This is a genomic window from Polymorphobacter sp., assembly GCF_051860865.1.
In the GTDB taxonomy this organism is placed as follows: domain Bacteria; phylum Pseudomonadota; class Alphaproteobacteria; order Sphingomonadales; family Sphingomonadaceae; genus Sandarakinorhabdus.
This window is the reverse complement of sequence record NZ_JBIMKZ010000001.1, coordinates 1-51,309: the sequence shown is the minus strand read 5'-3', so window position 1 is coordinate 51,309 and position 51,309 is coordinate 1. Positions and strand designations below refer to the sequence as shown.

Annotated in this window: 70 protein-coding genes (1 of these 70 only partly in view); 59 read left to right on the top strand and 11 right to left on the bottom strand. The window is 67.8% G+C overall.

Going from position 1 to position 51,309, the window contains the following annotated elements; all coding sequences use genetic code 11:
• Positions 1-10, bottom strand: the start of a protein-coding gene (locus tag ACTIFJ_RS00350; protein WP_439532082.1) for an S-(hydroxymethyl)glutathione dehydrogenase/class III alcohol dehydrogenase. The gene continues 1,103 nt to the left of window position 1, outside the view; 10 of the gene's 1,113 nt are visible here — the first part of the coding sequence; the start codon lies at positions 8-10; the stop codon falls past the left edge of the window.
• Positions 11-166: 156 nt separating this feature from the next.
• Between ACTIFJ_RS00350 and infA the strand changes: the two genes are divergently transcribed.
• Together infA and ACTIFJ_RS00340 are read left to right on the top strand one after the other, a co-directional pair.
• Complete coding sequence (gene infA, locus ACTIFJ_RS00345; protein ID WP_439532081.1) at positions 167-427, top strand: translation initiation factor IF-1; 261 nt, start codon at positions 167-169, stop codon at positions 425-427.
• 151 nt (positions 428-578) lie between these two features.
• Complete coding sequence (locus ACTIFJ_RS00340) at positions 579-1,184, top strand: TetR/AcrR family transcriptional regulator (RefSeq protein WP_439532080.1); 606 nt, start codon at positions 579-581, stop codon at positions 1,182-1,184.
• Positions 1,185-1,650: 466 nt separating this feature from the next.
• Here the strand turns inward: ACTIFJ_RS00340 and ACTIFJ_RS00335 are convergent, their stop codons facing one another.
• Both ACTIFJ_RS00335 and ACTIFJ_RS00330 read right to left on the bottom strand, forming a co-directional pair.
• Positions 1,651-1,896 carry a hypothetical protein gene (locus ACTIFJ_RS00335; protein WP_439532079.1) on the bottom strand — a complete coding sequence of 82 codons (246 nt, stop codon included), beginning with the start codon at positions 1,894-1,896 and terminating at the stop codon, positions 1,651-1,653.
• Positions 1,893-2,588, bottom strand: coding sequence for a helix-turn-helix domain-containing protein (locus ACTIFJ_RS00330; protein WP_439532078.1), 696 nt, complete (start codon positions 2,586-2,588; stop codon positions 1,893-1,895). The genes ACTIFJ_RS00335 and ACTIFJ_RS00330 overlap by 4 nt, the downstream gene beginning before the upstream one ends.
• Here ACTIFJ_RS00330 and ACTIFJ_RS00325 point away from each other — a divergent pair.
• The 35 genes from ACTIFJ_RS00325 (at position 2,587) to ACTIFJ_RS00155 (ending at position 23,904) form a co-directional block, all read left to right on the top strand.
• Positions 2,587-2,862 carry a hypothetical protein gene (locus ACTIFJ_RS00325; protein WP_439532077.1) on the top strand — a complete coding sequence of 92 codons (276 nt, stop codon included), beginning with the start codon at positions 2,587-2,589 and terminating at the stop codon, positions 2,860-2,862. The two genes, ACTIFJ_RS00330 and ACTIFJ_RS00325, sit on opposite strands and share 2 nt — an antisense overlap.
• Before the next feature lie 2 nt (positions 2,863-2,864).
• Positions 2,865-3,380: a helix-turn-helix domain-containing protein gene (locus tag ACTIFJ_RS00320; protein ID WP_439532076.1), complete on the top strand. Its 516-nt coding sequence runs from the start codon at positions 2,865-2,867 to the stop codon at positions 3,378-3,380.
• Positions 3,380-4,177 carry a ParB N-terminal domain-containing protein gene (locus ACTIFJ_RS00315; RefSeq protein ID WP_439532075.1) on the top strand — a complete coding sequence of 266 codons (798 nt, stop codon included), beginning with the start codon at positions 3,380-3,382 and terminating at the stop codon, positions 4,175-4,177. The genes ACTIFJ_RS00320 and ACTIFJ_RS00315 overlap by 1 nt, the downstream gene beginning before the upstream one ends.
• A gap of 35 nt (positions 4,178-4,212) precedes the next feature.
• The gene (locus ACTIFJ_RS00310; protein ID WP_439532074.1) at positions 4,213-4,635 is read left to right on the top strand and encodes a hypothetical protein; all 423 of its coding nucleotides are present in this window, start codon (positions 4,213-4,215) and stop codon (positions 4,633-4,635) included.
• Positions 4,632-6,698, top strand: a complete 2,067-nt coding sequence (locus ACTIFJ_RS00305) for a transposase domain-containing protein (protein WP_439532073.1) — start codon at positions 4,632-4,634, stop codon at positions 6,696-6,698. The genes ACTIFJ_RS00310 and ACTIFJ_RS00305 overlap by 4 nt, the downstream gene beginning before the upstream one ends.
• 66 nt (positions 6,699-6,764) lie before the next feature.
• Positions 6,765-7,733 (top strand): AAA family ATPase, encoded by a 969-nt coding sequence (locus ACTIFJ_RS00300; protein ID WP_439532072.1) that lies wholly within the window; start codon positions 6,765-6,767, stop codon positions 7,731-7,733.
• 9 nt (positions 7,734-7,742) lie between these two features.
• Positions 7,743-8,018 carry a hypothetical protein gene (locus ACTIFJ_RS00295; RefSeq protein ID WP_439532071.1) on the top strand — a complete coding sequence of 92 codons (276 nt, stop codon included), beginning with the start codon at positions 7,743-7,745 and terminating at the stop codon, positions 8,016-8,018.
• On the top strand, positions 8,015-8,470 hold the full coding sequence (locus tag ACTIFJ_RS00290) for a hypothetical protein (protein WP_439532070.1): 456 nt from the start codon (positions 8,015-8,017) through the stop codon (positions 8,468-8,470). Before ACTIFJ_RS00295 ends, ACTIFJ_RS00290 begins: the two co-directional genes overlap by 4 nt.
• Positions 8,467-8,973 carry a helix-turn-helix domain-containing protein gene (locus tag ACTIFJ_RS00285; protein ID WP_439532069.1) on the top strand — a complete coding sequence of 169 codons (507 nt, stop codon included), beginning with the start codon at positions 8,467-8,469 and terminating at the stop codon, positions 8,971-8,973. Before ACTIFJ_RS00290 ends, ACTIFJ_RS00285 begins: the two co-directional genes overlap by 4 nt.
• Positions 8,970-9,170: a hypothetical protein gene (locus tag ACTIFJ_RS00280; RefSeq protein ID WP_439532068.1), complete on the top strand. Its 201-nt coding sequence runs from the start codon at positions 8,970-8,972 to the stop codon at positions 9,168-9,170. The genes ACTIFJ_RS00285 and ACTIFJ_RS00280 overlap by 4 nt, the downstream gene beginning before the upstream one ends.
• A gap of 2 nt (positions 9,171-9,172) precedes the next feature.
• Positions 9,173-9,769, top strand: a complete 597-nt coding sequence (locus ACTIFJ_RS00275) for a host-nuclease inhibitor Gam family protein (protein ID WP_439532067.1) — start codon at positions 9,173-9,175, stop codon at positions 9,767-9,769.
• The gene (locus tag ACTIFJ_RS00270) at positions 9,766-9,948 is read left to right on the top strand and encodes a hypothetical protein (protein ID WP_439532066.1); all 183 of its coding nucleotides are present in this window, start codon (positions 9,766-9,768) and stop codon (positions 9,946-9,948) included. Before ACTIFJ_RS00275 ends, ACTIFJ_RS00270 begins: the two co-directional genes overlap by 4 nt.
• On the top strand, positions 9,945-10,109 hold the full coding sequence (locus tag ACTIFJ_RS00265; RefSeq protein WP_439532065.1) for a hypothetical protein: 165 nt from the start codon (positions 9,945-9,947) through the stop codon (positions 10,107-10,109). Before ACTIFJ_RS00270 ends, ACTIFJ_RS00265 begins: the two co-directional genes overlap by 4 nt.
• Positions 10,106-10,363 (top strand): hypothetical protein, encoded by a 258-nt coding sequence (locus tag ACTIFJ_RS00260; RefSeq protein ID WP_439532064.1) that lies wholly within the window; start codon positions 10,106-10,108, stop codon positions 10,361-10,363. The genes ACTIFJ_RS00265 and ACTIFJ_RS00260 overlap by 4 nt, the downstream gene beginning before the upstream one ends.
• Positions 10,360-10,641 carry a hypothetical protein gene (locus tag ACTIFJ_RS00255; RefSeq protein ID WP_439532063.1) on the top strand — a complete coding sequence of 94 codons (282 nt, stop codon included), beginning with the start codon at positions 10,360-10,362 and terminating at the stop codon, positions 10,639-10,641. The genes ACTIFJ_RS00260 and ACTIFJ_RS00255 overlap by 4 nt, the downstream gene beginning before the upstream one ends.
• A gap of 169 nt (positions 10,642-10,810) precedes the next feature.
• Positions 10,811-11,542, top strand: a complete 732-nt coding sequence (locus ACTIFJ_RS00250; RefSeq protein WP_439532062.1) for a gp16 family protein — start codon at positions 10,811-10,813, stop codon at positions 11,540-11,542.
• Positions 11,542-11,907 carry a helix-turn-helix domain-containing protein gene (locus ACTIFJ_RS00245; protein ID WP_439532061.1) on the top strand — a complete coding sequence of 122 codons (366 nt, stop codon included), beginning with the start codon at positions 11,542-11,544 and terminating at the stop codon, positions 11,905-11,907. Before ACTIFJ_RS00250 ends, ACTIFJ_RS00245 begins: the two co-directional genes overlap by 1 nt.
• Positions 11,908-11,999: 92 nt before the next feature.
• Positions 12,000-12,554: a glycoside hydrolase family 108 protein gene (locus ACTIFJ_RS00240; protein ID WP_439532060.1), complete on the top strand. Its 555-nt coding sequence runs from the start codon at positions 12,000-12,002 to the stop codon at positions 12,552-12,554.
• Positions 12,554-12,811 (top strand): hypothetical protein, encoded by a 258-nt coding sequence (locus tag ACTIFJ_RS00235; RefSeq protein WP_439532059.1) that lies wholly within the window; start codon positions 12,554-12,556, stop codon positions 12,809-12,811. The genes ACTIFJ_RS00240 and ACTIFJ_RS00235 overlap by 1 nt, the downstream gene beginning before the upstream one ends.
• The gene (locus tag ACTIFJ_RS00230) at positions 12,811-13,143 is read left to right on the top strand and encodes a hypothetical protein (protein ID WP_439532058.1); all 333 of its coding nucleotides are present in this window, start codon (positions 12,811-12,813) and stop codon (positions 13,141-13,143) included. The genes ACTIFJ_RS00235 and ACTIFJ_RS00230 overlap by 1 nt, the downstream gene beginning before the upstream one ends.
• A gap of 1 nt (position 13,144) precedes the next feature.
• Positions 13,145-15,562, top strand: a complete 2,418-nt coding sequence (locus ACTIFJ_RS00225; protein WP_439532057.1) for a hypothetical protein — start codon at positions 13,145-13,147, stop codon at positions 15,560-15,562.
• On the top strand, positions 15,559-16,071 hold the full coding sequence (locus tag ACTIFJ_RS00220) for a hypothetical protein (RefSeq protein ID WP_439532056.1): 513 nt from the start codon (positions 15,559-15,561) through the stop codon (positions 16,069-16,071). Before ACTIFJ_RS00225 ends, ACTIFJ_RS00220 begins: the two co-directional genes overlap by 4 nt.
• Complete coding sequence (locus tag ACTIFJ_RS00215) at positions 16,064-16,315, top strand: hypothetical protein (protein WP_439532055.1); 252 nt, start codon at positions 16,064-16,066, stop codon at positions 16,313-16,315. Before ACTIFJ_RS00220 ends, ACTIFJ_RS00215 begins: the two co-directional genes overlap by 8 nt.
• Positions 16,312-16,569 carry a TraR/DksA C4-type zinc finger protein gene (locus ACTIFJ_RS00210; protein WP_439532054.1) on the top strand — a complete coding sequence of 86 codons (258 nt, stop codon included), beginning with the start codon at positions 16,312-16,314 and terminating at the stop codon, positions 16,567-16,569. The genes ACTIFJ_RS00215 and ACTIFJ_RS00210 overlap by 4 nt, the downstream gene beginning before the upstream one ends.
• Positions 16,569-16,940: a DUF2730 family protein gene (locus ACTIFJ_RS00205; RefSeq protein ID WP_439532053.1), complete on the top strand. Its 372-nt coding sequence runs from the start codon at positions 16,569-16,571 to the stop codon at positions 16,938-16,940. The genes ACTIFJ_RS00210 and ACTIFJ_RS00205 overlap by 1 nt, the downstream gene beginning before the upstream one ends.
• Positions 16,937-17,242, top strand: coding sequence for a hypothetical protein (locus tag ACTIFJ_RS00200; protein ID WP_439532052.1), 306 nt, complete (start codon positions 16,937-16,939; stop codon positions 17,240-17,242). Before ACTIFJ_RS00205 ends, ACTIFJ_RS00200 begins: the two co-directional genes overlap by 4 nt.
• On the top strand, positions 17,242-17,793 hold the full coding sequence (locus tag ACTIFJ_RS00195; protein ID WP_439532051.1) for a phage protein Gp27 family protein: 552 nt from the start codon (positions 17,242-17,244) through the stop codon (positions 17,791-17,793). The genes ACTIFJ_RS00200 and ACTIFJ_RS00195 overlap by 1 nt, the downstream gene beginning before the upstream one ends.
• Entirely contained in the window at positions 17,793-18,152 is a 360-nt protein-coding gene (locus ACTIFJ_RS00190; protein WP_439532050.1) for a hypothetical protein, read from the top strand. Before ACTIFJ_RS00195 ends, ACTIFJ_RS00190 begins: the two co-directional genes overlap by 1 nt.
• Positions 18,149-18,328, top strand: a complete 180-nt coding sequence (locus ACTIFJ_RS00185) for a hypothetical protein (RefSeq protein ID WP_439532049.1) — start codon at positions 18,149-18,151, stop codon at positions 18,326-18,328. The genes ACTIFJ_RS00190 and ACTIFJ_RS00185 overlap by 4 nt, the downstream gene beginning before the upstream one ends.
• Entirely contained in the window at positions 18,325-18,876 is a 552-nt protein-coding gene (locus tag ACTIFJ_RS00180; protein ID WP_439532048.1) for a DUF1643 domain-containing protein, read from the top strand. Before ACTIFJ_RS00185 ends, ACTIFJ_RS00180 begins: the two co-directional genes overlap by 4 nt.
• A complete protein-coding gene (locus tag ACTIFJ_RS00175) occupies positions 18,873-19,043 on the top strand; it encodes a hypothetical protein (RefSeq protein WP_439532047.1) in 171 nt (56 codons plus the stop codon). Before ACTIFJ_RS00180 ends, ACTIFJ_RS00175 begins: the two co-directional genes overlap by 4 nt.
• Positions 19,040-20,560, top strand: coding sequence for a terminase large subunit domain-containing protein (locus ACTIFJ_RS00170; protein WP_439532046.1), 1,521 nt, complete (start codon positions 19,040-19,042; stop codon positions 20,558-20,560). Before ACTIFJ_RS00175 ends, ACTIFJ_RS00170 begins: the two co-directional genes overlap by 4 nt.
• 80 nt (positions 20,561-20,640) lie before the next feature.
• Entirely contained in the window at positions 20,641-22,281 is a 1,641-nt protein-coding gene (locus tag ACTIFJ_RS00165; RefSeq protein WP_439532045.1) for a DUF935 domain-containing protein, read from the top strand.
• Positions 22,271-23,590 carry a phage minor head protein gene (locus ACTIFJ_RS00160; RefSeq protein WP_439532044.1) on the top strand — a complete coding sequence of 440 codons (1,320 nt, stop codon included), beginning with the start codon at positions 22,271-22,273 and terminating at the stop codon, positions 23,588-23,590. Before ACTIFJ_RS00165 ends, ACTIFJ_RS00160 begins: the two co-directional genes overlap by 11 nt.
• A gap of 119 nt (positions 23,591-23,709) precedes the next feature.
• On the top strand, positions 23,710-23,904 hold the full coding sequence (locus ACTIFJ_RS00155; protein WP_439532043.1) for a hypothetical protein: 195 nt from the start codon (positions 23,710-23,712) through the stop codon (positions 23,902-23,904).
• Between the two features lie 80 nt (positions 23,905-23,984).
• Here the strand turns inward: ACTIFJ_RS00155 and ACTIFJ_RS00150 are convergent, their stop codons facing one another.
• Positions 23,985-24,185: a hypothetical protein gene (locus ACTIFJ_RS00150; protein WP_439532042.1), complete on the bottom strand. Its 201-nt coding sequence runs from the start codon at positions 24,183-24,185 to the stop codon at positions 23,985-23,987.
• 263 nt (positions 24,186-24,448) lie between these two features.
• On the opposite strand from ACTIFJ_RS00150, the gene ACTIFJ_RS00145 reads away from it, so the two are divergent.
• From ACTIFJ_RS00145 to ACTIFJ_RS00045, 21 genes are all read left to right on the top strand, one after another.
• Positions 24,449-25,114, top strand: a complete 666-nt coding sequence (locus tag ACTIFJ_RS00145; RefSeq protein WP_439532041.1) for a phage antirepressor N-terminal domain-containing protein — start codon at positions 24,449-24,451, stop codon at positions 25,112-25,114.
• The gene (locus ACTIFJ_RS00140; protein ID WP_439532040.1) at positions 25,104-25,316 is read left to right on the top strand and encodes a hypothetical protein; all 213 of its coding nucleotides are present in this window, start codon (positions 25,104-25,106) and stop codon (positions 25,314-25,316) included. The genes ACTIFJ_RS00145 and ACTIFJ_RS00140 overlap by 11 nt, the downstream gene beginning before the upstream one ends.
• Positions 25,309-25,563, top strand: a complete 255-nt coding sequence (locus ACTIFJ_RS00135; RefSeq protein WP_439532039.1) for a hypothetical protein — start codon at positions 25,309-25,311, stop codon at positions 25,561-25,563. The genes ACTIFJ_RS00140 and ACTIFJ_RS00135 overlap by 8 nt, the downstream gene beginning before the upstream one ends.
• Positions 25,564-25,707: 144 nt before the next feature.
• A complete protein-coding gene (locus ACTIFJ_RS00130) occupies positions 25,708-26,913 on the top strand; it encodes a phage protease (protein ID WP_439532038.1) in 1,206 nt (401 codons plus the stop codon).
• Positions 26,914-26,916: 3 nt separating this feature from the next.
• A complete protein-coding gene (locus tag ACTIFJ_RS00125) occupies positions 26,917-27,333 on the top strand; it encodes a hypothetical protein (protein WP_439532037.1) in 417 nt (138 codons plus the stop codon).
• A 26-nt stretch (positions 27,334-27,359) separates the two neighbouring features.
• On the top strand, positions 27,360-28,259 hold the full coding sequence (locus tag ACTIFJ_RS00120; protein WP_439532036.1) for a Mu-like prophage major head subunit gpT family protein: 900 nt from the start codon (positions 27,360-27,362) through the stop codon (positions 28,257-28,259).
• A gap of 44 nt (positions 28,260-28,303) precedes the next feature.
• Positions 28,304-28,804, top strand: coding sequence for a hypothetical protein (locus ACTIFJ_RS00115; protein WP_439532035.1), 501 nt, complete (start codon positions 28,304-28,306; stop codon positions 28,802-28,804).
• 81 nt (positions 28,805-28,885) lie between these two features.
• Complete coding sequence (locus ACTIFJ_RS00110) at positions 28,886-29,605, top strand: phage protein Gp36 family protein (protein ID WP_439532034.1); 720 nt, start codon at positions 28,886-28,888, stop codon at positions 29,603-29,605.
• The gene (locus tag ACTIFJ_RS00105) at positions 29,605-30,069 is read left to right on the top strand and encodes a phage virion morphogenesis protein (RefSeq protein ID WP_439532033.1); all 465 of its coding nucleotides are present in this window, start codon (positions 29,605-29,607) and stop codon (positions 30,067-30,069) included. Before ACTIFJ_RS00110 ends, ACTIFJ_RS00105 begins: the two co-directional genes overlap by 1 nt.
• The gene (locus ACTIFJ_RS00100) at positions 30,066-30,266 is read left to right on the top strand and encodes a hypothetical protein (RefSeq protein WP_439532032.1); all 201 of its coding nucleotides are present in this window, start codon (positions 30,066-30,068) and stop codon (positions 30,264-30,266) included. The genes ACTIFJ_RS00105 and ACTIFJ_RS00100 overlap by 4 nt, the downstream gene beginning before the upstream one ends.
• Positions 30,263-30,679: a phage tail terminator protein gene (locus tag ACTIFJ_RS00095; RefSeq protein ID WP_439532031.1), complete on the top strand. Its 417-nt coding sequence runs from the start codon at positions 30,263-30,265 to the stop codon at positions 30,677-30,679. The genes ACTIFJ_RS00100 and ACTIFJ_RS00095 overlap by 4 nt, the downstream gene beginning before the upstream one ends.
• Positions 30,676-30,909, top strand: a complete 234-nt coding sequence (locus ACTIFJ_RS00090) for a hypothetical protein (protein ID WP_439532030.1) — start codon at positions 30,676-30,678, stop codon at positions 30,907-30,909. Before ACTIFJ_RS00095 ends, ACTIFJ_RS00090 begins: the two co-directional genes overlap by 4 nt.
• Positions 30,899-31,846 carry a phage tail tube protein gene (locus tag ACTIFJ_RS00085; protein ID WP_439532029.1) on the top strand — a complete coding sequence of 316 codons (948 nt, stop codon included), beginning with the start codon at positions 30,899-30,901 and terminating at the stop codon, positions 31,844-31,846. The genes ACTIFJ_RS00090 and ACTIFJ_RS00085 overlap by 11 nt, the downstream gene beginning before the upstream one ends.
• 7 nt (positions 31,847-31,853) lie before the next feature.
• Positions 31,854-32,291 (top strand): hypothetical protein, encoded by a 438-nt coding sequence (locus ACTIFJ_RS00080; protein WP_439532028.1) that lies wholly within the window; start codon positions 31,854-31,856, stop codon positions 32,289-32,291.
• Positions 32,288-32,605, top strand: coding sequence for a hypothetical protein (locus ACTIFJ_RS00075; protein WP_439532027.1), 318 nt, complete (start codon positions 32,288-32,290; stop codon positions 32,603-32,605). The genes ACTIFJ_RS00080 and ACTIFJ_RS00075 overlap by 4 nt, the downstream gene beginning before the upstream one ends.
• Positions 32,602-35,676, top strand: a complete 3,075-nt coding sequence (locus ACTIFJ_RS00070) for a phage tail length tape measure family protein (RefSeq protein ID WP_439532026.1) — start codon at positions 32,602-32,604, stop codon at positions 35,674-35,676. Before ACTIFJ_RS00075 ends, ACTIFJ_RS00070 begins: the two co-directional genes overlap by 4 nt.
• Complete coding sequence (locus ACTIFJ_RS00065; RefSeq protein ID WP_439532025.1) at positions 35,676-38,132, top strand: hypothetical protein; 2,457 nt, start codon at positions 35,676-35,678, stop codon at positions 38,130-38,132. The genes ACTIFJ_RS00070 and ACTIFJ_RS00065 overlap by 1 nt, the downstream gene beginning before the upstream one ends.
• The gene (locus tag ACTIFJ_RS00060; protein ID WP_439532024.1) at positions 38,129-38,590 is read left to right on the top strand and encodes a hypothetical protein; all 462 of its coding nucleotides are present in this window, start codon (positions 38,129-38,131) and stop codon (positions 38,588-38,590) included. The genes ACTIFJ_RS00065 and ACTIFJ_RS00060 overlap by 4 nt, the downstream gene beginning before the upstream one ends.
• A complete protein-coding gene (locus ACTIFJ_RS00055) occupies positions 38,587-38,970 on the top strand; it encodes a hypothetical protein (protein WP_439532023.1) in 384 nt (127 codons plus the stop codon). The genes ACTIFJ_RS00060 and ACTIFJ_RS00055 overlap by 4 nt, the downstream gene beginning before the upstream one ends.
• Positions 38,967-39,794 carry a hypothetical protein gene (locus tag ACTIFJ_RS00050; RefSeq protein ID WP_439532022.1) on the top strand — a complete coding sequence of 276 codons (828 nt, stop codon included), beginning with the start codon at positions 38,967-38,969 and terminating at the stop codon, positions 39,792-39,794. The genes ACTIFJ_RS00055 and ACTIFJ_RS00050 overlap by 4 nt, the downstream gene beginning before the upstream one ends.
• Before the next feature lie 141 nt (positions 39,795-39,935).
• Positions 39,936-40,745, top strand: coding sequence for a DNA adenine methylase (locus ACTIFJ_RS00045; protein WP_439532021.1), 810 nt, complete (start codon positions 39,936-39,938; stop codon positions 40,743-40,745).
• Positions 40,746-40,960: 215 nt separating this feature from the next.
• Here the strand turns inward: ACTIFJ_RS00045 and ACTIFJ_RS00040 are convergent, their stop codons facing one another.
• Together ACTIFJ_RS00040 and ACTIFJ_RS00035 are read right to left on the bottom strand one after the other, a co-directional pair.
• The gene (locus ACTIFJ_RS00040) at positions 40,961-41,749 is read right to left on the bottom strand and encodes a PEPxxWA-CTERM sorting domain-containing protein (RefSeq protein WP_439532020.1); all 789 of its coding nucleotides are present in this window, start codon (positions 41,747-41,749) and stop codon (positions 40,961-40,963) included.
• A gap of 120 nt (positions 41,750-41,869) precedes the next feature.
• A complete protein-coding gene (locus ACTIFJ_RS00035; protein WP_439532019.1) occupies positions 41,870-43,702 on the bottom strand; it encodes a M28 family peptidase in 1,833 nt (610 codons plus the stop codon).
• 38 nt (positions 43,703-43,740) lie between these two features.
• Between ACTIFJ_RS00035 and ACTIFJ_RS00030 the strand changes: the two genes are divergently transcribed.
• Positions 43,741-46,626 carry a M16 family metallopeptidase gene (locus ACTIFJ_RS00030; protein WP_439532018.1) on the top strand — a complete coding sequence of 962 codons (2,886 nt, stop codon included), beginning with the start codon at positions 43,741-43,743 and terminating at the stop codon, positions 46,624-46,626.
• On the opposite strand, the gene ACTIFJ_RS00025 is transcribed toward ACTIFJ_RS00030, so the two are convergent.
• From ACTIFJ_RS00025 to ACTIFJ_RS00005, 5 genes are all read right to left on the bottom strand, one after another.
• A complete protein-coding gene (locus tag ACTIFJ_RS00025; protein ID WP_439532017.1) occupies positions 46,616-47,845 on the bottom strand; it encodes a TCR/Tet family MFS transporter in 1,230 nt (409 codons plus the stop codon). The genes ACTIFJ_RS00030 and ACTIFJ_RS00025 overlap by 11 nt on opposite strands.
• Positions 47,842-48,948, bottom strand: a complete 1,107-nt coding sequence (locus ACTIFJ_RS00020; protein ID WP_439532016.1) for a 5-(carboxyamino)imidazole ribonucleotide synthase — start codon at positions 48,946-48,948, stop codon at positions 47,842-47,844. The genes ACTIFJ_RS00025 and ACTIFJ_RS00020 overlap by 4 nt, the downstream gene beginning before the upstream one ends.
• A 1-nt stretch (position 48,949) precedes the next feature.
• The gene (gene purE, locus ACTIFJ_RS00015) at positions 48,950-49,417 is read right to left on the bottom strand and encodes a 5-(carboxyamino)imidazole ribonucleotide mutase (protein WP_439532134.1); all 468 of its coding nucleotides are present in this window, start codon (positions 49,415-49,417) and stop codon (positions 48,950-48,952) included.
• Positions 49,418-49,553: 136 nt separating this feature from the next.
• Positions 49,554-50,234 carry a hypothetical protein gene (locus ACTIFJ_RS00010; protein ID WP_439532015.1) on the bottom strand — a complete coding sequence of 227 codons (681 nt, stop codon included), beginning with the start codon at positions 50,232-50,234 and terminating at the stop codon, positions 49,554-49,556.
• Between the two features lie 99 nt (positions 50,235-50,333).
• Positions 50,334-51,083: a TorF family putative porin gene (locus tag ACTIFJ_RS00005; RefSeq protein WP_439532014.1), complete on the bottom strand. Its 750-nt coding sequence runs from the start codon at positions 51,081-51,083 to the stop codon at positions 50,334-50,336.
• Positions 51,084-51,309: the final 226 nt, after the last annotated feature.

Genomic DNA, 51,309 nt, shown 5'->3' with positions numbered 1-51,309 from the left:
GGGTTTTCATGCAGTTTCCCCAGTATTGAACCGCTGAATTGCACCAATTCGGCGGGGGTTGGAAAGTGTTTTCCAAGGTTGATTTTTTCGCCATTTAGGCGCATGGGCAACCCCATCCTACATAATGAGGTAATTTTTCCATGACATTCAAGGGCTTTTGAGCTGCATGCCAAAAGAAGAAGTGATCAGGATCGAAGGTGAAATCACCGAAATCCTACCCGATGGCCGGTTTCGGGTGAAACTGGAAAACGAGCATGAAATCATTGCCTATACCGCTGGAAAGATGCGCAAAAATCGTATCCGTTCGATCGTCGGCGACCGGGTGCATGTCGAAATGACGCCGTACGACCTCGACAAGGGCCGCATCGTCTTCCGCGAGAAAACCGCGCCGATGCCGATGAACCAGAGGCGCTTTTTCCGCCGCTGACGGACAGTTTTCATGTCAAAATGGTGCGTCCCGGAGCCATTCGGGGCGCATTTTTGTGCGTTTCGGCCATGGTTCCGGAATGGACCAATGGTCTGTTGTTGACCGACAGTCTGTCTGATTGAATGGACCGACAGTCTGTCAGGACCCGGCCATGAGTCTCACCGAACAGCGCAGCCATGAAACCCGCCAGCGCCTGATCGACGCCGCCCGCGCCGGATTCATGGCCCAGGGCTATGACGCCACCGGCACCGCCAACATCCTCCGCGCCGCCGGGGTCCAGCGCGGCACCCTCTACCACCATTTCGCCGACAAGGCGGCGCTGCTCGAAGCCGTCTGCCGGCAACTCGCCGGCGAAGCCCTGCTCGCCGTCACCAACGCCTGCTGCGACCAGCCCGAAACCGGCTGGCTGCTGGCCGGTAGCCTCGCCTGGCTCGACCATCTCGACATCCCCGGCCACCGCCGTGTCTGGCTGCGCGACGCCCCCGCCGCCCTGCCCGACGCCCTCCACGAGGAACTGGCCATGGCCGGAATCCGCGGCTGGCTGCAGGACCGGCTGGTCGCCGACAGCGAAGCCGGACGGCTCGACCTCGCCGGCCGCGCCGATATCAGCGCCCGGATGATCGAAGGCGCCCTCGCCGGCCTCGCCGGCACCGAGCGCAAGGGCCGCGAACGGCTGGTGCGCGACCTGCTCGGGCGCTTTTCGCAGACGCCGGGGAATAATTATCTGAAGCTGCTGGCGCGGGGGCGGGCGGGGTAGGAAGGCAGAGGGCCTCTGAGGGGGGACAGGACCTCTTGGAGTGGGCGGGATTGGGCGGGCCGGCTGGGGTTAGTCCGGGATTTGTTTGATGTCGTCGAGGGTTAGAGGCTGCCGAAGGGTACCTAGTGAACGGGCTGACTGTCTAGAGTGCATCGAGTTTTTGACAGTGAGCGGACAAGAGCGCTTCGAAAACTCGTGGCGCGGTGGTGCGTCGCCCACGGGCGCCCCAGGCCAATAAAAACGGGCTCTTAGGATCTTCTGGGAGGCGTCTGGGGGATCAATGAGAGCCGCCTGGCGCATGGCGAACTGGGCCTTTATCGGAGCGGCGAGGAAATCACCCGCCCACTTCGCTTACTACGCTGAAAATATATGATTTTGTCGCTATAGAGCGAGGCCCAGTGGCCGTTTGCGCATCGGCGGAAGTGGGACCATTTTTTCCGGGCCACGGTGTGGCCTGAAGAGCGCATTATGGACAGCCTTGGGCCTTTTCGAGGCTGGCTGGGGTTGTCCATCTGGCCTTTTCTGAACCTATGATTGAATTGAGCCGGCGAACGTGAAGGTCAAGATTTCGGCTGCGCCACTCGCTCTCCAAATCTGATGATAGCCCTTCTGGAATAATGATCACTCCTTCACTGTCGCACTCGATTTTGGGATCGCTGCAGGCACTCATGGTGGTCAGCGTCAGGAAGGCGATAACAGCGGTGTTTTTCATACCGGGCGGACCTTCAGGTTGGCCAGGATGCGGCCAGCGATGCGGAGTGAGGATGGATCATCTGGTTCCCATTGCCAAGACCGCTGGACCTCGCCCAGCTGCTGGAGGGGCGGGCCGGTGAAGCGTCGGACGAGGGGCGTTCCGTCCCAGAAATAGAGGTAGAAGCCCTCCTCCTGATGGTGCTGGGCGTCCCTGCAGAGAATGGGATCACCCTCTTCGCCCAGGCCTTCCAGCTGGTGCGCCGGTAGCTCCGTGATGAAGAGGTTGGTGCTGGTGTAGAGAGTGCGGTTGAGCCAGTCCTTGCGGATCGGCGTGGTGGCCCAGGGCTCGGGCTTGCCGGTTTCAGTGAACTCGGCGAGACGGAAGTGGGGGACCATGACCCAGTCCGCCTCGTCGGCCGCGACCAGGCCGTGTCCGGTTTTGGCGAGCTCTCCCGATATCAGCCACTCGAGTGGCACATCGAGAGCCTGGGCAAGCCTGAGAGCGTTGCCCGCCTCCATTTTTGTCCGAGCGATGATGTCATTCAGGGTCGACGAGGTGATCCCGGCCTCGCGCGCCAGCCAGGCCTTTGAACGAGCCCCAAGGGCTTCCTCGATGCGCGCACCCCAAGCGGTCCGCGATTTCTCGCTTGCTTCGTTCCGAGAAATCGGATTATTGTGCGACTTATCGATGTTCACAGCGGATTTACGCATGGCAACTCACAGCAATTTTCATCCGGAGGACATTAAAGCGTTGATCCGGAAACGGTTTGGAAGCCTTCAGGCATTTGAACGTGCCAAAGGTTTGCCGATCCGCAGCGTGAGCGACCTGCTGCGGGGCAAGATGAGCCAGCGCGTGGCGGCTGCCGTTGACAGCGAGATTGGCAAGGCAGGGCACGAGAGTGTCTCCGGCGCGAAACTTTCCGATAATTCGGACAGTAGCGCCAAAAAGTCGCGCAATCACCGTCTAAATGCAAAGGCGGCCTGAACATGATGGCTGACAATGGCGCGCCGGCCAGCATGGGTGATCGGATCATCGCTGCACTCGATGGGCGGACGCTCAAGTGGCTCAGCTCCCGCACAGGCGTGCCAATGCAGACATTAAGCAATGCCACGCGGCATGGCAGCATGCTTGGCGCCGAAAAGGCAGCGTTGATTGCCCGAGCGTTGAAGGTTCCGGCGGAGTGGCTGATCTTGGGCGATGGACCAAGCCCTGTCGACGTGCCCACGGATCTGTCGCGATCGCCGACTGAAGACATAACGACATTAATGCTCGCACGGTTGATGCCGCCGGCCGGGCCGGGCCGGCGCATGCGCTGGCCGAGCTGGTATCACGACAAGCCGGTTCTCGCTGCGGTCGTCCGCACGCATCGGCAGGCTGAAATCGACCGAGTGCTGAGCGATTTACAGGAACGTTTCGGCACCCGGGCCCCCACCCGCTCTTCGCTGGCGCGCTTCTGGCTGCGCCTGGACGAAATGTATCACCAGACAAGGGTGTCAAAATAATGCGGCGCGACGAGCTTTCGCAGGCGGAACTGCCTGTTTTTCTTATCCCCGTTGATGCGATCGATGTCCCCGATGACCGGTTGCGGTCGCTCAAGGAGGCGATTGGCGCGGCGAGTGTCGCCGACGGCCAATATGATCCGATCACCGTCGCGCAGCTGCCCGGCCAGGAGGGGTTCACGCTCGTAGACGGGTTGCACCGCCTGGAAGGCTGTCGCCGGCACGGGCTGGCGCTGATCGAGGCGCGGATCGGTTCGCCGGACCGGACGGCCCGGCGGCGGCAGGAAGTTCTCTCCGCCTGGGCACGTGCTGACCATGACGTGTTCGACAAGGCGGCGCAGGTCGCCGAGATGGTCGAGCTCGCCAAGATCGGCTGGGGGCACGAGGAAGACGCAAGTATCACGATGATACTTGGCGGCCTCGACTGGGAGGATGCCGTCTGCGAGGCGCTGGGCATTGGCCGCGCGACGCTGTTCCGCCACCTCAAGCTGCATCGCTTTTTCACGCCTGAAAAGGTCGAGTTGCTGCGCGAGAGGGGCTTCGCCGGCGAGCTGATGCCGCTGGTGCGGCTGATCTCGCTGCCGAAAGAGACGTTCGTCACGGCTTGGGTCAGCATCCAGCTGGGTCAGGTCGAAAGCATCGCCGAAGCGCTGGCGAGCGTGGCGCCGGCCCCGGTCAACAGCTTCGACAAATCGCGCCAAAAGGTCGTGAAGCAGGTCAATGACTGGCCCGCTGGCGAAATCCGCGACCTGATCGACGAGCTGCGGCGGATCTATGCCGAGAAGGTGAAGCCGGCCTGATGGGCAAGCGGGTTTCCTCGCTCTCCGATCGGCAAATGGCATTCTCGTTTGATGTGCCGTCGCCGGCTTCGGCTGACGGTGATCTGGCGGGGTTCTCCCAGCAGCTCTCGGCCTCGGTGGCGCGGATGCTGTGCGAGGACAAGCGCAACCGGCGGGAGATTGCCAAGGCGATGAGCCGGCTCCTCGCCGAGGAAGTGACGCCGGCGATGATCGATGCTTATGCCTCCGAGGCGCGCATCGGGCACAACATCCCGGCCGCTCGCTGGTGGGCGCTGGTGGCGGTGACCGGGCGCTTCGATGTCGCCGATGCCATCGCCGCCCAGACGGGCGCGCGGGTGATCTCCGGCGAGGAAATCCGGGCAACCGAACTCGGCCACATCCAGGCTCAGATGGATGAGCTGCGTGAGCGCGAGCGCTCGCTGAAAGCGGTGCGGCCGGTCGTGAGGCGGGCGCGGTGAAGGCGGTGTCTGCCTCGGGCGCCCCGATGACCGGCGGAGCGACGATCGCCGCCGCTGCCGGCCTGGGCGGGTGCTGGTTGTCCGCGCACGAAATCGCCGAGCTGGGGCTGCCAGGCCTGCCGGCGACAAAGCGCAAGTTGAACGAGCTGATCGTGGCCGAGCGCTGGGCGCTGCGGGCCGGCCCTGCAGGCGAGCCGATGAACCGGCGCCGGTCGGGTCGTGGCGGCGGCTGGGAGTGGCATTCGAGCCTGTTGCCCGAGCGGGCTCGGCAGGAACTGGTGCGGCGCGGCCTGATCGAGACGGCGCCGCTGACGCCGGCGGTTGTGGTGCCGCTGGAGGATGCCAAGGGTGCCGCCTGGGCGGCCTTTGAGAGGATGCCGAAGAGCCGCCAGGACGAGGCACGGCAGCGCCTGACCGTGCTCCAGGCGGTCGAGGCCGCGCAGGCGACCGGCATGACCAAGACGCGCGCGATCGCGCTGGTCGGGGCCGATTGGGCGGTCTCGGCCGCCACCATCAACGGCTGGTTTGCGCGCGTCGCCGGTGTCAGCCGCGCCGACCGGCTGCCGCACCTGGCGCCGGATACCAAGGGCGGTGGACGGGCGGCGGAGATCGACGCCGAGCTCTGGGATCTCTACCGCTCGGACTGGCTGCGCTTCGAGAAGCCGACGCACGCGGCCTGCTATTTCCGGCTGGCCCGGGTGGCCAAGGCGCGCGGCGTGACGCTGCCCAGTGCCAAGACGCTGCAGCGGAAGCTCGAGCGCGAGACGCCGCCCGAGGTCATCATGGCGCGGCGCGAGGGCCGCGAGCGGGTGGCGCAGATGGTGCCAGCGCAGATCCGCACCGTCGCGCACCTCCACGCGATGCACACGGTCAACATAGACGGCCATGTCTGGGATGTCCGGGTGCAGTTCCCCGACGGCGAGGTCGCGCGGCCGGTGATGGTCGGCATCCAGGACGTGTTCTCGCGCAAGCTTCTGGCCTGGCGCGTCGACAAGACCGAGAGCGCCATCCTGACACGCCTCGCGTTCGCCGATCTATTCCGCGACCATGGCATTCCAAAGTGCTGTGTCATGGACAACGGTCGGGCGTTCGCCTCGAAGTGGATCTCGGGCGGCACCAAGACCCGCTACCGCTTCAAAGTGCGCGAAGACGAGCCGGCCGGCCTGCTGCTGTCGCTGGGCATCGAAAACCGCTTTGCCACGCCCTATCACGGCCAGGCGAAGCCGGTGGAGCGCGCCTGGCGCGAATATTGCGAGTACATCGCCCGGCACCCGGCCTTCGCGGGCGCCTACACGGGCTCCAACACAACGAAAAAGCCCGAAAACTACGGCTCCAGGGCAATCCCGCTGGCCGAATTCGAGGCCCTGCTGGCGCGCGAGATCGCCGCGATGAATGCCAAGAGCGGCCGCCGCACCGAAACCGCCCAGGGCGGCAGCTTCGACGATGCCTTCAACCGCTCGATCGAGGCCGGTGCCGCCGTCGGCCGGGCGACCGAGGCCCAGATGCGCATGGCGCTGCTGACCGCAGATCGGGTGCGGGCCGACCGGAAGACCGGCGCGGTGACTTTCGCGGGCAATCGGTATTGGGCGCAGGGCATGTCCGATCATGCCGGCGCGCTGCTGACGATCCGGTTCGACCCCGACCAGCTGCACGGCGCGATCTGGGCCTATGACGCCAAAGACCAGCTGATCGGCCAGCTCGATCTCTGGGAGGCCAGCGGCTTCGACGACATGGCAGCCGCCAAACGCACGGCGAAGCTGCAGGGCGACCATCGGCGGGCGGTGCGGGCGGCGACGGAGGCCGAACGGCTGCTCGATGCCGCCCAAGTGGCGCGCGAGCTGGCCAGCCTCAACATCGAGACGGCGGAAACGCCCGAGCCGGCCGTCCTGCGGCCGGTGCGTCCCGGCCGGCGGAGCGGCGGTGCCGCGGCTGCGGCGGCGACTGCAGCTGACTTCATGGACCGCTTCGCGGCGGGGCTCACCCACAAGATCGATGCCGATCTCGACGATTGGCAGGACCGGAATTCGAGGCAACCGAGGAACCCCCTGCGGCTGGTCGAATGAAACGGGGCGCGCCCGGCTGGACCCCGGACGCGCCCCTCAACCTCAACGGAAGAAGGATCACATAGCATGGCATCGAAACCGCAGGATAGGCCCACCGATATCGACATCGATACGGTGCGGCAGCAACTGGTCGCTCACAAGCTCGAGAAGGGTGTGAGCTGGGGTGATCTGGCCGCCCGCATCGGCATCGCCCAGGGCACGCTCTCCAACTTCGGCATCGACAAGTACGAAGGCGACAACCTCAAGGTCGCCACCTCCATCGTGCGCTGGTTCCAGGCCGAAAAGGAGCAAGCGACGCTCCGGGCGCAGATGACGATCGACGCGCCGAGCTTCCAGATGACGCGCGCGGCGCGAGAGATCACTGCGATGCTGCGCTGGGCGCAACGGGGCAAGTTCGTGGTCGTCGCCAGCTCACCCGGCTTCGGCAAGACCAGCGCACTCGACCAGTACCAGGTCGACACGCCGCAGGTATGGAAGGCAACGATGGCCCCGAGCACTTCGGGCGTCCCGACGATGCTGACCACGATCCTCGCGTCGATGGGCGACAAGGAGGCTCGCGGCACGCCGCTGATGCTCTCCGGGCGCATCCGGCAGAAGGTGCGCAACACCGGCGGGTTGATCGCGCTCGACGAGGCCCAGCATTTGACCCTGAAGGCGCTCGAGGAGCTCCGTTCGATCCACGACGCCACCGGCGTTGGCATCGCCCTGCTCGGCAACGCGGAGCTGCTGCAGCTGCTGGAAGGCACCAGTCGCGCCACGTCGCATGCCCAGCTTTTCGGGCGGGTCTCGATGCGGATCGTGAAGAACCTCGCCTATCCCGAGGACGGCGTGATGCTGGGCCGTGCCTGGGGCATCGCCAACGAGCGAATGCTGAAATGGCTGGGTGAGCAGACGGTCAAGCCCGGCGGGCTGCGCTCGGTGAGCTTCACGATCGAACTGGCGATGATGCTGGCCAGCGGCGAGGGCCGCGAGCTCGCCTTCGAGCATCTGCGCGACGCCTGGGCGCAGCTTTCCCATCGCCCCCACTCGAACTGAGAGGACCGAATGATGACGATCAGCACAACCGTGACCGATCCGCATGAAGCGTTGACGGAAATCCGCTCATCGTGCGGCATCCTCGCTATTCTGGCGCTGGATGGCCCCATTCCTTCGCGTGAAGCAGCGGCCGGCCTGAAGCACATCCTGCTGCAGCTTGAAGCGGTCGAGGCCGCCCTGCACGCACCGATGCGGTTTACCGAGCTGCCGATCCTGACGCTCGCCGATGTCGCGCGCGAGCCGCGGCGCCAGCCTCTCCGGGTGATCGAAGGCGGTGCAGCATGAGCGCGTTGACCGAACCGCAACAGCGCATCCTCGACCAGCTGGTCGCCGCCCAGGGCAACTGGGTGCCGGGGCGCACGCTGGCCAAGACTGGCGCCATTCCGTTCGAGTGGCTGTCCAATCACATGAAGGTGATCCGGACGCACCGGCCTGATCTGTTGATCTACGGACAGAGCGGTCGCGGCTATCGGGCCGAGCACACGACCGCCGCTGCGGTGACGCCGGTGAAGGAGCGGCCGCGTGGCCTCGAGCCAACGCACGTCACCTTCGCCAAAACGCGGGCGGTGCTCGACCTGCTGCCCGCAGGGGCGGCGAGCATGGTGAAGGAGGTCGCGCTCGAGAGCGGCGAGCCGGTGCAGGACGTTCTGCACCGGCTGATCTCCTACGGCATCGAGGTTCACAACGACCTGGTCCGCCACGGCGAGAACCCGCTGGCCCTGCGGAGGGTGTCATGAACGCGCTGCAGAAGGAGAACTTCGACCAGACCGTCGATATCGCCGACATCCGTTGCGAGATCGAAGCGATGCGGGCGCGGCTGGAAGTGCTTCAGGCCTGCCTCGGCACGGCATCCCTGGCCAATCCCGCGCTGCTGGGTCGCAGCTGGGTCGTCCAGGTCGCGGGCATCGTAGCGCTGGAGTTCGGCTTGCCGCTCGATGACCTGATGGGGGCGAGCCGAACGCCTCGTTTCATCAAGCCCCGCCAGGTCTGGGTGTGGCTGGTGAAGACCGCCGCCGGCTTCAACTACTCGGAAACGGCCCGGCTGACCGGCTACATCGAGCACACAATGGCGAGCTGGTCTTGCAAGCGCGTGGAGGATTTTCGCGAGCAGGACCGTAATTTCAAGCTGGTGACTGACCAGTTGCTCGCCGTCGCCAGAACCACCCGCGCGGACTCGATCAAGGCGATGCGTGAGCGCGCTATCGCCCTGCAAGGTCACACCATGGACATCGAGCCATGAGCCGCCGTCTCGCGCTCAAGCCGCAGCCAGCGGCGCCGATCGCCGCCGGCCTGCTCTGGTACCGCGGCGTCCGGTGCCCGGGATGCTTCGGCACGCACTTCCATGTCGGGCGGGTGACCGCCGAATGCGCCAGCTGCGGCGCTCCCCTCATCATTGCGTCCGCCGATCGCTCGGCCGACCTGTCCCAGGAGATTTGACCATGGCTGCCAAGCGCCGCAGGGCCGAAAAGCTGCCGGCCTGCCAATCGATCGAGGAGGCCGTGCAGCTGCTCGGCCGCTTCGCCCAGCTCGACGCCCAACTGGCCGAGCGCAAGGCGCGGGTGGAGACGGCGATCGCCTCGCTCCGTGCCCAGCAGGCAGAGCTGGATGCGCCGGCCGAGGCCGAGATCAAGGGCCTTTTCCTCCAGCTGAAGCCCTGGTGGGCGGTGGCTGGCGAGACCATTACCGAAGGCAAGCGCAAGAGTGCCGAGCTGGCCGGGTGCCTGATCGGCCACCGGATCGGCAACCCGACACTGGTGTTTCCGAAGCCCGAAGACGACGCGATCGCCAAGATCGAGGCCCTCAACATCGAAGGCCTGGTGCGGATCTCCAAGGCGCTCGACAAGGAGGCGCTGATCAAGGCCCTGCGCGCCACCGAGGACAAGCTCAACGACGATGACAAGACGATCATCGCCGAGCTGCGCGACGCGGGCTTCGACGTGACGCAGAAGGAAACCTTCTTCATCGATCGCATCCCGCCGAAGGAAAGCCCGGTTGAGACCATCGTCGACCCGCAGGCCGAACAGGTGCCGGCATGAGCGGCGGGGAGCTGATCGCGGCGCTGGCGATGCTGGCGATCTTGACGGCGCTGCTCATGGGCGTTGCGACGACATCGGGCCGCGGCTTCGGGCCCGGCCTGTGGCTTGGCCTGGTCGTCGGCGCCGGCGCGGTCGTGCTGGCCAGCTGGAGCGGCTTTTCCGTGCCGGTGCCGGCATGAGCGCGCTGGTCAAGGCGCTGCTCGTGCTGCGCGACGTGGCCGTGCTCATCGGCTTCGCGCTGATGATGCTGGTCTTCACTTTCGCTGCGGCCGGCGTGGACCCGTTCACCGGCCTGATCTGGCTGGCCTCGCTGTTCGGCGGGCGGGAGGTGCGGTCATGACGACGCAAAGGACTAACGTGTCAGCGATCCACTGCGAGGTGGTCGCCCCTACCTCCGCAAATGGCCGTGTCGGCATCGCTGTCGGTGGCCTGGTGACGCTCCGGGGCGACCAGAGGATCGTCATCATGCTCGCCGATGACCGGGGCCTGTGTCGCGCTGCCCTGCTCGACGTCGAGGACGCTGAGAAGTTGATCGCGCTGATCGAGCCATTGATCGAGGCAGACAAGCTCACGCACGGGAGGCTGCCGTCATGAGCCAGGGGATTACAGGCGCCTATTGCGATGATCTGCGCCAGGGCGTGACCGAAGCCGAGCACCTCGTGCTCGATCGGGTCGAGGCGATCCGCAACGGGAATGGGCTCACCGTCGATTTCCTGCTCAGGCAGGCGCAGCGCAGTGCAGCGGCAGCGGTGCGGGCCGATCCTGCAACCGGCAACGGCCGCCGCCGCGTCGAGCGGGCACGCGAGGCCGCGGCGATGCTGATCGCCGCGCTGAACCAGGTCGATGAAAGCGGAAAGGCGGTGCGGTCATGAGCGATCGATGCTCCAACTCTCCGTACGTCGATTATTGGACGTGCCCGAAGTGCTATACCGACCATCACCGAGAGGTATCGGCGTGTGACGGTTGCGGGGTGCTCCTGACCTGCACAATCGAGATGCAGCCGGTCTATGTGTGTTCGGCTCCTGACGGCGAGATTGAGCTGTGAGCGCGCGTCCCGCTTTCCGCCAGGCGACGCCGGCCAGCTTTCCGCCCGATCCGCAGCGCCGGACCATGATCGCGAAGATCCATGTCGCCAAGAAGGAGCTGGGCTTCGACGACGGCGACTATCGGGCGCTGCTCGAGCGGGTGACCGGCAAAACATCGACCAGCGCCATGAACGCCGGCGAGATGGGCCGGGTGCTCGATGAGCTGGCCCGGCTGGGCTGGGCGCCGCTGGCTGGCGGCAAAGTCCACAAGCGTACCGGCCCGCGCCCGGCGGATCACCCAGCGGCGAAAAAGGCCCGCGCCATGTTGATCTCGCTGGGCATGCTCGGCGTGATCCGGAACCCCAGCGAGGCCGCGCTGGAGGCGTTCGCGCGCCGCCAGATGGGCACGACCCAGCTGCAGTGGGCTGACCAGAGCCAGGTATACAAGCTGATCGAGGCGCTGAAGGCGATCGCCCAGCGCCATGGCTGGGACCAGAACACGACCGGGCTGGCCGACCCGATCTGGACACTGAAGCTGCGGCTGTGCGGCGCCATTCTGCGGCGGCTAGTCGCCGCCGGCGTCGTCGCGCCGACCGAAACAGTGGCCACCGTGGCGGCCACGCTGCTCGGCAAGGCAGCGCCGGTCATCGACCTGACCGAGACCGATCTCGAGACGATCGCCAAGCACCTGGCTCACCGGCTGGCCAACCATGCCTTCCGGACGCACTACGAGCCCGCTGACGACTGATGAGCGGCGTGCAGACCTCCTCGCCTGTCGTGGCGGAGCTGATCGCGGTGATCGGCGAGGAGGCCTATTTCGAGCTCGGGCGCGCGGCCGGCGGCTCGATGTTCTACGTGCCGCGCCACTTCCCCGACGGCCACTGGCTGGTCAAGGCGATCGGCCGGACGGCGGCCGAGCTGCTCTCCGAGTATTTCCATGGCACCTACCTGGTGCTGCCGGTGCGCGAATGGCGGCGGTTCGCCATCGCCCGGCTGGCCGAGCGTGGCTTTTCCGGCGATACGATTGCGCGGGAATTGCGCCTGAGCCGATCCTCGGTCTATGAAGCGCTGGCCGGCGCACGCGACCAGCGGGAGCCCAGCCTCTTCGATTGACGCCCTCCCGTCCGCGCGCGGACGGCAAGCCAAGCCCGCCTCCGGCCTAGTCCGGAAGGATGACGACGGGCGCCTCTCCTGACCGATTTTCCGTGTGCCTGGCCGAGCTGCTGCGCACCGAGGGCGGCTTCAACGACATCGCCGCCGACCGGGGCGGCGCAACCAATTTCGGCATTTCTCTGCGCTTCCTCGCCGAAGAAGTCCGCACAAACCCCGGCGCGGCCGCCATCGTGCCGCCGCCGATCACGCGTGACACGATCCGCGCTCTCAACCGCGACCAGGCCGCCCGGCTCTACCGCCTGTGCTTCTGGGATACCGTGCACGCCAGCGCGCTGCCGGCGCGGATCGATCACGCGGTGTTCTGCATCGCTGTCAATTCCGGCGCGCGCCAGGCGGCGTTCTTCCTGCAGCGTGCCATCAACCTGACGCTGCCGTTCGGCGACGCTGTGGCCGTCGACCGGCGCATCGGCCAGCAGACGCTGGTAGCGGCACGGCGAGTGGCTGACGCAGGGCAAACCGGGGTGTTTCTCGGCCATTATCGGCAGCTTGCCGAGCGGCGGTACCGGGACATCGTCGCTCGCAATCCGAGCCAGCGCATTTTCCTGGACGGCTGGCTGGCCCGCGCCCGGCGGCTGGGGACGGTCTGATGGCTGAGAGGCTTCCGCCCCGCATCCGGCCGCGCGCGTTCACGCCCCCGCGCGGCGGTTGGGAGTTCTTCATCCGTGGTTGGCGGCCGGCTTCTGGCTGGCTGATCACGCTGCTGCTGGTGCGCGGCCTGGTCGTGCCCCTCGTGCAGCTGGCGCGCCGCGAGCCGGTGGAGCCGATCGACTGGATGGCCCTGTCGGCGCTGGCCGGCGTGATGGTCGTCTCCAGGACCTACGAACGACGCGAAGGGATCAGCTGATGGGTAAATTGACTGTCGACGGCCAAGAGCACGCCAACATCGTCAGCCAGAAGGACTTGGACACAGACACGGGCGAAGGCTCGGCGACGGATGCCGTAGCGTTGACCGGTACGTTCAACCTGGCGATCTGGGGTGACGGCGAAGGCGAGGTCGTGCTCGAGCGCAGCTTCAACGGCGGCGCCGACTGGGTGGCGGTGACCAATCTCGGCGTCGTCGTGGTGTTTACCGGTCCGTGCTCTGAGCTGGTGCTTAACCGTGAGGCCGGCGTTCTTCACCGGCTGCGCTGCCGCGACCTGACCAGCGGCATCTTCACGGCACGGCTCAGCAACTGACATGAGCCTCGTTCGGCTTCTGGCGCTATCGTCGTCGCTGCTGGCCCTGTCCGGCTGGGCGCTGAACAGCACGGGACCGGCGCCCGATCCCGATCCGCCCGGCGTCAACAGCATCATCTCGGCCGAGATCGAGCCGAATGGATGGGTGCTCAGCGTGACGCTCGCCGGCGTCGGTTCCGGCACTTTCTCGGATTATGCGCTGGCGCCCGACAATCCGCTGCCTCGGGTGCTGCTCTATTCGACCCATGGCGGGTTTTCACAATCAGGCGGCGAGGCAGTTTCCGGCTCTCGGTTCCGCGAAATCCCTGCGACGGCCCCCCTGCGACTGCCGGTAAATCCGGCCAGTCCGAACACGCCGGTCATCGACGAGGTGGATCTCGGCGGTGGTCAGCGGCGGGTGCGCATTGCCCTGGCCAACGTGATCTACGCCACCGACACGGCCGTGACGCTCGATGTTCTCAGCGACTGGCGCAACGGCGAGGGCTCAGAAGGTGACATCGCAGTCACCAACAACTCCACCGTTGTCGCGCCAATCCCGATCTTCCGCTGGTCCGACCTGCAGTTCCGAAATGTTCAGGGGCAATTCCGGCTGTCTGTAGTGGTGGCCTCTCACCATCCTCTGAACTTCCAGCCGGCCGCCGGGGTGAAGTTCACCGCCACCGACGGTACCACGGTCAAGACCTATTGGACGACGGCGCTGCGGACGGACACGAGCTACGGCGACAACCTCCGCTGCTATTACGTCGATGTCGACCCGGCGACGGCGACCGCGCTGACGGCAGGGCTGCTGCGCTGCGATGTCGAGGTCTATCCCTGGCTGGGCAACATGCGCAGCACCGACCCAGCCGGGACGAAATCCTTCACCGACCTGCGCACGGTCGGCCGGAATAGCAGCGCCGAGACGCCCATGGTCATCGGCTATGACCCGACCGGCGAGCGCTACAACAACCAGTTCGTCTATGTCGACGCCGCCAACGGCACCGATACCGCCAGCGCTGCGATGGTGGCGACGACGCTGGCCGGCGCCAAGGCTGTGGCCCCGGCTGCCCGTGCGGCCAGCATCCTCGTTGCCCAGACGGCCCTGTATCTGGCCAACAAAACACTCCCCGCCGCCAACGGCGGCTCCAGCGCCACGCGCGCTATGGACGGCGCCCGCATCGTTCTCGCCCCCGGCGTCACCACCTATGCATCGGCGACCGTCCCGAACGCCGCGTTGCAGACCTGGGAGATGCCCTACATCATCGAGGGCGATCCCGACGACGCCGATCCGGCCACCAACTGCATTCTCCGCTCCGGCTCACTGACCGTTGTCGCCCGTGGCTTCCGCTGCATGTGGCGCAATGTTGCCATCGAACTCGGGCAGGCGACCTTGCAGGGCGCGGCCGGTGTGATGTCGCTGCTGAACTGCGTCGTGCGCGGCAAAGCCGGCTTCGAGACCAGCACCAGCAGCATCAGCAGCGCCGCCCACACCGGCGGCACCTGGTCGATGCAGGTCATAAATACTCGCTGGACCAACTGCGGTATCTCGATGTCGGCGGCGACCCAGCTGCGGCCGATCCTGGTCCGGCATTGCGAGTTCAGCCGGCTCACCCGCTCGGCCGTCATGCTGACCAGTCGGTTTGTCGAGCATGAGGACGCGACGGTCACCGGCCAATCGGTCACCGGGCAGAACGATGTCACCAGCGACGTGGCGATCCGCGAGGACTGCATTTACGCCTACAACGACTTCCGGCACTGCCGGGCGCGCGTCTTCCAGTTCTCGTTCCCCTCGGCCGCGCAGGCCGGCACAACCTTTGCCTCGTTCCGCCGCGTCGTCATCATGGCCAACCTCGTCGAGGTCATTGCCGGCTCGAACCCGATCCTTGCGATCGGCGAGGGCGGCGCGACGTCGATGCATTACAACATCTTCGACAACAACACGCTGACCGGAGAGCGCGGCAACTTCTGGTACAATGACCCGGCGACCTGCTCCGACACCGCTCAGAACGGTGACGCCCTCTGCAACCGGCAGGTGAACAACGCCTATGACCGCAACGCCACCAAGCATGACCTTTTCTTGGAGAGCGGGTGCTCGGCCAATGGGTTCAACGGCTATCGTCCTTGGTTGCTGGGCTCCTGGTCTGCTTATTGCGGCGTCATGCACGAGGCCAATTGGGACGGCGGCCGGGCGGCAAGCGACATCGGCGCGTTCCGCTACTGGTTCCGAGGCCTGCGTTCAGTGCAGACGACGGTGGTCACCGACCCGCTCTACACTGATGACCGCTCGAAATACGGCACGGCTGCAGGCGGCGGCGACTATCGCCCGACGGCGAGCTCGCCGCTGCTCGGCCGGATGCGCGATGGCAACACCGATCGTGATCTGCTCGGCAACGTGCGAGGCGTCGGCAGCCCCTGCGGCGCGCTCGAGGCAGCGGCATGACCGGCATTCGGCTCTGGGGACTTATCGGCGGCATCGGGGCGCTGGTGGGGGCGGCGCTGTGGCTGACTAGTGTGTTCCGCGAGCGAGACCGGCTGCGCGACGATGTGAACGCCGCCAAGGCCTGCACTGTAGCGGTGAAGACCAGCGGCGACGTGCTGATCTGTCCGCAGCCGATCGCCGATGCCGCGGCCCGCTCCCGACGCTACCTCGAATGCGACGCCGCCCTGGCCAAGGGCGAGGCTTATGGTGTGTCGGCCGCGTGCTCCGAGGCGGTGAAACGCCGGGACGCCGAAGCCGCCGCCGCCGCCCATGAAGCCGGCCAGCTCGAGGCCGAGCTCGTCCGCACCCGCACCCAGGCCCAGGCGGCTCTCAGCCGCGCCGAAGCCCGCGCCCAGACACTTCTCAGGAAGGACCAGAATGCCGCCCTTGCCCTCTCGCGCGCGCCGGTGGGCGCTGATGGTCGCGTGCGCTGCGACGATGCCTGCCTGCAGCAGCTCCTCGGTGACTAGGGCCAAGCCTTTGCCGCGCGCCGCAGACCCGGTGGTGGTGCGCCAGATCGAGACGCGGCGCGAGTGCCCGGCGGAGCTGCTCGCCGATGTGACGCCGGCGCCGGCGAGGCCGAAGGGCGGCTGGCTGGAGGGCGACCGGCCGACGATCGGCTGGGTAGCGCGGCTGAAGGCCTATGCCGAGGATCTGCGCACGCGGCTGCTGGCGGCACGTGCCGAGTGCCCACAGCCGGGGGCGCCGCGGTGAGCGACGTCGTTGACCATGCCTCGGTGGTGATCGAGGCGGCGCGCGAGGACGCTGTCGCACGCGTCCAGGCGGCGCTCGCCCAAGCCGGCGAGGCGGACTGCCTGGGTTGCGGCGAGGCGATCGAACCCGAGCGGCGCGCGGTGCTGCCGTCGGCGGTGCGCTGCCACCACTGCCAGGGCGAGGTGGAGAAAAGGAATAGGCGGCCACCGGCGACGACGCTTGCCGGGGTGATCGAACTGATGGCGAGGCGGTGATGGAACAGGCGAACTACTATCTGGCGGCCATTATCGCAGCGCTGGTGTCGCTGGCGCTGTCTGTGGCCACGTACCTGCGCACTGGCGATTGGAAGCGCACAGAGGCGGGCAAGGACGTCGAGAGTTCCATCAGCGGCCTGAGGGGCCGGGTGGGCACGCTCGAGACCCGGACCGAGGAGCACCCCGACAAGATCGAGGACGCCCGCACGCGCCTCTCCGTGGTGGAGGCGCGCATCGCGGATCTGCCAACCAAGGCCGACGTCTCGGCGCTGAAGGCCGAGGTGCACGCGATGAAGAGCGACATGAGCGTGGTCCGGTCCAGCGTGACGCGGATCGAGAACCATCTGCTGGGCGCGGGAGGCAAGCGGTGAGCGGCTATTCCGACAGGCTGTCCAGCGAGCGGCGGCGGTCCATCCTGGCGCTGCTGGTGCAGGACAGCGGGCGCGGCAACGAGCGCGTGCTTTTCCAGGCGTTGCGGTCGCTGGGGCTCGGGACCGGGCTGGAGCAGGCCGGGGTGCGCGAGCAGCTGCAGTGGCTGGCGGCGCGTGACTGCCTGACCACCCGGATGTTCGACGACACGATGATGGTGGCCGAGATCACCGATCGCGGCCGCCTTGTGGCGGACGGCTCGCTGTCGATCGACGGGATCGCGCCGCCCTCGGCGGTGATGTGATGAAGCGCGGCCGTCACCAGCCCAGCACGATCGACCGGCTCGAGCCGGAGGTGAAACGCATGATCGCCGATCTGCGCATCGAGCATGGCTGGACGATCAAGGAGATCCACGAGCGCCTGCTGGAGATGGGCCAGTCGGTGAGCCGCTCGGCGCTGGCCCGGCACACCAAGACCGTCGACGAGATCGGCGCGGATCTCCGCCACAGCCGCGAAGTGGCCAAAGCCCTGGTCGAGAAAACCGATGGCCTGGCCGAGAGCCAGATCGCCGATCTGAATATCGAGCTGATGCACTCGATGGTGCTGCGCCTGCTGACCGCCACCAAGGACGGCGAGATGGTGAGCTTCGGTCCGGAGGACACGATGTTCCTGTCGCGCGCCCTGGGCACGCTCGCCAGCGCCCGGAAGACAGACGCCGATCGCCGCCGCAAGGACCGCGAGGAAGCCGAGAAGACCGTGCTGAAGGCGGTCGACAAGGTCGCCGCGAACAAGGCGTCCGGGCTCACCAAGGAAACCGTCGACGCGATCTACCACGCCGTTCTGGGGGTGCAGTGATGGAGCGCAGTCCGCCGTTTCTGATCGACTACACGCATCACGGCCGCCGCTATTCGTTCGCGCTGGCAGCGCCGACGAGCTGGGCCGAGGCCGAGGCACATCTGGTTTCGATCCGCGAGACGGCAAAGGTCGAGGGTTCGGACCTGGTCGAGATCGAGGGCCGCGTGATCGACGAGCTCATGCTGCTGGCGGACCTGGTGCTTGCCCGGCTCGCGGCGCGTGGCGAGGCGGCAAGAATGATGGAGGCCGGCGCCGCGATGCTCGCCGCGGCCGCCACGCTCGCCGGCGGCGGCCGGGACGACACCCGTGCCGAGGCACTGGCCGTGACGCTCCTCCAGGCGGCGGGGGCGGCGCAATGAAGGGCTACAAGGTCGAGCGCCAGCATGTCTCCAAGATGGGCAGCACCGCCTGGCTGCGCTGGGCAGGCCCGTTCCTCACCCGTGCCGAAGCCGAGCGCGAGGTCCAGATGGCCATCAACAATGGCGGCCGGCCGCTGCGGATCGTGGAAGTTGAAGTAGAGGAGGACATCGGGTGACGGAGCTTGTCATTCGGCGTAGCGCCTACTTCCCCTCGCCGGGCATACGGCGGCGGCTGTCGCGTGTGTGGAACGCGCGGTTGCCGCTGGCCTGTGTGATCGGGCACAATCCGAGCACTGCCGATGCTGAGACCGAGGACCCCACCACCAAATGGTTGAACCGGTGGTTCGAAGCGCATGGTTTCGGCGGCTATGCCCTGGTTAACCTCTACCCTTTCTGCACCTCGTCACCGTCTGAATGCTATCTGATCGCTGCCTCTGCCTGGGCAGGGCCGGACTGGCATTCTCGCGATGAGATGCAGCACAACATCAGTTACGTGGCGCGGATCGCCAAGCAGGCCCCCATGGTTTTTGCCTGCTGGGGGGCGATCGCGCGTGACGATGTTTTGATCAGCCAGATTGTTGAGGAAATCCAGAGTGGCCTGATGCCGTTCCCGGATATCTGGTGCTGGGGAAAAACTGCCAGCGGCGCGCCGACCCACCCGATGGCACGCGGCAAGCATCGCATCGATCCTATGGCTTCGCCGGTCAAATGGGGGGCGGCATGAGCGCGCCAAAGCCGCATCCGGAGGACAGCGTCCACTGCCGCACCTGCGGCAAGCGCCAAGTCGGCGAGAAGGCGCGGTTGCGCTTTCGCGAATGGCCACGCAACTGCCAGGAGCCGAAGGGCTGCTCGCTCACCCTGCGCTACGCCGGGGCGGGCCAGAAGCCGTGAGCATCCTCGCGCAACCTGCCGACGAGATCTCGGCCGACCGGGAGGCTGCCGGCCAGCTCTTCGAGCAGCTGCCCTTGGGGCGGCTGCTGCTCGGCTATCAGGCATCCACGACGGCGATGCTGCGCGCCTCGACCGGGCTGATCGTGGTGGAGAAGAGCCGCCGGATCGGTCTGACCTGGGCGGTGGCAGCGTTCGCGGCGCTGAAGGCTGCGTCGAAGCCCACGGCCGGCGGGGATAACGTCTTCTACATGGGCTATGAGCAGGAGATGGCCCGCGAGTTCATCGATGCGGTGGGCATGTGGGCGAAGGCCTATGGTATCGCCGCAGGGGCCGTGAACGAAGCCGTCTTCGAAGACATCGACGATGAGGGCAACACACGCGCTATCAAGGCGTTTAGAGTGGAGTTTGCGTCTGGGTTTAAGGTGGTGGCGCTGTCCTCGATGCCGCGTGCCTTTCGCGGCAAGCAGGGCGTGGTGATCATCGACGAGGCGGCGTTCCACAGCCAGCTGGCCGAGAAGATCAAGGCGGCGCTGGCGCTGCTGATGTGGGGCGGCCAGGTCATCATCATCTCCACCCACGATGGCGAGGCCAATCCGTTCAACCAGCTGATCGACAAAATCAGGGGCGGCACCCAGAAGGGCCAGGTCGTCCGGATCACCTTTGACGAAGCTGTGGCGGACGGACTGTTCGAGCGCATCGCCGAGGTCATGGCGATCCGGGGCAAGGCTGTGCCCGAGAAGGGCGAGTGGATCTCGGATATCCGGGGCTTTTATGGCGACAATGCCGGCGAGGAGCTGGACGTCATCCCCAAGGAGGGCGGCGGCTCGCTGATCAAGCTCGAGGACCTGCTAGCCTGCCAGTCTGACGAGGCGAGCCGGCCCGAGCTCTACGCCGGCGGGCTGTGGTACCTTGGCCGCGACGTCGCCCGGCGGCGGGACGGACAGATCCTCTGGGGCTTCGAGAAGGTCGGCGATGTGCTGTGGCTGCGCGATCGTTGGGAGGGCGTCGGGCAGACCTTCCAGGCGCAGGCGGACGAGGCTGACCGGCTGATCCGCATGCGGCGGATGATGGCCTATTGGATCGACCAGGGCGGCATGGGCGAGCAGCCGGTGGAAGAGGCCATCCAGCGCTACGGCGAGAGCCGGGTGAAGGGCCAGTTCCTGATCGGCCAGAACCGGCTGGACCTGGCGCTGAGCCTGCAGAAGCGCTTCCAGGACTGCAAAATCCGCGTGCCCCGAGATCCGATTATCCGGGCCGATCTGCTCGCCATCAAGCAGGTGCCGACCAGCGATGGCCAGCGTTTCCGTGTCGGCGACGACCCCGAAGGCGATGTCCACGCCGATCGCTTCTGGGCAGCGGCGCTGGCGAGCCGCCCGGCCGACTTCGACGCCGGGCCGATCGATTACCGCCCCGTAGGCGGTGGCGCGAATGGCGGCGCCGGCGGCGGCCGCCGGCTTTCGATGCGGCCGCGCCACGATGACGACATGCCAGCGCGCAGCTCGTGCGGCACCTGGTGAGGACAGCGACCATGGCGACGACACCCGTAACAAGACCGGCCATTCTGGGCCCCGACGGTGTGACCCCTCTGCGGCAGATGATGTCCCGCGAGATCGCCGGCCCGTCGATGATGACCGGCCGGCAGGTGACCAGCGGCAACCCGTCGGCCGGGCTCACGCCCGAGCGACTGGCGGCGATCCTGCGCGGCGCCGAAGAAGGCAACATCATCGACTATCTCGACCTCGCCGAGGCGGTCGAGGAGAAGTACCTCCACTACATCGGCGTGCTTGGCACGCGGAAGCGGCAGGTCTCGCAGCTGCCGATAAGCGTCGCCGCTGCCAGCGACGATGATGTCGACCAGGCAAAGGCCGACCTGATCCGCGACTGGCTGGACCGCGACACGGTCGAGGCCGAGCTGTTCGACATGCTCGATGCGGTCGGCAAGGGCTTCAGCCTGACCGAGATCGTCTGGAACCTGCGTCGAGCACCCTGGCTGCCGGAGAAGCTGATCTGGCGAGATCCGCGCTGGTTCGAGTTCGACCGGCTGGACGGTACCACACCGCTGCTGCGTGGGAGCGGCCCGCCGCAGCCGCTGCCGCCGTACAAGTTCGCCTATCATGTCCATGCCAGCAAATCGGGCCTGCCGATCCGGGGCGGCCTGGCGCGGCCGGTGGCCTGGGCTTGGCTGTTCCAGTCCTTTGGGCTGAAAGATTGGGTGAGCTTCGCCCACGTCTACGGCTTCCCGGTGCGGCTCGGCAAATATCAGCCGGGCGCCAGCGAGGAGGATATTCGCACCCTGCTGCGCGCCGTGGCCAACGTCTCGGCCGATGCCGCCGCCGTGATCCCTTCGACCATGCAAATGGACTTCATCTCGGCCCAGGCGGGCAGCTCGGCCGAGGTCTTCCAGATGCTGTGCGAATATCTGGATAAGCAGGTGTCCAAGGCCGTCCTCGGCCAGACCGGCACCACCGACGGCGAGAGCGGCCGCCTGGGTGGCGGCGGCGGCCAGGAGCACAGCGACGTGCGCTCCGACATCGAGCGGGCCGACGCCAAGCTGCTGTGCACCACGCTCAACCGCGACCTGGTCGTTCCGATCATCGACTTCAACTTCGGCCGGCCCTCGTCGGGCGTGCTCAAATATCCGCGCATCCGCATCGGCCGCGAGGACGACCAGGAAGAGTTCGGGACCTGGCTTGAGGGGGTCGAGCGGTTCGTCGATCGAGGGGGCCGCGTGGAGCAGTCGGTGGTGCGGGACCGGCTTGGCCTGCCCGATCCGGCGGCCGACGCGGTGCTGCTGGCACCGAAGGCCCGGCAAACGCCCCAGGAGGCCCCAGGAGCGCCGGGTGGCCCCCTTGCACCAGAAACCGCAGCGACCCGCTTCTCACGCCTCCCATTCCCTCCCATTCGCCCATCCGATCCGCTGGCCGCAATCGCGACCGGGGCGGCAACCGAAGAACCGGCGGCTGTCGCCGATGAGCTCGGCCGGCGCGACGACATCGACGCCCTGGTCGATATCCTGGCCGATGAGGGCTGGGAGGGTGATCTGGCGCCGATGATCGCGCCGCTGCGCGAGGCGCTGGCCTCGGCCAGCAGCTACGAGCAGGCGGTGGCGGCGCTGGTACCCGCGATGGGCGCGATGGACGCGGACAAGCTGGCGATGCGGCTCGAGCGGGCAGCGTTCGCGGTGCGGGCGGCGGCCATCACCGGCGCCGACGGGCAGCTGCGCAGCGATGGCGAGTAACCCACCGCCAGAGCCGCCGCCGCCCGTCGAGATCCTCCAGGCGCTCGATCTGCCGCCGCGCGAGGCGATCCGGTTCCTCGAGGAGAAGGGCTACCGCACCACGGTCAACTGGACCGAGATGTGGGAGCGCGAGCACGCGAGTGCCTTCACCGTGGCCAAGGTGGCCAAGGTCGACCTGCTGGTGACGATCCGTGCGAGCCTGCTCAAGGCGCAGGCCGAGGGCATCCCGTTCGAGCAGTGGCAGGCCGGCCTGCAGCCCGAGCTCGAGCGCGCCGGCTGGTGGGGCCGGGTGCAGGATCGATCGATCACCGGCACCGAGCGGGCGGTGATCATTGGCCCGCGCCGGCTGCGGACGATCTACGACACTAACATGCGGATGGCGCGCGCCACCGCACTCTGGGACCGCATCCAGGCGAGCAAGGCGACGCTGCCGTTCCTGCGCTATTCGGCCGTGATGGACGGGCGGACCCGGCCGCTGCACGCGCTCTGGCATGGGACCATCCTGCCCGTCGACCATCCCTGGTGGCTGACCCACTTCCCGCCGAACGGCTGGCGCTGCCGCTGCACAGTGGTGCAGCTGAACGCCCGGATGATGGAGCGACGCGGCTGGACGGTGAGCCAGGTGCCCACAGCCGAAGCGCCGGTGCGGCCGTTCTGGCGGCGTGGCGCCAAGGCGCCAGTGTTCGTGCCGCCGGGGATCGATCCGGGGTTTGGCTATAATCCGGGGATCGCGCGCGCGGCGGCGCTGGCCGAGAAGGCAGCGCTGACGCTGGACCAGGTACGCGCGGCCGGCATGCCCGAGGCCGCGGCCGCCCTCCAGGCCGAGCTGACGGGTCTGCTGCGCGGCGCCCCGCGGCTGCTGCCGGCCAGGCCGCAGCCAGCGTTGTCGGATCTGGCGCGTGCCGTGCGTGTCGGTCCGACCCCGAACGTCCAGATCATCGAGCTCGGACGGCTGTCACCGGATGAAGCGCGCGTCGTCCGTGAGGTGAGCGGCATCGATGTGTCTGACTATCAGCGTATCGTCCGCAACTTCGAGATCAGGAAGACGCTCAACCGGCATGGCGAGGGGGAAAGCATTTCGCGCCAGCTGCCCGTGACGCCCGAGGACTTCGACCTGCTGCCAGAGATCTACCGGCTGGGTGAGCCGTTCGACTATCGCAACCGGAACCCGGCAAAGGGCAAGCCGAACTCTATCAGCTGGCGTGCGGTGATCGATGGCCGGCAATACACAGCGGTCGAGTACATCCTGGAGCGAGCGCGCCGCTTCAGCTTCCAATCACTTTGGAAGAGCAGGGCTGTGGATGAGTGAGGGGTGGACCCGCCAGGACTGGTGGCCGAAGCCCAAGCCTATGAACGTCCGAAACGCCGGCAGGTCCGCAGCCGATATGCGCCTGACCTGGGGAAAAATCAACTGAGGAGGGAATGATGATGAGCATGGCTGACGTGCACGCTATGATGACGCACAACATCGAGGTGGCCAAGGGCGGCACCTCCGAGGTCCAACAAGAGACCGCGCAGATGCTGGGCGCGCTGGGCGAACGGTTCGCCGGCGGCGGCCGATCGGCAACGGAAGTCCAGGGTGCTGGCGTCAGGCTCGACCTTCGGGCGCAGTTGGCGCGATGACTGTGCGGGGGAAGAAAGGCAGTTCCATCTGATGCAGCCACAGGCATGCAGCGGCAACCTGGCGAAGCGGCAAGCCGGGGTCAGCGCTTGCGCTTTGCCACCGGCCTCAGCTGTAAGGCTGCGGCGCGAAGATCGGCCACTGCAATTCGCATCAGCCTGGCCTTCTCGGGGCCCGGGGGCAGCCTGCCACACTCTTCCATGAGATCGGCGATCCGCGTTAGCTCGCGCGGCACCCAGACGTGCCTCGGTTCATTGTTGTTCGAGTCGGTATCGTCGCCCATTGCCATAGCTTGACGGGACTGACGGCCACAGGCAAGGTGCACAGGCTTCTTGAGAGGGAAGTGGGTGTGCAAGCCCAAGAGACCGGCGCGAACCACCGCGCCTGATTACACGATCCGGGCGCGGTATTTTTATGCCCGGGTGTCGTTGGGAGCCGCGTAAGCGGCTGCCGGTCCCGTCGGTCACCGGTCTTGCACACCCGGCGGCATCCGGGCACCAAAGTGCAAGCCGTGTCCCGGAAGCCTTTTTGAAGGAACCGGAACCGATGACACAAATGCTGACCTGCCCATTCACCTTCGGCGGCTATTCGGGCACCGCCTATCGACATGAACACCGTTGGTGGGTGCCGGCGCGGCCGGTGGCCGATTTTCTCGGCCTTGGCTGGAGCCCGCAGCGGCGAAAAATCCAGAGCGACGATGCGCTTTCAGTTGTGATCATAATGATCACGGCTGCCGATGGAAAAAACTATGAGACGTTGGCTCTTCAAACGGCTGACCTTGGCTTCTGGCTCAGGTCGATCAGCCCTTCAAAGGTAGCCCAGTCCGCCCGGCCGATGCTGATCGAGATGCAGCGGCGGATGCGCGACGCAGTCGAAGCGCAGGTCAACGAGGCGTTCGGCCTGCCGATGCTGGCGGACTATGAGACCCTGCTCGATGCGCCGGTGCCGGCACATGTGGACGCAGGCATGATGCGCGAGGTGCGGGCGGAGCGACTGGCCGAGCCCGATGCCCTGCGTGCGGCTGTGCTGTTCCGCGCCGGACTGCCCGGAACAAAGGTGGCGGTGCTGACCGGGCGCAGCGCCTATTGGGCGCGGAAGGAGCGGCGGGTCTTCGAGGCGCTGTCAATGGTGGAGGCGCGGCGAAAGCCGTCAGCGGCCAATGACGACGCACAGCAGGCCGATTTGTTTGGGAGCACGACCCATGAAGGCTAAGCGCCCCGAGCCGCAGTTCTACAAAGACTTTGAGCGCGTCGATACCGGTGCGTTCATCGGACATGTCCTGTGCGTCGATCCGGCCACTGTGCCGGTCGAAGCGCAGGCTGAGCTGCGCAAGTTCCAGAAGGATGTGCTGGATCGCTACAGCGCGTTCGAGCAGGTGGCCACGATGATGACCATGGGAGGCGGACATGCCTAAAAAGAATAAGATCCGCGACGCCCAGCTTGCGGCGGCCCGCGACCATGCGCTGGCGCGGCTGGCCAATCTGTCCGGCGCTGAGGGCGACTATTCCCTGCGGATGGCGCGCTGCGTGGATAGCCTGCGGGCGCTGGCCCGGCTGCACGACAATGAGTTCAGCGCGGTGCTGGAGATCATCGCCGACGACTTTGAGCGCTGCTGCTACCGCGCCGAGATCGACAGCATGGCCGCGTACAAGGCTGCCTGACCAATCGACCCTCGCACGGGCGCGCTGGCGAAAAGCTGGCGCGCCCGATTTCTTGCCGCCTTTCCAACCGGCTCGGAGCGCGCCATAAGAGGGCTCTGATCGGCCTTTGAAGCGCCGCCCAGAACGCCCCCCAATCCTCCGCAGATGATGCAGTGCCGTCCGGCGCCGGACGGCAAGCGCGGGCTGTGCGCGGTGCATCACGGTCGGGTGATCAACGCCCTCCTCTCCCGCATTCGTGCGCGCAGCCTGGCCACGGCCTCGGCCGGCGACCTCGGCCCGCTGGTGACGGCCGCCGCCGTTGCGGTCGCGGCGCCTGATGAGGCCGCCGCCGGGGCCGCCGCGAAAATACTGCTGCTGCCACTGGGGGACATCCACACCAGGGACAATCGCCATTTCCGCATCGACGATGTCGCGCACGCCGAAGCGATCATCGCTGCCTCCGTTCAGCACGCCGGACGTCGCGACATCCCCGTCGATTACGACCACCAGCTCGTCTACGCCGTGGGCAAGGACAGGGGTGGTCGCGCGCCGGCTGCAGGCTGGATCAAGCCCGGCTCGCTAATCGTGACGGCCGCCGGCATCGAGGGCGAAGTGAGCTGGACGCCCGGCGCCGCCGATGCGCTCGCCAAGCGCGAGTACCGCTATTTTTCCCCGACCTTCACGACCTTCAAGGACGGCCGGATCGCTGCGATCCGCTTCGGCAGCCTGGTGAATGACAACGCCATCGACGAGCTGCCCGCCGTCGCCGCCGCCGCGATTTCTGACGTCACCCATCAGGAGACACCCGTGAATTATGCGAAGATTGCCGCCGCACTCGGCCTGCCGGCCGATGCGAGCGAAGAAGATGTTCTGGCGGCGATCGCCGGGTCGGCACTGCCGGCGGCGGTGATGACCGCCGCCGCCTTGTCTCCCCTGGGGACCGCGCTCGGCCTGGCCGCCGACGCGACGGCCGAGGAGATCGTCACGGCCGCCACCGCCGCCGTGACCGCCGAGCCCGACCCGGCCAAGTTCGTGCCGATCGCGGTCGTCACCGACCTGCAGGGCAAGCTGGCGACCGCCACGGCCGCCAGTGCCGCGACCGAAGCCGAGCAGCTGATCACCACGGCCAGCGCCGACGGCAAGCTGACGCCGGCGATGCAGGGCTGGGCCAAGAGCTACGCGGCCAAGGACCTGCCCGGCTTCAAGACCTGGCTGGCCACCGCCGCGGTGGTCGTCTCGCCCGGCGCGATCGAGGGCGATCTGGAGACCGCCGCCGCCCAGGGCGGCGTGCTCACCGATGACGAGAAGAAGATCTGCAAGCTCACCGGCGTGACCGAGGAGAAGTTCCTCGCCGCCAAGAAGGGGAACTGATCGATGGCTGCACTTTCCACCAAGCGCGACACGCCCGAGCGGGCCGGCACGGACTTCTCCTTTGGGGTGGCGGCGGCTGCCGTCATCCATCAGGGCGCGCTGGTCTGCCTGAATGCCTCCGGCTTTGCGGTGCCTGGCTCCGTCGCCACCACGCTGATCGCCGTCGGCCGGGCCGAAGAGAGCGTGACCGGAACCGCTACGGCCGGAGAGGCCAAGGTGCGGGTGACCGCCGGGGTGTTCCGCTGGGCCAACTCCACTTCGGGCGATCTGATCACCATCGCCGATATCGGGGACGATTGCTTCGTTCTCGATGACCAGACGGTGGCCAAGACCAACGGCTCGTCCGCCCGCAGCCGCGCCGGCGTGATCGTCGATGTCGACACGCTCGGCGTCTGGGTCCGCATGGGCCTGCGCAGCTGACCCCCTCTTTCTCAGGAGACTGATCCGTGATCATCAACACCGGCAATCTGAAGACCCTCTTCACCAGCTTCAGCGCGCTCTACCAGGGCGGGCTGGGCATCGCGCCGACTGATCATCTGCAGGTGGCGATGGAAGTGCCCTCCACGACCAACAGCAATGAATATGGCTGGCTGGGCAAGTTTCCGAGCGCTCGCGAGTGGGTCGGCGACCGCGTCATCCAGAACATGAAGGCGCACGATTACACCATCAAGAACAAGGATTATGAGCTGACGATCGGTGTCGATCGCAACGACATCGAGGACGACAACCTCGGTCTTTATTCGCCAATGTTCCAGGAGATGGGCGCCGCAACCGGCGCCAAGGCGTGCGAGCTGGTCTACAGCCTGCTCAAGGCCGGTTTCGCCACGACCTGCTACGACGGCCAGTTCTTCTTCGACACCGATCACCCGGTCACCCTCGAGGATGGCAGCGCCGGCACCATCTCCAATTCGGGCGGCGGTAGCGGCACCCCGTGGTTCCTCGCCGACCTGTCGCCGCAGCGCATCCTGAAGCCGATCATCCTGCAAAAGCGCAAGGACTGGCAGTTCGTCGCCCAGGACAATCCCGAGGACGAGAATGTCTTCATGCGCAAGGAGTTCATCTACGGCTCCGACGCGCGGATGAACGTGGGCTTCGGCTTCTGGCAGATGATCTACGGCTCCAAGGACACGCTCAATGCCACCAACCTCAAGGCGGCCTACGCCGCGCTCGAGGGGATGAAGGGCGACCATGGCCGGCCGCTGGGCATCAAGCCGACGCACCTGATCGTGCCGCCCAGCCTCCGCGATGTTGCCACCACGCTGCTCACCAACGAGCTCGGCAGCGGCGGTGAGACCAACACCACGAAGGGCTGGGCCACGCCGTTCGTCACGCCCTGGCTGGCCTGACCATGGTGACGCACAGCGTTTCCCTTCGCCTGCTGTCTTCGCGCGTGCCTTACCGCCGCGCGAAGATCAGCTTCGAGCCCAACGGCGCGCAGAGCTTCGGCGAGGCGACGGCCGCCCTCGAGGCGCTCAGCGCCGAGCAGATCGAGCAGCTGCTCACCGATCCGCACATCATCGTGCATGCGACGTTCGACGACTTACTGTTCTGGCGGGTGCGGGGGGTCGAGGACCTCGACGTCGAGCACCTCACTGAGGCGGTCGTCGCCGAGCATACCCGGATCGAGGCGCGTGGGACCGAGGCCATTCTCGCCGAGCACGCCCGCATCGAGGCCGAGCGCGAGCGCGCCCTCAGCACCGGGCCGCAGGGTGATGAACTGGCCAATGAGGGCGAAGCCGGCGGCCAGAGCAATGGCCAGGATGACACGCCGCCTCGGGCCGACCAGACCGAGACTTCGTCTCCGCCGGATGCCGGCGCAGGCGAGACTGCGCCCGCTGCCAACGAGACGCGCCCGGCACAGGAAAGACACCGCAGCGGCCGCAAGAAATAGAGCTTCCCGACCCGGAAGGCCGCCCGGCAGTGTTTCGCCGGGCGGTTGCCGGGCCCTAGATCGAGGACCGCGACACAGCGCATGAAGATCAAGCAGCCCTTTGAGACGCTCCGTGTCGCGCTGGCCTACGGACAGCCGTTGGCGAGCGTGTCGGCCGTCACGATCGCGCCGCGCGGGATGGTGCCCGGCGGCACGGCGCTGACCAGCCTGGCACCGGCGATCGTCGGCAGCGAGGTGCGGATCGATCTGCTGGCCGGCGCCGACGGCGAGCGCTACCTGATCACCGTCCAGGCCGCCGCCACTGCCGGCGACCTGCTCGAGCGCGAGACCGAAGTGGCCGTCGTGGATCTCGCCTGGGCCGTGCCCGACTTGGTCACCACTTATCTGACCGCGCAGGAATTCGTCGACCGGCTCGGGCTCGACCAGTCCATCCGGATCACCGACACCGAGGGCACCGGCCGCATCGATGCGGCGCGGCTCGGCAAGGCGATCGTCGACGCGTCGGCCGAGACCGAAGCCTATCTGGCCGGGCGGTTCGCCACGCCGCTCTCCGTCTCGTCGCCGCTGCTGGCCGGGATTGTCTTCGACCTGGCGGTGGCCCGGCTCTGGATCGGCGAGGCACCGGACAGCGTCACCAACCGCGCCTCGGCTGCCGTGGCGCTGCTGCGCGACATCGCCAAGGGCGTGGTGACGCTGCCGGGCGCGGCGCTGGCCGACCCGGCCGTGATCTCGGCAACCCCGGTGCTGACCACCGAACAGACCGGCGCGGTCTTCTCTCGCGCCAAGCTGAGCCAGTTCTGATGCTCGACTTCGTCCTCTCCGACACATTGAGCCCGGCGGTCGAGCGGGCGCGCAAGGCGTCGATCGACTTCACGCCGGTGATGGCCACGATCGCCGATTACATGCGGTTTGGAGTTCTCGAGCGGTTCGAGGCCCAGGCCGGGCCGGATGGCGAAGCGTGGACGCGGAGCCAGCGAGCCCTTGCCGAAGGTGGGCTGACCCTCACCAAATCGGGCGAGCTGAAGCTCTCGATCACCGCCGACAGCGACGCCACCTCGGCGATCGCCGGCACCAATAAGATCTACGCTGCGATCCACCAGTTCGGCGGACAGATCAGTCGGCCACTGGGAAAGAAGACATTTGGGCCTCGCGCGCCGGTGACTATCCCTGCCCGGCCGTTCCTCGGCTTCTCAGTGGAGGACCTGACCGAGATCGAAAAGATGCTGGGCGACCACATCAAGGCCGCCTTCGAGGGCCGGTCATGACGGCGCGAACCTTCCTGCGGCGCGCGGCCCGCGCGTTTCTCGGCACCCCGGCGCTCGTCCTGGTTGGCGTGCTGCTGCTGATGGTCATCATTTTCGAGCGGCTGGTGATCTTCGCGTCCGAGCTGGGGCGCGAGCTCGAGGAGTTCGGCCGGCTGATGGCCGACGAAGCCCGCGACGTTTTCGAGGACGACGAATGAAGCTGTTGCCGATCATCGAGCGACTGAAGCCGGTATCGGGCATCCGGACGGTCGAAGGCGCCAAGGCGCTTGCCGAGCTGGCGACGATCCAGGTGGCGCTGCCGGGGCTGTTCGTGGTGCCGGCGGCCGAGGACTTCCGGCCGGTCCAGGAGGGCGCCGGGCTGATCCAGCTCGAGGAGACCATCCAGTTCGATGTGGTCGTGATCATCAACGCCTCGGCGACGCGCGGCCGGGACGAGGACGAGCTCGAGGGTTTCTCCGAGGCGGTGAAGACGCTGCTGTTCGGCTGGGCGCCGTCGGCCGAGTTCCGGCCGATCGTGCCGGTGGCCTCACGGCTGCTCGGCGTGGGCAGCGGCCGCGTCTCCTGGATCATCCGTTTCCGCACCGTTCAACATCTGAGGAAGATCGCATGAGCCGAAAAGCACCTGCCGACGCCGAACCCACTGTGCCGATGCCCGCCTGGTTTGATCCGGCGGTCCATTCTGTCGGCTCGGTCGGCATCATCGAGACCGCCACCGGCACGTTGCTGGCCGATGACGGCGAGCCCGCCAGCAAGGCGCACCGCCTGGCGCGTCGGCGCGAGCGGGAAGAGGCCGCCGCAGCGGCTGCCGCCCCCACTGAAGGAGTGACCGATGCCTCTTGATACCACTGTCCTCGGCGCCAAGCTGGAGACGACCGTCGGCACGTTCGCGGCACCAAGCCTCTCCACCGATGCGCTGGTAACGTTCAACTACCAGATCACCCCGATCCAGTCCGAGGAGGTGCGGCGCGCGGTCGACCTTGGCTTCCCCGGCCGGCGGCCGAGCACCAAGACCGGCGTCCACGCCCGCCATGCCTTCTCGGTCGAGCTGTCGGGCTCCGGCACCGCGACCACGGCGCCATTCTGGGCCAAGCTGCTGCGGGGCGCGCTATTCGGCGCGGCGGTGCCGGGGGCGTCCAGCGTGTCGATCCCGCTGGCGAGCACCGGCGACGGCGCCAGCCTCAGCCTGTCCGGCTACAAGGACAGCGAGCGCTTCCAGGCGCGGATGGTCCGCGGCAATGCCGTGCTCTCGTTCGTCGAAAAGCAGCTGCCGCGCATCGACTTCGACTTCCTCGGCCTGATCGAGGGCAGCCCCACCGCCGCCGCGGCGCCGGGCGCCGTGACACTGCCGACCTATCCGAACCCCGTGGAGGTCAACCTCGCCAACACGGTGATCATCGTCGACGGCTTCACGCTCGGCTGCCGCGAGTTCACGCTCGACCTGGGCATGAAGACCGAGCTCTACTCGACGACCGGTAGCCGAGCGATCATCTTCGGCAAGGACGAGACCGGCGATCGGCGCGCACCCTCGGGCCGCATTCTCGCCGAGCTGCCGGGCGCGGCTGCCAAGGACTATTTTGGGCCGACGCTGTCGGGCACCCCGCTCAGCTTCAGCCTCGTCCACGGCACGGCGGCCGGCAACATCATCGAGCTCGCCAGCTCGAACCTGGTGTTCGAGGACATCCAGCTGACGGTCGAGAGCAACCGCGTCTTCATGTCCGCCACGGTCGGGTTCGTCGCCACTGCGGCGAACAACGACTTCACCCTGATCACGAAGTGAGGATGGCATGAGCGGGTTTCGGTTCGTCAAGGATGCCACCGTCTGGTGGCCGGTGAAGTGGCTGGAGCCGGTCGACGGCGGCGGCGCCCAGGAAGCGAGCATCGAGCTGAAGCTACGGCGCCTCGGCACGGCCGAGGCCGAGGCGGTGCTCGAGCTCTCCAACCGCGATCTGCTGAACAGGGTCGCTGTCGACTGGCGTGGTGCGCTCGATGCGGCCGGGAACCCGGTGCCATTCGAAGATCCGTGGATCTCCGCCTGGCTCGACATCGTGCCGGTGCCGGCGGCAATCGGGGAGGCCTGGCTGCGGTGCCTGCGTGCCCAGCCGGAGATCCGCTCGGGAAACTTCGAAGCCTCGCCCGGTGGTGGGCCGGGGGAGGCAGCGCCGACAGCCGCAGCGACGAGTTCGAAGCCAGCCTCAGGAAGGCGCTCGGCCAAACGGGCATGAGCGCGGCCGCCATCGATGTCGAGGTGGCCCGCCAACTTGCGGGGCGCCCGGCACCCGAGGTGACCGAGATCGATGAAGCGGACGAGGGCCGCGCGGCGGGGCTGTTTCTGGCGATGGACACGCAGTGGATGTGGGCGAGCTCGGGCACGGTCGCGGGGCATGGCGGCTTCGGCCAGCGCACCGGGCTGCGCTACGAAGCGCTGCCGATCGTCGCCACCGCGCACGACCTGGTCCTGGACCAGGCGCTGCTGGCTGACGTGAAGACCATGGAGCAAGAGGCGCTGAAGACCTTTGCCGAGGCGCGCGCTCGATGACGGCGACGCTGACCGTCCAAGCCGAGGTCAAGGCCGACGGCTCACAGGCAGCGGCCGAGATCGAAAAGCTTGGCGGGAAGCTCAGCCAGACCAAGACCCGGCTCAGCGACCTGAAGACACAATCGCGCGACGCCGCCCAGCAGCTGAAGGTGCTGGAAACGAGCGGCCGTGCCGCCAGCACTTCGGCCGATGCTCTGAAGACGTCGCTGGCCAGCCTCGCGGCGCGCGAGGTGCAACTGAGGCAGGAGGCCAGTGCAGCCGCCGCCGCGCTGCGTGAGCTGGGCAACGCCCAGAACCGTGTCGGGGCCAGCGCCGGTCAGGTTCGCGCCAGCACTGCGCAGCTGGGCCAGCAGATCGGCGATGTGGCCCAGGGCATGGCGATGGGCACGGCAGCGTCCACGATCTTCGCCCAGCAAATCGGGCAGGTGACCTTCGCCATGTCCGGCCTGAACGGCATCGCCGGCCGGATTGGGACGTTCCTGAGCGGGCCGTGGGGCGCTGTGCTGACCGGCGCGGCGATCGTCGCGGCTTCGCTGGCGAATGCCTTATCCAATAGCAAGGAAGCGGCCGAAGATGCGGCGGCCGGCGCTGACAAGAACAAGACGTCCGCCGAGCGATTGACCGAGGCCATGAAGAGCCTCGACCAGGCGACAGGGTTTGCCAACCGAAGCGCCAGGGAAGCTTCCGAGAACGCTGCCGCACTGTCTCGTTCGCTGATCGATGAGGCGAAGGTCACCCGTGCTGCCGCCGTCGAGCAGCTCAACCTCGCCCGTTCGCGGTTGCTGGCCAAACAGGCCGACAAGGGGCTTGCCATTGGTTCAGCGGCCAACTTCGGCGCGAACTTCGGCATCATCAACGAAGACGACACCATCGCCCGGCAGCTGAAGGTGATTGATGCCCAGGAGAAGAAGATTGCGGCCGATACGGCTGCCGTGGATGCGTCCGAGGCGTTCGGCCGGGCCGAGCGTGCGGCCGCGGCCGCTACCGACGCGCGGGCCGCCGCCCAGCAGCGCTACGATGAAGAGGTCCGCAAGACCCGCGAACAGCTGAAGCTGAACCAGATCACCGAGGCACAAGCGACTGCCCAGCTCACCCGATCTAAACAGGCCCTCGATGCGTCCCGGGATGCGGCGAGAGACGCCGGCCGCGAGAAGCGTGAGCTTGCGAAGGAGATCAGGGACGCCGCGCGGGCCTATGAGGAACTGGTCGAAGCTGCCGACAAGGGCAGGTTCGCCATCGCCGGCACGAAATTTGGCGGCATCACGTCGGGCGGCACGTCTGGTCAGAGCATCGGGTCCGGCGCGGCCGAGCTGGCGGCGCGGCTTGAACGCGAGGCGCTGGAAAAGGCCGCAGCCAAGAGCCGCGAGGACAGCGGGCTGACGCGCGTTATCGAGGCCCAAGAGCGTCTCATCGAGATCGGCAAGGAGACCGGCGAGCGCATGGCGGATGGGTTCCGACGCCGGGCGTTGACTGATGCCGTGGCGATTGGGCAGGCCATCGGCGGCTCGGCCGGGAACCTTCTCACCAGTATCGCAGCGGCCGCCCAGGGCGCCGCGACCGGAGACTTCACCGGGTTGGGTGGTCGTGCCGGCGGCATCCTGACGCTGCTCGGGGGGCTTGGCGCGAATGGAAGCGGCCTGAAGGGCCTGGACCGCGCGCGAGCATCGTCGCCCGACGAAATCCGCCGTGCCGATGCCGCCGGCCGCCAGCTCGCCCCGGACGCATTCCGCGACGGGTTCCGCGAGGTATTCAGCAAGCCGATAGAGGGCATCACACAGACGCTGACCAGCATCTTCAAGGATGACGGTGTCTTTGCCAAGACGATCGGGCGCGCAGCCGGTGGCGCTGCTACCGGCTCGCTCGTGGGCGAGATCGGATCGGCAATCTCGGACAATTTCAGCAAAACGGGCGCGCAGATTGGCGGGGCACTTGGCGGAGCGTTGAGCGGGGTTCTCGGCCCACTGGGAGGGCTACTCGGATCGGTGGCAGGGGGCCTTTTCGGCGGGCTGTTCGCCAAGAGCGGCTCGACGACCGTGAGCAGCTCGGGCGACGGCAACATCGGCCAGTCCGGCTCGGGCAGCGCCGCCGTGCAGCGGGCGACGGCCGGCCTGGGCAACACGATCGCCGACACCGTCCAGTCGATCGCCGACGCGTTGGGGGCCGACGTCGGCGCCTTCTCGGTCTCGATCGGCAAGCGCGGCTCGAGCTTCCGGGTCGACACCTCGGGCAGCGGCCGGATCAGGGGCAGCACGGTCACCGCTACCAAGGACGAGAGCGAGGCACTGCAGCTGGCGGTGGCCGACGCGCTGCGCGACGGCGCGATCGTCGCCAGTCCACGCGTGCAGACGGCGCTGCGGCGCTATGCCGACAACGTCAACAAGGCGGTGGCCGAGGCGCTGAAGGTCAAGGGGCTCGAGGAGCTGCTGGCCAACCGCGACAACCCGTTCGCCGGCGTCTTCAACTCGCTCGAGGACCAGATTGCCCAGCGGCTGAAGGTGGCCAACGACTATGGCTTCGATCTCGTCCAGATCGAGGAGATCAACGGCGAGGAGCGGGCGCGCGTGCTGCGCGAAACCCTGCAGTCGGCCACCGGCTCGATCCGCTCGCTGCTCGATGACCTCAATTTCGGCAGCCGGGCTACAGGCTCGATCTCCGAGCGGCTGACCGGGCTGACGGCCGAGCGCGACCGGGTGACGGCCCTGGCGCGCGGCGGCGACACCTCGCAGCTCGACGTGCTGGCCCAGATCATCAGCCAGATCGACGACCTGCAACGCGAGGCCTTCGGCGCCACGGCGCCGGCGGCCGACGGCCGGACCGAGAGCATCGCCCTGCTGAACGACCTGGTCGCCCAGACCGAGGGGCGCATCCAGGCGGCGGCGGATGCGGCGCGGGTGGAGAACGACCGGACCTATCAGAAGCTGACCGAAGCCAACGCCAGCCTGGACGACATGGTCAACCTGATGGGCATGAACAACGCGTATCTTTCGCAGCTGATCGCCCAGGGCGGCTACGGGGGCGCCTTCCTCGGCGGCTATGCGGGCTTCGATCTCGCCTCGATCTACGCGCGCTGATGAGCCGGACGCTGCTCTTCGAGGCCTCGCCGCGCCAGCCGGCCGACGCCAGCACCACGACGCTGCGGATGGCGTGGAAGGCCCGCCAGCGGGCCGACTTCCTCGGCGCGCAGTGGCACCCCATTGTGCTGGCGCCGCCGAGCTTCCAGACGTCGCTGGGCTGGGACGGCCAGGTGTTTGCGGCGCGGCCGACGCCCCAGGTGGGCCAGCTGGCGATCATCACGCGTGGCGGCGCTGCAGGTGCGTCGGGGCTTGTGTGGAAGGGCGCGGCCGTGACGCTGCGCGCGGCGGCCTGGCCGCGCGGTACCGCCGACGCCGCCGATGGTGACTTCGCCACCGTCTGGCGCGGCGAGGTCGAGGAGATCGCCGTGGCCGAGGGGCTGGCGACACTGACACTGATCGATGCCGGCAAGGCGCTGCGCGAGCCGCTGGCCAATACCAAGTTCGGCGGTACCGGCATTGCGCTGCTCGACGCAGCGACCGCCGACCGCGATCCCGACCAGGTGGTGCCGCGCGCCTTCGGCCAGCTGCGCTCGTTGCCTGGACTGCTGGTTGACCGGCTGAACAACATCTGGATGTTCGCGCGCGACCCGGCGACCAGCGTCCAGGGCGTCTATGATGGCGGCGCGGCCTTCACCCTTGGCGTGGCACGCGCCAATCTGGCGGCCCTGCAGGGGACCGTGCCGGCGCGGGGCGCGGTCGATTACTGCCTGAATGCCGGCGGCGTGTTCCTCGTCCGGCCCTGGGACAAGCCGGTCTACCCGCTCACCTGCGACGCGACCTTCGGTGCCACCAAGGCCGGGGAGATCGCCGAGGCGATCGTGACCGGGCGGACCAGCCTGACCTTCAGGTCCGGCGTGCTGGCGGCGTACAACAGCGCCCAGCCGGCCGCGTGCGGCATCTTCGTGGAGGACGACGCCAGCATTGCCACGGTGCTCGACCGGCTATTTTCCGGGCTGGGCAGCTGGTGGAAGGTGCGCTCGAGCGGCGAGATCGACCTGCGGCAATGGGGCGTCGGTACGCCGGCGCTGACGGTACCGGCAGCGAAGCGCGGCGCGCCCGAGCGGCTGCGCGTGCTGCCGCCCACCGGCCGTCGGACGCTGGGCTATGCCCGCAATAACCGGGTGCACAGCGAGAGCGAGATCGCGCAGATCCTGCTCGCCGATCGCCTCGCCTATGCCGACGGGACGTCGATCGAGGATCTGAAACCGGCCGGGCCAGGCGCCACCGGCGGCGAGAACCTGATCGCCAACAGCCTGCTGCTGAATGGCACCACAGGTTGGATTACCCTGTCCGGTGCGCCGATCCCAGTGGAAGGGTTGGTTACCGATCCGGCCAACTATTGGCAGTTCCCGGCCCGGCCGCCCGGTCAGGGTGACCGCACCGGCACCAACATCTTCGATCTGATGGGGGCGAAGAAGCTCTATGTCAGCGGTGTGGCGTTCACCGTGAACGGGGCCGGGTCCTTCGATGCGATCTTGAATTTTTTCGATGCGACCGGGGCGCTGCGGCTCGATGCGCCACCTCAGGGCTTCAGTCTGATGCCGGCCGTGACCAATGCCTGGACGCCCTTCGAGACAGAGATCGAAGTGCCGGCCGGGATGACGCAGGCTCGTTTCGAAGCCGCGTCCTTGAGCTTGACCGCGCCCTGCAACGTCTGCGTCGTCCGGGTGTCGAGCACACAGCGCAGCGCAGACCAGACCGCGCTTGCGCTTGCGCTTATCGTGCCGCCGGCGGATCAGACGATCCAGGCCAATAGTGCCGGCACACCGATCAGTGGCCAGCTGCCGCGCACCATCAAGGCCAGCGTGATCCGCAACGGAGCCGACATCTCGACGCTGGCCAGCCTATCCCTGGAGACGGCCATTACCAGCGCCGGCATCGCCACGATCGCGTCCGACGGCGAGATCACTTTGAACAATCCAGTGCCCGGCGGCGTGATCCGCATCACCGGCAGCCTCAACGGCCGCGCCTTGACGCCGGCGCAGTTCAACGTCGCGGTCAACATCCCGCCGCCATCGTCAACGGGCACAGGCGGCGCAGGGCCGCCGGCCACGGTCAGCACCTTCATCACTGACCCGGCGTCCACCTCTTACGTCGTCGTCACGGCCACAATGACGGTACGGGTCGGATCGGCGGGCACCGTGACATGCACGGCGCCGATCGACTTCGCAACGCCGGGCTATGGCGGCTACGGGCTGCTCGGGAAGTGGCGGTACCGGGTGTCGCCGTCCGGCTCCTGGAACGATGCCGGCAGCGCGATCGACGAGGATTACCCGACCGAGATTTATGCCGACTACTACTTCTATTTCGAGGCACCCGGCAGGATCACCGTCAACCAGACCGTGACGGGCCTGACGCCCGGCACCGACTATGATTTCGAGCTTCGGATGGCGGTCCCGGTCGGCTCTATCGCCCGCATCCTCTACGGCACCTGCGTCGTGACGCCCTCATGACGGTGCTATTCAACCCGGAGACGGGCGAAGCCCGCATCGTTTCGGACGAGGATCTCGACCGCGAGCTGGCAGCGCCCTGGGAAGTCGTCGAGGTGGATCTGCCCGAAGACTTCAAGGCCCGGCAGTACATCCTCGTCAATGGCGCGTGGGCGGTTCGGCCGCCCGACAAGCTGGCGCCGGACGCGATCCTGTCGCTCTTCACAATCGCCGAGCGGGCGGCCGCGCGTCGGATGCTCACCGCGGTCTGGCCAGTTGGCCATCCGATGGCCGGCCAGCTCGTCGATCCCGAGGGCAACATCCAGGTGCTGCTCGACAGCCTGATCGCACGCCGCGATCCGGTCGAGCGCACCGATACGCTGTTCGTCCAGGGCATTGAGGCGCTGGTGCTCTATGGCATCCTGACGCCCGAGCGCGCCGCCCGTGCCGCCCAGGGTCTGCCGCCGGTGGTGCCGGCATGACGGCCGCCACCCTCACACGCGCCGAGTTCCTGAAGTCGGCCGAACGCAGCGTCATCGCGGTCAATGCCGGCGTGCGCACCGCCTGGGGCGAGATCGCCGGCGACACCAGCCAGTCCTCGGTGCTGGCGCTCGAGGCCGATGCGGTAACCGAGGCGGCCCGACAGCTGGCACTGATGGACAATGCGCTGGCCGAGGACCGGGTAACGCTGGAGGGCGTCTACCGCGACCTCGAGGGCGAGACCGTGCGGGTTAGCTACCTGCGCCCCGATGGCGGCCGCCACTTCGAAGCGGCGGCCGACGATGTCGACATCATCGTGGTCCGCGCCACCGTCGACGAGGCCGAGGGGACCACCACGATCCAGGGGTTTGTGATCCTATGAGCAACGGCTTCGTCCTGCGCCCGATCCTGCTGACCGCCGGGCAGGTCAGCGCCACCGCAACGTCCGCCATCAACTCGGCCTTCCCGGTCGCCAACTTGCTCGACCCGCAGCCGAAGGTAGTGGTCGCGACAACCGCTGCCGGCAGCGCGCCCTACAACCTGCGGATCGACATCGACTTCGGCGCCGACGTGTCGATCGACACGCTGGCGGTGATGTTCACCAACCTCTCGGCGACGGCGACCTGGACGGTCTACGCCACCCCGGCTTCCGCCGGTGCCCTGACCGAGACCGGGCCAAACACCCTGGTCAGCGGTGCATTCGGGCAGCTGCCGCAGGTGCCTGGCCGGCGGCGCCACGCGCTTTGGGCGGGCACGGCGGTGAACCGTCGCCGCGTGCGGATCTACCTGGTCGAGCCGAGCCTCCAGTCGCCAGCGGTCATTTCGTGCGGTCTGGTCCTGATCGGCAAGCGCTGGGAGCCGGGCGACCAGTTCAGAAACTACGACCTCGGCGCCGGCCGCGCGATCGACGACCAATCCATCGTTCGCACGCTGCCGGGCGGCGAGACCCACGCCGAGCGCGCCGCCAAGGTGCCGATCTGGTCGGCGGTCTGGTCGGGGCTCGAGCATTCGGAAATGCGGGCGCTGTGGGCGATCATCGCGGAGTGCGGGACCAGCGAGCCGGTGCTGATCGTCGAAGATCCGGACGCCGTCGCCGGCCAGAACGAGGCCATGCACTACGGCACCCTCACCAATGTCCAGCAGCCCTTCGAGCGCACCCAGGCCGAGAAGACCAGGGTCGAGATGCGCATCAGGGAGATGCTGTGATTGCCCCTCGCCGCAAGGCGGGGGGCCGGGGCGCGCCAACGCCCCGAACCGCGAGCGCAAACTCGCACCTTGACCGGCGCGCGCCGGTCTCAGTCCCCGTCACCCTGCAAGGGCGGGGCCGCTTATGGCAGGTCGATACCCATGGAGTCTCCCCCTCTCGAATACGTCAATCCGGTCCGCCCCGTGGCGCCCTGGGTGGGCGGCAAGCGGTCGCTATCGCGGCAGCTGGTCAGCCTCATCGGCCGCACGCCTCACGGCCTTTATGCCGAGCCCTTCGTGGGCATGGGGGGCGTTTTCCTGCGCCGCGATCGCCGGCCGCGCGCCGAGGTGATCAACGATATCAGCGCGGATGTCGCCACCCTGTTCCGCATTCTCCAGCGCCACTATCAGGCCTTCCTGGACACCCTCAAGTGGCAGCTGGCGAGCCGTGCCGAATGGGACCGGCTGATGCGCACGGACCCGACGACCCTGACCGATCTGGAGCGCAGCGCGCGCTTCCTCTACCTCCAGCGCCTGGCCTTTGGCGGCAAGGTGCGCGGCCGCAGTTTCGGCGTGAGCTACGGGCCGTCGCGCTTCGACATGACCAAGCTGGTGCCAATGCTGGAGGAGGTGCACGAGCGCCTCGCCGGCGTCACGATCGAGCGGCTGCCGTTCGCCGACTTCATCCGCCGCTATGATCGGCCGGAGACGCTCTTCTTTCTCGATCCGCCCTATTGGGGCAACGAGAGGGACTATGGCGACGGGCTGTTCTCAGAGGCCGATTTCGAGCTTCTGAGAGGCCTCTTAGAGGCATGTAAAGGCCGCTTCATCCTGACCATCAACGACCGCCCAGAGACCCGCAAAATGTTCGGCCAGTTCAAGATCGAGCCGGTGACCGTCCTCTACCGGCTGAGCGGCGGCGCCACCCCGGCGGGGGAGCTGGTCATCACGTCACCCAAAAGCCACACCTAGACCATGAGACCCGCAGAAAGTTCTCCAAACGGTCTTGTCCGAAACTCCAGAAGGTCGTGTCCCGCTTCAGCCTCCGGCGGCTGGGGGCGACGCCCCCAGACCCCGATGAGGGCTGCATCGCGCCACTACTTGGGCCGGCGCAAGCGATGGCCATATTCATGGGGTCTGGGGGCTTCGCCCCCAGCCGCCGGAGGCCCCCTTCCCGCCCGACGGTCCTAGACGGCGAGGGCGCGGCGGCGGCGGCGGGCGGCGGCGCCGATGAGGCCGAAGCCGGTGATCAGCATGGCCCAGCTGGCGGGTTCGGGAACGGCGCTGTTGGGCGGGAAGACCAGGTCGCCGCCGTCGGTGAGGGCGAAGGCGGGCTGGAAGGCGAGGTCGGTGGTCCCCTGATAATTGTAGAAGCGCTGTGACTGGCCGGCGGTGGCGGCCTGGTCGCTCAGATACCAGTCGACCGTGCCGATGCCGCCGGCGCTGAAGGCCATGCGGAAGCGGTAGGTTTCGCCAGCGTTGAAAGTGATCGGACGCGGGGCGAACTGCTCGGGCAGGTTGGTGAGGTTGAGGCCGAAGCGGGCCTCGACCTCGGTGACCACGCCGGTGGCCAGGGACGGGATGATGGCATAGCTGTCCTGGCCGGCAGCGACCCAGCTGCTGGTCACCGTGTCGAACCGTTCAACGTTGATGCCCATGTTGCGGTTGCCGATGCTGTAGACATGGCGAAGCGGCACGACGATGGCTGCAGCGGTGAAGGTGGTGGGCGCGACGAACTGCGTCGATACGCTTTCGAAGCGGATCGTGCAGCACTGGAACAGATATTCCTGCACCGGGGCCGAGGTGTCGAAGCTCTGGGTGGCGTCCGGCAGGCGGCGCTTGACCGGATAGGCGCCGCCGGTCTGGACGAAGTCGGTCTGCGACGGCGTGTAGTTGCTGTAGTAGATCAGCGCCTGCGACGGCACGGCGAAGGCGGCGGCCGCCAGCGTGGCGGCGGCAACAGTCAGATAACGCATGAAATTGTCCCCGTATGTCCCTGTTCGGGGATTATAGTTATTAATTGATGAACGGACCGGCAAGCGATTTTTTTCGCTAAGGAAGTTTTTTAAGGGGCAAGGAAGAGGCGAAGGCTGGGGCTATTTTTTGGCTTTGGGCGCTTGGGGGGCGAAGGCGTTGCCGAAATAGTCGCCTTCGAACCAGCGGGGGATGGGGCCGGCGGCGATGCGGCGGATGATGTCGGTGTTGAGGCGGGCGAATTTGGCGGCGGCCTGCCAGTCGAAGGGCTGGGAGAGATCGTCCGAGACCTCGTGATAATGGTTGAGGCGGAAGGTGCGTTCGGTTTCGGCGCAGCGCTGGCCGCCCGATGTGTCCTTGTCCCCGGTCTTGAGGAAGACGGCGGGGATGCCGGCGCGGACGAGCGGATAATGGTCCGAGCGGGTGAAGATGGCCTCCTCGGGCTGGGGATCGGGGGAGACGGTCAGCTTCTCCTTGCGGGCGGCCGCGCGGACCGGGTCGATCAGCGTGCTGTGCTCGGCGCCGAAGGCGATGACATCGGCGAAATCGCAGGTGAGGATCGGCATGTCGATGTTGACGACGCCGACGACGCTGGCGATCGGCAGGGTCGGGTAGCGTGACCAGTAATCGGCGCCGAGCAGGCCGCTTTCCTCGGCCGTGGTGGCGAGGAACAGGATGCTGCGCGGCGGCGGCGGGCCGGCGGCGAGCGTGCGCGCCGTCTCCAGCAGCGTGGCGATGCCGCCGGCATTGTCCATGGCGCCAGTGTAGATGGCGTCTTCGCCGGGTTTGGCGTCCGGCTTGCGGCCGAGGTGATCGGCGTGCGCCGAGACGAGAACGATCTCCTGGGCGCGGGGGCCGCGACCGGGGAGCAGGCCGAGCACATTGGGGCTGGTGATGCGGGTGATCGCCTGGGCGCGGCGGATAGTGAAGGTGCCGGGCAGCGCGAAGCCCTTGACCGGGGCGGTGCGGGCGGCATCGAGCAGGGTGACCAAAGGCTGGGGACCGGCCGCGAACAGTGCGGCGGCCGCCGCGTCATCGAGGGTGGCGCGGACCTGCAAGGCGGCGCCGTCTCCGACTGGCGCGCCATTGGGGCCGAGCGGGCCGCGCACCGGCAGGCGGGCGCGGGGCGCGGCCTTGGCGAAGGGGGCGCGGGCCTGTTCGGCATAGCTGCGGACCTGGACGAGGCCGATGGCGCCGAGCGCCAGCGCGCGGGACGCCTTGCTGCTGCGCGACAGATGGGCGGCGGTCTCCGACGGCAGGCCGGGGTGGGCGCCGGTGATGACGACGACGATTTTGCCCTTGATGTCGAGCCCGGCGAAATCGTCGATGCCAAGCGCGGGATCGTAGAGGCCGAAGCCGGCGAAGACGAGCGGCGCAGTGATCTCGTCGCTGCCTTCGGTGTTGCCGGGCGACAGCATGATGTCCTTGCCGTTGATCCAGGTCTGCGTCTTGCCGGCGCCAGTGCCAGCGGGGGTGCCAGCGGGGGCGAAAGCGATGCTCTCCTGTGCCGAGGTGAAGCGGCGCTCGGCGAAGGTGATGCGCTGGAACCAGCCGTCCGGCGCGGCGCTGTTGCCGGCGGGGACGAGGCCGAGGCCGGCGAACTGGGCGGCGATATAGCGGGCGGCGATTTCATGGCCGCGTTCGCCGATGCCGCGGCCTTCGAGCAGGTCGTCGGCGAGGAAGCGGACATGGCCTTCGAGCGCTGCTGGGAGGCGGTCCGTCCTTGGGCCCCGGGTCGAGCCCGGGGCGACGGGAAGGGCTGGGGCGGGTGTCCGGGAGGCGACGGGGGCGGGGGCGGGCGTCCGCAATGCGGCGGCCGCGGCGGCTGGGGAGGGAGGCTGGGAGGCGACGGTGACGGGGGCGGCGGGGGCTGGGGTGGGTGTTTGGGATGCGACGGGGGCGGCGATGAGGCCGAAGGCGAGGGCAAGCGGGGCGATGCGCGACGAGTTGTTCATTGGCGGTTGCTAGCAAGCGCGCTAACGGCAGGCAAATCATGAGCGGGAGTGTGACGATGCGGATGGGCCGGCAGTTGATGGCGGGTGTGGCGGTGATGGCGCTGCTGGCGGCGCCGATGGCGCCGGCTGTGGCGCAGGCGGCTCCGGCGGCCGCGCCGGCAGCGGGCGGGGCGGCGGGAGTGGCGGCGGAGATGCCGGCGCCGGCGCCGGTGGCCGATCTGGTCCGCGCTGTCGATATTCCCTACGAGAGCTTCACGCTCGACAATGGGCTGCGGGTGATCGTCCATACCGACCGCAAGGCGCCGATCGTGGCGGTGAGCGTCTGGTATCATGTCGGCAGCAAGGACGAGCCGGCGGGCAAGACGGGCTTTGCCCATCTGTTCGAGCATCTGATGTTCTATGGCTCGGAGAACAACGACGAGGTGTTCTTCAAGCGGCTGGATGCGGTGGGGGCGACCTCGCTCAACGGCACCACCTGGTTCGACCGGACCAATTATTTCCAGAATGTGCCGACGCCGGCGCTCGACCTGGCGCTGTTCCTGGAGAGCGACCGGATGGGCTATCTGCTCGGCGCGGTGACGCCGGCGAAGCTCGATGCCCAGCGCGCCGTGGTGCAGAACGAGAAAAGGCAGGGTGACAATGCGCCGCTGGGGCTGACCCAATATGCGGTGCTGAAGGCGCTGTTCCCCGAGGGCCATCCCTATGCGCATTCGACGATCGGCTCGATGGCCGACCTCGATGCGGCGAGCATGGAGGATGTGCGCGGCTGGTTCCGGGCTAATTATGGGCCGAACAATGCCGTGCTGGTGCTGGCCGGCGACATCGATGCGGCGACCGCGCGCGAGAAGGTGCAGCGCTATTTCGGCGCCATCCCCAAGGGGTCGGCGGTGACGCGGTTCGACGCGCCGGTGCCACGCTGGACCGAGACGCGGCGGCTGACCATGCAGGACCGGATTCCGACGCCGCAGCTGGAGCGGCACTGGGCGCTGCCGGGGCAGCTCGACCCGCAGTCGGTGCTGGTCGATGTGGCGCTGACGATATTGGCGGGCGGGGATTCGTCGCGGCTGTACAATGCGCTGGTGCGCGATGCGAAGCTGGCGGTGTCGGTGTCCGGCGGGGTGCAGGCGTTCGAGAAGGTGGGGATGGGCGAGATCGGCGTGACGCTGGCGCCGGGTGCCGACCCGGCTGCCGTGGAGGCGGCGATCGACAAGGTGATGGCCGAGTTTCTGCGCGACGGACCGACCGAGGACGAGGTGACGCGGGTGGCGACGCGGGCGGTGGGCGGCACCATCCGCGGGCTGGAGGCGGTGGGCGGCTTCGGCGGCAAGGCGGTGACGCTGGCCGAGGGCGCGCTCTATGCCGGCGACCCCGACAATTTCAAGCGCGAGCTGGCGGCCTATGCCGGGGCGACGCCGCAGGCGGTGGCGGCGGCGGCGCGGGAATGGCTGGCGCAAGGCGACTTCCGGCTGACGGTGATGCCGGGTGCGCGGCCTTTGGCCGAGGAGTCGGCGCCGCGGGCGGCGGCGAAGGCGGAGGCGACGGCCGGGTCAGGCCCGGCGGTGACGAAGGTGGCGCGGATGCCGATGCCGGCGGTGGAGGGACTGCCCGAGCTGGCGGCGCCGGTGGTGGAGCGCGCGGTGCTGGGCAATGGCATGAAGGTGGCGCTGTCCCGCCGCGAGGCGGTGCCGGTGGTGCGGCTGCAGATGAGTTTCGGTGGCGGGCTGGCCAGCGACGTGGCGGACGCGCCGGGAACGGCCGGGCTGGCGATGGCGATGATCGACGAGGGCGCCGCCGGGCGGACCGGGCCGGAGATTGCCGAGGCGCGCGAGCGGCTGGGGGCGAGCTGGGGCGGCGGGCTGGGGACCGACACGCTGTCGCTGTCATTGGATGCGCTGAAGCCGAATCTGGCGGCGTCTCTGGCGGTGTTCGCCGATGTGGTGCAGCGGCCGGACTTCGGCGCGGCCGAGCTGGAGCGGGTGCGCGGGCAGGTGCTGAGCGGGATCGACAACGAGATGGCCGATCCGGGCGGCATGGCGCGGCGCGTGCTGCCGGCGCTGATCTATGGGGCGGGCAACCCCTATGGGCGGGTGTCCAGCGGCAGCATCGAGGGGGTGAAATCGGTGTCCCGGCAGGGGCTGGCCGACTGGCACGCCCGCTGGATCCGGCCGGACAATGGCGAGATCTTCGTGGTGGGCGACATCGGCATGGCCGAGCTGATGCCGATGCTGGAGGCGAGCTTCGGGCGCTGGCAGCCGGAAGCGGGCGTGGCGCGCGGGGTGGTGGCGGCGCCGGGCATGCGGTCGGCGCTGGGGGGGCAGATCTTGCTGATCGACCGGCCGAACAGCCCGCAGAGCTATATCCGGGGCGGCGTGCTGCTGCCGCGCGAGGGGCGCGACGATGCGGTGGCGTTGACGGCGGCGAACGACATTCTCGGCGGGATGACGTCATCGAGGCTCAATACCAACATCCGCGAGACCAAGGGCTGGGCCTATGGGGTGCGGTCCCTCACCTCCGACGCGGCCGGGCAGCTGAGCTGGCAGGTGATTGCGCCGGTGCAGGCCGACCGGACAGGCGACGCGCTAGCGGCGATGATCGCCGATGCACAGGCGCTTTCAAGCGGCGAAAAGCCGGTGACGGCGGCGGAGCGGGCCGAGGCGGTGGACAGCACGATCCGCTCGCTGCCGGGCAGCTTCGAGAGCGGGCGGGCGCTGCTGGGGGCGATGGCGCGGAATGCGCTGCTCGGGCGGCCGGACGATTATCATGCGCGGCTCGGCGGGCGGTTGCAGGCGCTGGGCGAGGCCGATGTGCAGGACGCGGCGACGCTGCTGTCGACGAAGAACTTCAGCTGGGTGGTGGTGGGGGACGCCAAAACCGTGCTGCCGCAGCTGAAGAAGCTGGGGCTGCCGGTGGAGGTCAGGCGGTAGCTTCGGTGCGCAGCGACATGGCGCGGAAGAAGATCAGCAGCGCGATGACCGCGAAGCCGGCGGCGAGGAGATAGGGGGCGCCGGGGAGATAGACCGGCGCCGAGGGCCGCGAGAAGGTGGCGAAGCTGGTGGTCATCAGCGGTGGGCCGACGATGGCGGCGAGGCTCTGCAGGCTGGTGACGGCGCCCTGCAGCTCGCCCTGCTCGTTGGGCGGCACGCCGGCGGACATCAGCGACTGGAGCGACGGGAAGACAAGGCCGTTGAGGCCGGCGACGAGGATGCCGGCATAGAGCATCCAGCCGGCGGTGGCGCTGGCATAGACCAGATAGCCGGCGATGCCCGACAGCGTGCCGGCGATGACGATGTTGCGGGCGCCGTAGCGCGGGATCAGCTTGCGGGAGAGGACGCCCTGGACGAGGGCGCCGACAAGGCCGGTGAATGCCAGGCTCCAGCCGACCTGGTCCGGCGTCCAGCCGAAGCGCAGGCTGGTGAAATAATTCCAGGTGCTGAACAGCGACTGGTAGCCGATCGTCCAGACCAGCACGGTGAGACCGAGCATCAGCACCATCGGATGGGCATTGCGGAAGCGGACCAGCGAGCCGACCGGGTTGGCGCGGCGCCAGTCGAACCGGCGGCGGTTTTCCGGCGCCAGGCTCTCGGGCAGGATCAGGAAGCCGTAGAGCGCATTGGCGAAGGCCAGGCCGGCGGCGACGAGGAAAGGAATCCGGTCCCCCCATTGGGCGACGATGCCACCGAGCGCCGGCCCGAGGATGAAGCCGAAGCCGAAGGCCATGCCGATCAGGCCGAAATTGGGGCCGCGTTTTTCCGGCGGCGAGATGTCGGCGATATAGGCATAGGCGGTGCTGAAGCTGGCGCCGGTGATGCCGGCGAAGAAGCGGGCGATGACCAGCCAGAACAGGTCCGGGGCGATGGCCATCACCAGATAATCGATGCCGAAGGCGGTGAGGCTGGCGAGCAGCACCGGGCGGCGGCCGAAGCGGTCCGACAGGCCGCCGATGACCGGGCCGCAGATGAACTGAGTGACGGCATAGAGGAACATGATCATGCCGCTGATCTCGGCGGCCTCGGCAAGGCCCTTGCCGGTGAGGCTGGTGATCAGGCCGGGCATCACCGGGATGATGATGCCGAAGCCGATCGCGTCGATCAGCACGGTGATGAAGATGAAGGTCAGCGCGCGGCGGCTGGTCTCGGGGGTCATGCGAGGTCTAGCCAGGTAACATGGCCCATCTTGCGGCCGGGCTGGACGGTGGCCTTGCCGTAGAGATGGAGATGGGCGGCCGGGTCGGCGAGCAGGCGGGCCCAGTCATGGACTTCCTCGCCGAGCAAATTCTGCATGCGGATCGCCGGCGCGGTGAGATCGGGGGCGCCGAGCGGCAGGCCGCAGACGGCGCGGATATGGTTCTCGAACTGCGAGGCACGGGCGCCCTCGATCGTCCAGTGGCCGCTGTTGTGGACGCGCGGCGCCATCTCGTTGAAGCGCGGGCCGTCTTCGCAGGCGAAGAACTCCAGCGCCAGCACGCCGACATGGCCGAGCGCCTCGGCAACGCTAGCAGCGAGCGTGCCGGCGGCCTCGGCCTGGGCGCGGACCATCGGCGGCGCCGGGACCGTGCTGGTGGCGAGGACGCCGGCGACATGGCGGTTTTCCGGCACCGGCCACAGGCAGACCCGGCCATCGACGCCGCGCGCCAGCAGGATGCTGAACTCATGGGCGAAGGTGACGAATCCCTCCAGGACCGCCGGCTGGTGGCCGATGGCGGCCAGTGCCGTGTCGACATCAGCCGGCGTGTTGAGGCGGACCTGGCCCTTGCCGTCATAGCCCATGCGGCGGGTCTTGAGGATGGCGGGCAGGCCGAGCGCGGTGACCGCCTCGACCAGTTCCTCCTGGCTGGCGACGGTGCGGAACGGAGCCGGACGGCCGCCCAGCGCCTCGACGAACTGCTTTTCGGCGAGCCGGTCCTGCGCCACTTCGAGGCTGCGGGCGCCGGGGCGGACCGGCACCAATGTCGACAGGTAGCGCACTGCGGCGGTGTCGACATTCTCGAATTCGAAGGTGGCGACATCGATCTCGGCGGCGAAGCGGGCCAGCGCCTCGCGGTCGGTATAGTCGGCGCGGGTGACGCGGGCCGAGACATCGGCGGCCGGGGGATCGGCCTCCGGCGCGAAGATGTGGCAGCGATAGCCCATGTTGGCGGCCGCCAGCGCCAGCATGCGGCCGAGCTGACCGCCGCCGAGGATGCCGATGGTAGCACCCGGTGCAATCACGGCAGAGGCGTGCGCGGCAACCATGTCCGGTGTGGGCATCTCAGCTCAGGCGATCGTCTGGGGCATCGGGGACGCTGTCGGTCTGGCGTTGGCGCCAGGCCTGGAGCCGGGTCGCGAGTGCCGCGTCGGTGGTGGCGAGCTGGGCGGCGGCGAGCAGCGCGGCATTGATGGCGCCGGCCTTGCCGATCGCCAGCGTGCCGACCGGAATGCCGGCCGGCATCTGGACGATGGACAGCAGGCTGTCCATGCCCGACAGCGCCTTCGATTCGACCGGCACGCCGAACACCGGCAGCCAGGTCAGCGCCGCCGCCATGCCTGGCAGATGCGCGGCGCCGCCGGCACCGGCAATGATGGCGCGCAGGCCGCGATCCGCAGCGCTGCCGGCATAGTCATAGAGCCGCTGCGGGGTGCGGTGGGCGCTGACCACCTTGACCTCATGGGGGATGTCCAGCGCCGCCAGCGTTTCCGCCGCGTGCGTCATCGTCGACCAGTCCGACGTCGACCCCATGATGATGCCAACCAACGGTTGCTGCACGCTCTCGCCCCCAATGGGAAAGCCGGGGACATTAGGGATCGGGACAGGGAAAGCAACTGTGCGGATTCGACCCGTCTGGGCGAGTGTTTCCGGGCGCTCCTGGGCGCTCTCAGGCCGATCCGCGGACCTGGTAGACGGCGCAGGTGATGACATAGGGGCGCCAGAACCATTTGAGCCGCGCCGCCTCGGTGCGGGCGACGCCGGGCGCGATTCGGAAGCGCGCCAGCCGCCAGGCGGCCTTGACCGGCAGCATCGCCATGGCGCGCGGGCCGCCGGCCAGCACGTCCGCCCACATCCCCTTCTCGGTGACCAGCCGGCCCTCGATCAGATCGGAGCGGGTGAACAGCGCCGTCAATTCCTCGACATCGGGACGGAACATCGTGTCGATCGGATCGGCATGATAAGGATATTTGTGCGGCACGGTCATGAACACGAAGCCGCCGGGGCCGACGATGTCCTCACAGGCCCGGACGAACGCCGCCGGGTCCTCGACATGCTCGAGGATGCTCGAGGCGAGGACCGAGCGGAAACCGCGCGCCCGCAGCGCCGCCGCATAGGCGGGATCGAAGATGTCGCCGACGAGATCGACCCCGTCGGCGTTCTTCATGTCGGCATGGACGACCTCGAAGCCATCACGGGCCAGCGGGCCGAACATGATCTGGTTGAGCTGGGGCTTCTTGACCTCGCGGAACTCGCCCGTGGACGAGCCGAGATTGAGCAGCGGCGACGCGGCCGCAATGCCCTGCCGCGCAACGGCATTGTAATTCCATTCAGCCACGAGCTTGCGCATGCGAAGACGTCCTGCTGCTTGGCCCCCGCCTGCGAGGTCACCGTAGCGCATAGCCTTGCAGCGTTGGTTAACGGCCGCCCGATTGCCGGAATAAACCGGTCAGAAGCCCGCCGAGAGGCTGACGAGGACGCCGGTGCCGGCGCGGTTGCGGCCGTTCGGGGTGGCGAGGCCGATGGCCTCGGCGCGCTGGCGGCCGAGATCGGTGCCCGTCACCGCCGCGCCCAGCGTGAACAGGCCGAGCGAATAATCGGCCCCCACCCGCCAGTCCCAGGCGCGGGCCGGAGCGACCAGCGCCTCTCCGCCCGTCAGCCCGGGGCTGCCGCGCGAATGGCCGAGGCGGGCATTGAGCGAAAGCGGCGTGCCGATGATGTCCGCCCGCGCCGCACTCCAGACATGGAGGTTGGACATGCGCCGGGTCTGCGTCGCCAGCCCCGACTGGCGCGGCGCCCAGGCCGCCCCCGCCGTGAGGCTGAGCGGGCCGATGGCGCCGCTGAGCATCGCCTGGGTCTCGAAGATCGTCGACGGCTTGTCGCTGCCGGGAAATGTGTACACCGCCACACCGAGATCGAGCGTGCCGAGGCCGAGCGGCTGGGCATAGCCGGCGGTCAGCGTCAGCTCGGCATCGGCACCGGCCGGGGACCGCACCGTGGAGGCGAAGACACCGGCGTGGAAGCCGGCGGCATCGAGATCGATGCTGGCCTGGGCGGCGGGGCGGACATTGCTGCGCGATACGCCGCGGAACCTGTAGTCCGAGACGATGCGGGCATCGGCGTTGACCAGCGGAGCGGCGGCGACCGGGGTTGCGATGGCGGCGGCGGCGGCGAGCAGGAGGGGGGACAGGATACGCATGGGGGGTGAGTGCCGGAGGGGGGCGGCGGGGTCAATGGGGTCGTGTTCAGGGAGGGAGAAGAGGCCTCCGGCTGCTGGGGCCGTGGGCCCCAGACCCCGTGACGGGTTCGGGATTGGGTGATGGTGGGCGGTGGCTTGGCTGCTGCCGGGAGGTGGTGCGGGCGGTCCTAAGGCCCCGGGTCAAGCGGATGAGGGGGTGGGGTGACCTGATCAATGGGATGTGGGG

What these genes read in the sequence shown, in the direction of transcription:
- infA (WP_439532081.1), top strand. Translation starts at nt 167, where the DNA reads ATGCCAAAAGAAGAAGTGATCAGGATCGAAGGTGAAATCACCGAAATC.
- ACTIFJ_RS00150 (WP_439532042.1), bottom strand. Translation starts at nt 24,185, where the DNA reads ATGGGCGACGATACCGACTCGAACAACAATGAACCGAGGCACGTCTGG.
- ACTIFJ_RS00140 (WP_439532040.1), top strand. Translation starts at nt 25,104, where the DNA reads ATGAAGGCTAAGCGCCCCGAGCCGCAGTTCTACAAAGACTTTGAGCGC.
- ACTIFJ_RS00295 (WP_439532071.1), top strand. Translation starts at nt 7,743, where the DNA reads ATGATGACGATCAGCACAACCGTGACCGATCCGCATGAAGCGTTGACG.
- ACTIFJ_RS00275 (WP_439532067.1), top strand. Translation starts at nt 9,173, where the DNA reads ATGGCTGCCAAGCGCCGCAGGGCCGAAAAGCTGCCGGCCTGCCAATCG.
- ACTIFJ_RS00195 (WP_439532051.1), top strand. Translation starts at nt 17,242, where the DNA reads ATGAAGCGCGGCCGTCACCAGCCCAGCACGATCGACCGGCTCGAGCCG.
- ACTIFJ_RS00105 (WP_439532033.1), top strand. Translation starts at nt 29,605, where the DNA reads ATGCTCGACTTCGTCCTCTCCGACACATTGAGCCCGGCGGTCGAGCGG.
- ACTIFJ_RS00085 (WP_439532029.1), top strand. Translation starts at nt 30,899, where the DNA reads ATGCCTCTTGATACCACTGTCCTCGGCGCCAAGCTGGAGACGACCGTC.
- ACTIFJ_RS00055 (WP_439532023.1), top strand. Translation starts at nt 38,587, where the DNA reads ATGACGGCCGCCACCCTCACACGCGCCGAGTTCCTGAAGTCGGCCGAA.
- ACTIFJ_RS00090 (WP_439532030.1), top strand. Translation starts at nt 30,676, where the DNA reads ATGAGCCGAAAAGCACCTGCCGACGCCGAACCCACTGTGCCGATGCCC.
- ACTIFJ_RS00205 (WP_439532053.1), top strand. Translation starts at nt 16,569, where the DNA reads ATGGAACAGGCGAACTACTATCTGGCGGCCATTATCGCAGCGCTGGTG.
- ACTIFJ_RS00230 (WP_439532058.1), top strand. Translation starts at nt 12,811, where the DNA reads ATGGGTAAATTGACTGTCGACGGCCAAGAGCACGCCAACATCGTCAGC.
- ACTIFJ_RS00075 (WP_439532027.1), top strand. Translation starts at nt 32,288, where the DNA reads ATGAGCGCGGCCGCCATCGATGTCGAGGTGGCCCGCCAACTTGCGGGG.
- ACTIFJ_RS00190 (WP_439532050.1), top strand. Translation starts at nt 17,793, where the DNA reads ATGGAGCGCAGTCCGCCGTTTCTGATCGACTACACGCATCACGGCCGC.
- ACTIFJ_RS00340 (WP_439532080.1), top strand. Translation starts at nt 579, where the DNA reads ATGAGTCTCACCGAACAGCGCAGCCATGAAACCCGCCAGCGCCTGATC.
- ACTIFJ_RS00145 (WP_439532041.1), top strand. Translation starts at nt 24,449, where the DNA reads ATGACACAAATGCTGACCTGCCCATTCACCTTCGGCGGCTATTCGGGC.
- ACTIFJ_RS00065 (WP_439532025.1), top strand. Translation starts at nt 35,676, where the DNA reads ATGAGCCGGACGCTGCTCTTCGAGGCCTCGCCGCGCCAGCCGGCCGAC.
- ACTIFJ_RS00010 (WP_439532015.1), bottom strand. Translation starts at nt 50,234, where the DNA reads ATGCGCAAGCTCGTGGCTGAATGGAATTACAATGCCGTTGCGCGGCAG.
- ACTIFJ_RS00320 (WP_439532076.1), top strand. Translation starts at nt 2,865, where the DNA reads ATGATGGCTGACAATGGCGCGCCGGCCAGCATGGGTGATCGGATCATC.
- ACTIFJ_RS00335 (WP_439532079.1), bottom strand. Translation starts at nt 1,896, where the DNA reads ATGAAAAACACCGCTGTTATCGCCTTCCTGACGCTGACCACCATGAGT.
- ACTIFJ_RS00310 (WP_439532074.1), top strand. Translation starts at nt 4,213, where the DNA reads ATGGCATTCTCGTTTGATGTGCCGTCGCCGGCTTCGGCTGACGGTGAT.
- ACTIFJ_RS00005 (WP_439532014.1), bottom strand. Translation starts at nt 51,083, where the DNA reads ATGCGTATCCTGTCCCCCCTCCTGCTCGCCGCCGCCGCCGCCATCGCA.
- ACTIFJ_RS00155 (WP_439532043.1), top strand. Translation starts at nt 23,710, where the DNA reads ATGAGCATGGCTGACGTGCACGCTATGATGACGCACAACATCGAGGTG.
- ACTIFJ_RS00325 (WP_439532077.1), top strand. Translation starts at nt 2,587, where the DNA reads ATGGCAACTCACAGCAATTTTCATCCGGAGGACATTAAAGCGTTGATC.
- ACTIFJ_RS00060 (WP_439532024.1), top strand. Translation starts at nt 38,129, where the DNA reads ATGACGGTGCTATTCAACCCGGAGACGGGCGAAGCCCGCATCGTTTCG.
- ACTIFJ_RS00290 (WP_439532070.1), top strand. Translation starts at nt 8,015, where the DNA reads ATGAGCGCGTTGACCGAACCGCAACAGCGCATCCTCGACCAGCTGGTC.
- ACTIFJ_RS00175 (WP_439532047.1), top strand. Translation starts at nt 18,873, where the DNA reads ATGAGCGCGCCAAAGCCGCATCCGGAGGACAGCGTCCACTGCCGCACC.
- purE (WP_439532134.1), bottom strand. Translation starts at nt 49,417, where the DNA reads ATGGGGTCGACGTCGGACTGGTCGACGATGACGCACGCGGCGGAAACG.
- ACTIFJ_RS00300 (WP_439532072.1), top strand. Translation starts at nt 6,765, where the DNA reads ATGGCATCGAAACCGCAGGATAGGCCCACCGATATCGACATCGATACG.
- ACTIFJ_RS00025 (WP_439532017.1), bottom strand. Translation starts at nt 47,845, where the DNA reads ATGACCCCCGAGACCAGCCGCCGCGCGCTGACCTTCATCTTCATCACC.
- ACTIFJ_RS00035 (WP_439532019.1), bottom strand. Translation starts at nt 43,702, where the DNA reads ATGAACAACTCGTCGCGCATCGCCCCGCTTGCCCTCGCCTTCGGCCTC.
- ACTIFJ_RS00100 (WP_439532032.1), top strand. Translation starts at nt 30,066, where the DNA reads ATGACGGCGCGAACCTTCCTGCGGCGCGCGGCCCGCGCGTTTCTCGGC.
- ACTIFJ_RS00225 (WP_439532057.1), top strand. Translation starts at nt 13,145, where the DNA reads ATGAGCCTCGTTCGGCTTCTGGCGCTATCGTCGTCGCTGCTGGCCCTG.
- ACTIFJ_RS00245 (WP_439532061.1), top strand. Translation starts at nt 11,542, where the DNA reads ATGAGCGGCGTGCAGACCTCCTCGCCTGTCGTGGCGGAGCTGATCGCG.
- ACTIFJ_RS00220 (WP_439532056.1), top strand. Translation starts at nt 15,559, where the DNA reads ATGACCGGCATTCGGCTCTGGGGACTTATCGGCGGCATCGGGGCGCTG.
- ACTIFJ_RS00050 (WP_439532022.1), top strand. Translation starts at nt 38,967, where the DNA reads ATGAGCAACGGCTTCGTCCTGCGCCCGATCCTGCTGACCGCCGGGCAG.
- ACTIFJ_RS00235 (WP_439532059.1), top strand. Translation starts at nt 12,554, where the DNA reads ATGGCTGAGAGGCTTCCGCCCCGCATCCGGCCGCGCGCGTTCACGCCC.
- ACTIFJ_RS00045 (WP_439532021.1), top strand. Translation starts at nt 39,936, where the DNA reads ATGGAGTCTCCCCCTCTCGAATACGTCAATCCGGTCCGCCCCGTGGCG.
- ACTIFJ_RS00130 (WP_439532038.1), top strand. Translation starts at nt 25,708, where the DNA reads ATGATGCAGTGCCGTCCGGCGCCGGACGGCAAGCGCGGGCTGTGCGCG.
- ACTIFJ_RS00165 (WP_439532045.1), top strand. Translation starts at nt 20,641, where the DNA reads ATGTCCCGCGAGATCGCCGGCCCGTCGATGATGACCGGCCGGCAGGTG.
- ACTIFJ_RS00265 (WP_439532065.1), top strand. Translation starts at nt 9,945, where the DNA reads ATGAGCGCGCTGGTCAAGGCGCTGCTCGTGCTGCGCGACGTGGCCGTG.
- ACTIFJ_RS00285 (WP_439532069.1), top strand. Translation starts at nt 8,467, where the DNA reads ATGAACGCGCTGCAGAAGGAGAACTTCGACCAGACCGTCGATATCGCC.
- ACTIFJ_RS00080 (WP_439532028.1), top strand. Translation starts at nt 31,854, where the DNA reads ATGAGCGGGTTTCGGTTCGTCAAGGATGCCACCGTCTGGTGGCCGGTG.
- ACTIFJ_RS00160 (WP_439532044.1), top strand. Translation starts at nt 22,271, where the DNA reads ATGGCGAGTAACCCACCGCCAGAGCCGCCGCCGCCCGTCGAGATCCTC.
- ACTIFJ_RS00030 (WP_439532018.1), top strand. Translation starts at nt 43,741, where the DNA reads ATGAGCGGGAGTGTGACGATGCGGATGGGCCGGCAGTTGATGGCGGGT.
- ACTIFJ_RS00095 (WP_439532031.1), top strand. Translation starts at nt 30,263, where the DNA reads ATGAAGCTGTTGCCGATCATCGAGCGACTGAAGCCGGTATCGGGCATC.
- ACTIFJ_RS00330 (WP_439532078.1), bottom strand. Translation starts at nt 2,588, where the DNA reads ATGCGTAAATCCGCTGTGAACATCGATAAGTCGCACAATAATCCGATT.
- ACTIFJ_RS00070 (WP_439532026.1), top strand. Translation starts at nt 32,602, where the DNA reads ATGACGGCGACGCTGACCGTCCAAGCCGAGGTCAAGGCCGACGGCTCA.
- ACTIFJ_RS00270 (WP_439532066.1), top strand. Translation starts at nt 9,766, where the DNA reads ATGAGCGGCGGGGAGCTGATCGCGGCGCTGGCGATGCTGGCGATCTTG.
- ACTIFJ_RS00260 (WP_439532064.1), top strand. Translation starts at nt 10,106, where the DNA reads ATGACGACGCAAAGGACTAACGTGTCAGCGATCCACTGCGAGGTGGTC.
- ACTIFJ_RS00020 (WP_439532016.1), bottom strand. Translation starts at nt 48,948, where the DNA reads ATGCCCACACCGGACATGGTTGCCGCGCACGCCTCTGCCGTGATTGCA.
- ACTIFJ_RS00110 (WP_439532034.1), top strand. Translation starts at nt 28,886, where the DNA reads ATGAAGATCAAGCAGCCCTTTGAGACGCTCCGTGTCGCGCTGGCCTAC.
- ACTIFJ_RS00125 (WP_439532037.1), top strand. Translation starts at nt 26,917, where the DNA reads ATGGCTGCACTTTCCACCAAGCGCGACACGCCCGAGCGGGCCGGCACG.
- ACTIFJ_RS00315 (WP_439532075.1), top strand. Translation starts at nt 3,380, where the DNA reads ATGCGGCGCGACGAGCTTTCGCAGGCGGAACTGCCTGTTTTTCTTATC.
- ACTIFJ_RS00255 (WP_439532063.1), top strand. Translation starts at nt 10,360, where the DNA reads ATGAGCCAGGGGATTACAGGCGCCTATTGCGATGATCTGCGCCAGGGC.
- ACTIFJ_RS00135 (WP_439532039.1), top strand. Translation starts at nt 25,309, where the DNA reads ATGCCTAAAAAGAATAAGATCCGCGACGCCCAGCTTGCGGCGGCCCGC.
- ACTIFJ_RS00040 (WP_439532020.1), bottom strand. Translation starts at nt 41,749, where the DNA reads ATGCGTTATCTGACTGTTGCCGCCGCCACGCTGGCGGCCGCCGCCTTC.
- ACTIFJ_RS00280 (WP_439532068.1), top strand. Translation starts at nt 8,970, where the DNA reads ATGAGCCGCCGTCTCGCGCTCAAGCCGCAGCCAGCGGCGCCGATCGCC.
- ACTIFJ_RS00185 (WP_439532049.1), top strand. Translation starts at nt 18,149, where the DNA reads ATGAAGGGCTACAAGGTCGAGCGCCAGCATGTCTCCAAGATGGGCAGC.